51 protein-coding genes and 2 pseudogenes are annotated in these 55,033 nt (G+C 47.6%); 27 read left to right on the forward strand and 26 right to left on the reverse strand.

Features of this window, described 5'->3' with window-relative positions:
- Window positions 1-1,165: pseudogene (locus ACFS7Z_RS07755) on the reverse strand (hypothetical protein); the annotation flags it as partial.
- Between the two features lie 1,278 nt (window positions 1,166-2,443).
- On the opposite strand from ACFS7Z_RS07755, the pseudogene ACFS7Z_RS07760 reads away from it, so the two are divergent.
- Window positions 2,444-2,581 (forward strand): annotated as a pseudogene (locus ACFS7Z_RS07760) (IS3 family transposase); the annotation flags it as partial.
- Between the two features lie 145 nt (window positions 2,582-2,726).
- Here ACFS7Z_RS07760 and ACFS7Z_RS07765 read toward each other — a convergent pair.
- Window positions 2,727-2,903, reverse strand: a complete 177-nt coding sequence (locus tag ACFS7Z_RS07765; RefSeq protein ID WP_377483046.1) for a hypothetical protein — start codon at window positions 2,901-2,903, stop codon at window positions 2,727-2,729.
- Between the two features lie 119 nt (window positions 2,904-3,022).
- Window positions 3,023-3,649 carry a nicotinamide riboside transporter PnuC gene (gene pnuC, locus ACFS7Z_RS07770; protein WP_377483049.1) on the reverse strand — a complete coding sequence of 209 codons (627 nt, stop codon included), beginning with the start codon at window positions 3,647-3,649 and terminating at the stop codon, window positions 3,023-3,025.
- A gap of 191 nt (window positions 3,650-3,840) precedes the next feature.
- Here pnuC and ACFS7Z_RS07775 point away from each other — a divergent pair, with 191 nt between their 5' ends.
- The 9 genes from ACFS7Z_RS07775 to ACFS7Z_RS07815 all read left to right on the forward strand — a co-directional run bounded on the left by ACFS7Z_RS07775 (window position 3,841) and on the right by ACFS7Z_RS07815 (window position 14,593).
- Window positions 3,841-4,158 carry a rhodanese-like domain-containing protein gene (locus tag ACFS7Z_RS07775; protein ID WP_377483051.1) on the forward strand — a complete coding sequence of 106 codons (318 nt, stop codon included), beginning with the start codon at window positions 3,841-3,843 and terminating at the stop codon, window positions 4,156-4,158.
- A 112-nt stretch (window positions 4,159-4,270) separates the two neighbouring features.
- Window positions 4,271-5,740, forward strand: a complete 1,470-nt coding sequence (guaB, locus tag ACFS7Z_RS07780; RefSeq protein WP_377483053.1) for an IMP dehydrogenase — start codon at window positions 4,271-4,273, stop codon at window positions 5,738-5,740.
- 410 nt (window positions 5,741-6,150) lie between these two features.
- Complete coding sequence (locus ACFS7Z_RS07785; RefSeq protein ID WP_377483056.1) at window positions 6,151-8,136, forward strand: GAF domain-containing SpoIIE family protein phosphatase; 1,986 nt, start codon at window positions 6,151-6,153, stop codon at window positions 8,134-8,136.
- Window positions 8,137-8,156: 20 nt separating this feature from the next.
- A complete protein-coding gene (locus tag ACFS7Z_RS07790) occupies window positions 8,157-8,495 on the forward strand; it encodes an STAS domain-containing protein (RefSeq protein ID WP_377483058.1) in 339 nt (112 codons plus the stop codon).
- Window positions 8,488-8,913 (forward strand): ATP-binding protein, encoded by a 426-nt coding sequence (locus ACFS7Z_RS07795; RefSeq protein WP_377483060.1) that lies wholly within the window; start codon window positions 8,488-8,490, stop codon window positions 8,911-8,913. Before ACFS7Z_RS07790 ends, ACFS7Z_RS07795 begins: the two co-directional genes overlap by 8 nt.
- 160 nt (window positions 8,914-9,073) lie before the next feature.
- Window positions 9,074-11,389, forward strand: coding sequence for a peptidylprolyl isomerase (locus ACFS7Z_RS07800; RefSeq protein WP_377483062.1), 2,316 nt, complete (start codon window positions 9,074-9,076; stop codon window positions 11,387-11,389).
- 269 nt (window positions 11,390-11,658) lie between these two features.
- Window positions 11,659-13,029 (forward strand): peptidylprolyl isomerase, encoded by a 1,371-nt coding sequence (locus ACFS7Z_RS07805; RefSeq protein WP_377483064.1) that lies wholly within the window; start codon window positions 11,659-11,661, stop codon window positions 13,027-13,029.
- A gap of 4 nt (window positions 13,030-13,033) precedes the next feature.
- Window positions 13,034-13,999, forward strand: a complete 966-nt coding sequence (locus tag ACFS7Z_RS07810; protein WP_377483066.1) for an AAA family ATPase — start codon at window positions 13,034-13,036, stop codon at window positions 13,997-13,999.
- A 165-nt stretch (window positions 14,000-14,164) separates the two neighbouring features.
- Window positions 14,165-14,593 (forward strand): hypothetical protein, encoded by a 429-nt coding sequence (locus ACFS7Z_RS07815; RefSeq protein WP_377483068.1) that lies wholly within the window; start codon window positions 14,165-14,167, stop codon window positions 14,591-14,593.
- 86 nt (window positions 14,594-14,679) lie between these two features.
- Here the strand turns inward: ACFS7Z_RS07815 and ACFS7Z_RS07820 are convergent, their stop codons facing one another.
- Window positions 14,680-15,543 (reverse strand): SDR family NAD(P)-dependent oxidoreductase, encoded by an 864-nt coding sequence (locus tag ACFS7Z_RS07820; protein WP_377483070.1) that lies wholly within the window; start codon window positions 15,541-15,543, stop codon window positions 14,680-14,682.
- A 178-nt stretch (window positions 15,544-15,721) separates the two neighbouring features.
- Here ACFS7Z_RS07820 and ACFS7Z_RS07825 point away from each other — a divergent pair, with 178 nt between their 5' ends.
- The 3 genes from ACFS7Z_RS07825 (at window position 15,722) to ACFS7Z_RS07835 (ending at window position 17,005) form a co-directional block, all read left to right on the forward strand.
- On the forward strand, window positions 15,722-16,354 hold the full coding sequence (locus tag ACFS7Z_RS07825; protein ID WP_377483072.1) for a GNAT family N-acetyltransferase: 633 nt from the start codon (window positions 15,722-15,724) through the stop codon (window positions 16,352-16,354).
- A 61-nt stretch (window positions 16,355-16,415) separates the two neighbouring features.
- Window positions 16,416-16,637 (forward strand): hypothetical protein, encoded by a 222-nt coding sequence (locus ACFS7Z_RS07830; protein ID WP_377483074.1) that lies wholly within the window; start codon window positions 16,416-16,418, stop codon window positions 16,635-16,637.
- The gene (locus tag ACFS7Z_RS07835) at window positions 16,634-17,005 is read left to right on the forward strand and encodes a type II toxin-antitoxin system PemK/MazF family toxin (protein ID WP_377483076.1); all 372 of its coding nucleotides are present in this window, start codon (window positions 16,634-16,636) and stop codon (window positions 17,003-17,005) included. Before ACFS7Z_RS07830 ends, ACFS7Z_RS07835 begins: the two co-directional genes overlap by 4 nt.
- A gap of 50 nt (window positions 17,006-17,055) precedes the next feature.
- Here ACFS7Z_RS07835 and ACFS7Z_RS07840 read toward each other — a convergent pair whose 3' ends face one another.
- Window positions 17,056-18,207, reverse strand: coding sequence for a hypothetical protein (locus ACFS7Z_RS07840; RefSeq protein WP_377483078.1), 1,152 nt, complete (start codon window positions 18,205-18,207; stop codon window positions 17,056-17,058).
- 160 nt (window positions 18,208-18,367) lie between these two features.
- Between ACFS7Z_RS07840 and recA the strand changes: the two genes are divergently transcribed.
- The 5 genes from recA (at window position 18,368) to ACFS7Z_RS07865 (ending at window position 23,272) form a co-directional block, all read left to right on the forward strand.
- On the forward strand, window positions 18,368-19,423 hold the full coding sequence (gene recA, locus ACFS7Z_RS07845; protein WP_377483080.1) for a recombinase RecA: 1,056 nt from the start codon (window positions 18,368-18,370) through the stop codon (window positions 19,421-19,423).
- A gap of 183 nt (window positions 19,424-19,606) precedes the next feature.
- A complete protein-coding gene (locus ACFS7Z_RS07850) occupies window positions 19,607-20,419 on the forward strand; it encodes a DUF3108 domain-containing protein (protein ID WP_377483082.1) in 813 nt (270 codons plus the stop codon).
- Window positions 20,420-20,695: 276 nt separating this feature from the next.
- Window positions 20,696-21,385 carry a response regulator transcription factor gene (locus ACFS7Z_RS07855; protein WP_377483084.1) on the forward strand — a complete coding sequence of 230 codons (690 nt, stop codon included), beginning with the start codon at window positions 20,696-20,698 and terminating at the stop codon, window positions 21,383-21,385.
- Between the two features lie 3 nt (window positions 21,386-21,388).
- A complete protein-coding gene (locus tag ACFS7Z_RS07860) occupies window positions 21,389-22,423 on the forward strand; it encodes a sensor histidine kinase (protein ID WP_377483086.1) in 1,035 nt (344 codons plus the stop codon).
- A gap of 132 nt (window positions 22,424-22,555) precedes the next feature.
- The gene (locus ACFS7Z_RS07865) at window positions 22,556-23,272 is read left to right on the forward strand and encodes an RluA family pseudouridine synthase (protein WP_377483088.1); all 717 of its coding nucleotides are present in this window, start codon (window positions 22,556-22,558) and stop codon (window positions 23,270-23,272) included.
- Window positions 23,273-23,567: 295 nt separating this feature from the next.
- On the opposite strand, the gene ACFS7Z_RS07870 is transcribed toward ACFS7Z_RS07865, so the two are convergent.
- Both ACFS7Z_RS07870 and ACFS7Z_RS07875 read right to left on the reverse strand, forming a co-directional pair.
- Entirely contained in the window at window positions 23,568-24,548 is a 981-nt protein-coding gene (locus ACFS7Z_RS07870) for an NAD(P)H-quinone oxidoreductase (RefSeq protein WP_377483091.1), read from the reverse strand.
- A 26-nt stretch (window positions 24,549-24,574) separates the two neighbouring features.
- Window positions 24,575-25,801: an ABC transporter permease gene (locus ACFS7Z_RS07875; protein ID WP_377483093.1), complete on the reverse strand. Its 1,227-nt coding sequence runs from the start codon at window positions 25,799-25,801 to the stop codon at window positions 24,575-24,577.
- Window positions 25,802-26,033: 232 nt separating this feature from the next.
- On the opposite strand from ACFS7Z_RS07875, the gene ACFS7Z_RS07880 reads away from it, so the two are divergent.
- The 6 genes from ACFS7Z_RS07880 to tsf all read left to right on the forward strand — a co-directional run bounded on the left by ACFS7Z_RS07880 (window position 26,034) and on the right by tsf (window position 31,306).
- Entirely contained in the window at window positions 26,034-26,399 is a 366-nt protein-coding gene (locus ACFS7Z_RS07880; protein WP_377483095.1) for a BlaI/MecI/CopY family transcriptional regulator, read from the forward strand.
- 1 nt (window position 26,400) lies between these two features.
- Complete coding sequence (locus ACFS7Z_RS07885) at window positions 26,401-28,362, forward strand: M56 family metallopeptidase (RefSeq protein ID WP_377483097.1); 1,962 nt, start codon at window positions 26,401-26,403, stop codon at window positions 28,360-28,362.
- A gap of 277 nt (window positions 28,363-28,639) precedes the next feature.
- Window positions 28,640-29,089, forward strand: a complete 450-nt coding sequence (rplM, locus tag ACFS7Z_RS07890; RefSeq protein WP_377483099.1) for a 50S ribosomal protein L13 — start codon at window positions 28,640-28,642, stop codon at window positions 29,087-29,089.
- Between the two features lie 4 nt (window positions 29,090-29,093).
- Window positions 29,094-29,480 (forward strand): 30S ribosomal protein S9, encoded by a 387-nt coding sequence (rpsI, locus tag ACFS7Z_RS07895; protein ID WP_377483101.1) that lies wholly within the window; start codon window positions 29,094-29,096, stop codon window positions 29,478-29,480.
- Between the two features lie 21 nt (window positions 29,481-29,501).
- Window positions 29,502-30,269, forward strand: coding sequence for a 30S ribosomal protein S2 (gene rpsB, locus ACFS7Z_RS07900; RefSeq protein WP_377483103.1), 768 nt, complete (start codon window positions 29,502-29,504; stop codon window positions 30,267-30,269).
- A gap of 200 nt (window positions 30,270-30,469) precedes the next feature.
- Window positions 30,470-31,306 carry a translation elongation factor Ts gene (gene tsf, locus ACFS7Z_RS07905; RefSeq protein WP_377483105.1) on the forward strand — a complete coding sequence of 279 codons (837 nt, stop codon included), beginning with the start codon at window positions 30,470-30,472 and terminating at the stop codon, window positions 31,304-31,306.
- 79 nt (window positions 31,307-31,385) lie between these two features.
- On the opposite strand, the gene ACFS7Z_RS07910 is transcribed toward tsf, so the two are convergent.
- From ACFS7Z_RS07910 to dapF, 19 genes are all read right to left on the reverse strand, one after another.
- A complete protein-coding gene (locus ACFS7Z_RS07910; protein WP_377483107.1) occupies window positions 31,386-32,792 on the reverse strand; it encodes a hypothetical protein in 1,407 nt (468 codons plus the stop codon).
- A 235-nt stretch (window positions 32,793-33,027) separates the two neighbouring features.
- On the reverse strand, window positions 33,028-33,270 hold the full coding sequence (locus ACFS7Z_RS07915; RefSeq protein WP_377483109.1) for a hypothetical protein: 243 nt from the start codon (window positions 33,268-33,270) through the stop codon (window positions 33,028-33,030).
- Window positions 33,267-35,093, reverse strand: a complete 1,827-nt coding sequence (locus tag ACFS7Z_RS07920) for a MutS-related protein (RefSeq protein WP_377483112.1) — start codon at window positions 35,091-35,093, stop codon at window positions 33,267-33,269. Before ACFS7Z_RS07920 ends, ACFS7Z_RS07915 begins: the two co-directional genes overlap by 4 nt.
- Before the next feature lie 21 nt (window positions 35,094-35,114).
- Window positions 35,115-35,555: a RidA family protein gene (locus ACFS7Z_RS07925; RefSeq protein WP_377483114.1), complete on the reverse strand. Its 441-nt coding sequence runs from the start codon at window positions 35,553-35,555 to the stop codon at window positions 35,115-35,117.
- A 132-nt stretch (window positions 35,556-35,687) separates the two neighbouring features.
- Entirely contained in the window at window positions 35,688-36,899 is a 1,212-nt protein-coding gene (locus tag ACFS7Z_RS07930; RefSeq protein ID WP_377483116.1) for a hypothetical protein, read from the reverse strand.
- Window positions 36,892-37,524 carry a hypothetical protein gene (locus ACFS7Z_RS07935; protein ID WP_377483118.1) on the reverse strand — a complete coding sequence of 211 codons (633 nt, stop codon included), beginning with the start codon at window positions 37,522-37,524 and terminating at the stop codon, window positions 36,892-36,894. Before ACFS7Z_RS07935 ends, ACFS7Z_RS07930 begins: the two co-directional genes overlap by 8 nt.
- 28 nt (window positions 37,525-37,552) lie before the next feature.
- The gene (locus ACFS7Z_RS07940) at window positions 37,553-38,110 is read right to left on the reverse strand and encodes an RNA polymerase sigma factor (protein WP_377483120.1); all 558 of its coding nucleotides are present in this window, start codon (window positions 38,108-38,110) and stop codon (window positions 37,553-37,555) included.
- 939 nt (window positions 38,111-39,049) lie between these two features.
- Complete coding sequence (amaB, locus tag ACFS7Z_RS07945; RefSeq protein ID WP_377483122.1) at window positions 39,050-40,627, reverse strand: L-piperidine-6-carboxylate dehydrogenase; 1,578 nt, start codon at window positions 40,625-40,627, stop codon at window positions 39,050-39,052.
- Window positions 40,628-40,882: 255 nt separating this feature from the next.
- Window positions 40,883-42,376, reverse strand: a complete 1,494-nt coding sequence (locus ACFS7Z_RS07950) for a Do family serine endopeptidase (protein ID WP_377483125.1) — start codon at window positions 42,374-42,376, stop codon at window positions 40,883-40,885.
- 166 nt (window positions 42,377-42,542) lie between these two features.
- Window positions 42,543-43,079: an Hsp20/alpha crystallin family protein gene (locus ACFS7Z_RS07955; RefSeq protein WP_377483127.1), complete on the reverse strand. Its 537-nt coding sequence runs from the start codon at window positions 43,077-43,079 to the stop codon at window positions 42,543-42,545.
- Between the two features lie 155 nt (window positions 43,080-43,234).
- The gene (locus ACFS7Z_RS07960) at window positions 43,235-44,032 is read right to left on the reverse strand and encodes a DUF2490 domain-containing protein (RefSeq protein WP_377483130.1); all 798 of its coding nucleotides are present in this window, start codon (window positions 44,030-44,032) and stop codon (window positions 43,235-43,237) included.
- Entirely contained in the window at window positions 44,029-44,643 is a 615-nt protein-coding gene (locus ACFS7Z_RS07965) for a hypothetical protein (protein WP_377483132.1), read from the reverse strand. The genes ACFS7Z_RS07960 and ACFS7Z_RS07965 overlap by 4 nt, the downstream gene beginning before the upstream one ends.
- Window positions 44,644-44,654: 11 nt before the next feature.
- Window positions 44,655-45,842, reverse strand: coding sequence for a M20 metallopeptidase family protein (locus tag ACFS7Z_RS07970; protein WP_377483134.1), 1,188 nt, complete (start codon window positions 45,840-45,842; stop codon window positions 44,655-44,657).
- A gap of 167 nt (window positions 45,843-46,009) precedes the next feature.
- Window positions 46,010-46,525 (reverse strand): sporulation protein, encoded by a 516-nt coding sequence (locus ACFS7Z_RS07975; protein ID WP_377483136.1) that lies wholly within the window; start codon window positions 46,523-46,525, stop codon window positions 46,010-46,012.
- On the reverse strand, window positions 46,518-47,180 hold the full coding sequence (deoC, locus tag ACFS7Z_RS07980) for a deoxyribose-phosphate aldolase (protein WP_377483139.1): 663 nt from the start codon (window positions 47,178-47,180) through the stop codon (window positions 46,518-46,520). Before deoC ends, ACFS7Z_RS07975 begins: the two co-directional genes overlap by 8 nt.
- Window positions 47,181-47,302: 122 nt before the next feature.
- Window positions 47,303-50,683, reverse strand: a complete 3,381-nt coding sequence (gene secA, locus ACFS7Z_RS07985; protein WP_377483141.1) for a preprotein translocase subunit SecA — start codon at window positions 50,681-50,683, stop codon at window positions 47,303-47,305.
- Window positions 50,684-50,975: 292 nt separating this feature from the next.
- Window positions 50,976-51,413: a GNAT family N-acetyltransferase gene (locus ACFS7Z_RS07990; protein WP_377483143.1), complete on the reverse strand. Its 438-nt coding sequence runs from the start codon at window positions 51,411-51,413 to the stop codon at window positions 50,976-50,978.
- Between the two features lie 26 nt (window positions 51,414-51,439).
- On the reverse strand, window positions 51,440-51,931 hold the full coding sequence (locus ACFS7Z_RS07995; protein ID WP_377483145.1) for a GNAT family N-acetyltransferase: 492 nt from the start codon (window positions 51,929-51,931) through the stop codon (window positions 51,440-51,442).
- A gap of 54 nt (window positions 51,932-51,985) precedes the next feature.
- Window positions 51,986-52,780 carry a diaminopimelate epimerase gene (gene dapF / locus ACFS7Z_RS08000; RefSeq protein WP_377483148.1) on the reverse strand — a complete coding sequence of 265 codons (795 nt, stop codon included), beginning with the start codon at window positions 52,778-52,780 and terminating at the stop codon, window positions 51,986-51,988.
- Between the two features lie 107 nt (window positions 52,781-52,887).
- Here dapF and ACFS7Z_RS08005 point away from each other — a divergent pair, with 107 nt between their 5' ends.
- The 3 genes from ACFS7Z_RS08005 to ACFS7Z_RS08015 all read left to right on the forward strand — a co-directional run bounded on the left by ACFS7Z_RS08005 (window position 52,888) and on the right by ACFS7Z_RS08015 (window position 54,943).
- Window positions 52,888-53,781, forward strand: a complete 894-nt coding sequence (locus ACFS7Z_RS08005; RefSeq protein WP_377483151.1) for a class I SAM-dependent methyltransferase — start codon at window positions 52,888-52,890, stop codon at window positions 53,779-53,781.
- Between the two features lie 129 nt (window positions 53,782-53,910).
- Window positions 53,911-54,597, forward strand: coding sequence for a hypothetical protein (locus tag ACFS7Z_RS08010; RefSeq protein ID WP_377483153.1), 687 nt, complete (start codon window positions 53,911-53,913; stop codon window positions 54,595-54,597).
- Window positions 54,590-54,943 carry an ORC-CDC6 family AAA ATPase gene (locus tag ACFS7Z_RS08015; RefSeq protein ID WP_377483155.1) on the forward strand — a complete coding sequence of 118 codons (354 nt, stop codon included), beginning with the start codon at window positions 54,590-54,592 and terminating at the stop codon, window positions 54,941-54,943. The genes ACFS7Z_RS08010 and ACFS7Z_RS08015 overlap by 8 nt, the downstream gene beginning before the upstream one ends.
- Window positions 54,944-55,033 lie beyond the last annotated feature (90 nt).

The following is a 55,033-nucleotide window of genomic DNA, read 5'->3' on the forward strand; positions in this document are numbered from 1 at the left end:
CGTCGATGCTGTAGGTGTAGTACGCACCCAGCGGCGCAGTCACTGTAACCACTCCGTAAGGTGTCTCGCAGGTCGGATGCTTGGCTGTGAGCGCTGGCTTGGCTGGCTTGGCTGGAACTGGGTTGATAGTCACACACACTGGTTGAGAGACGCAGGTGCCATTGGTTCTAGCTCTTACGCAGTAATTACCAGGAGCCAAACCAGCGAACACTGGACTAGCCTGCCAGGTGCTGCCGTCGATGCTGTAGGAAATCCCTGCACCTGTAGGAGAAACTACTTTAATGGTTCCAGTCATCACCTCACAAGTTGGTTGTACAACTTTCAAAATAGGCGTAGCGGTCAGTGCTGGCACAGGATTGATGGTTACACATCTAGGTTTAGAGATACAGCCATAAGCATCTTTTACTCTTACACAGTGATTACCAGGCGCCAGGCCAGAGAAGACTGTGCTTGCCACAAAAGGCCCGTTGTCGAGGCTATAGGTATAACCTGCGCCAAGTGGTGCGGTCACAGTGATAGTACCAGTTTTTACTTCGCATGTCGGCTGTGTAGCACTCAGGCTTGGCTGAGCAGGAACAGGTCTCGGACAAACAAGGTAATTGCTGCGTCTCACTCCATCTGTAAAACTCTCATTGATTCTGGACAAGGCATCGTTCAGTTGAGAGAAAGAATAAGACGATCCGCACCCGGCTAGCGCTCGGTTTGCTTCTGCTAGCACTTCTGCTACAGTCCAGCCTGCAAAGGTGCCTTCAGCAACAATGGCATCTTCCAGGTTAGTAGTAGAAGGGGCAAAATCTGCAAATGTGTTATCGAAGCCAATGGATATAGTAAGGGCAACTGCCTGACCTGCCAGAACGTTGTTATAACTGCCGCCAGGATTAGTATAGTTACCACCTAAAGCTCTTGCTGTACTACCAGATGGCAAGAAATCTGTAACTGCCTCTGGTGTAGTTAAGATCAGACGATTACCGGTGCATACATCAGTAGTTGATACATCTCCAATTACAACTCCGCCAGGAAATGCATCTTCAAAATTAGCATATAGATATGCACCGTTGTTGCCACCTCTGGGCGGGGCACCCCAACCACCTTGCGTCTGTGTCCTCAATCCATCACAGGGGCCCGTACAGGGTGTGCCCGTGCTGTATACAGGATTGTGGATCATAGTCATCAGCATGATAGCTAAAGTGGCAAAAGAAAGAGATGGCCTGGTGGACAGCCAACGTAACAGCTTATAACAGTTTACTAGCCCATAACAGGTAGTTGTACTGTCCGTTGTATAATTTATCTTCATCTTTGATTTCATTTAAAGTAAAAGTTTTCTTGCAGCATAGGAAAATGTGTGAAAGCAACTGTAACTCAAGCACAAACAACTCCAGTTCAGAAGACACACCTTCGGTAGAGTAGGATAAGTTTATAATATATTCAAGACAAATCTTCTCTGGCAGATGTTTTATGGAGCTCTGGCCCGTATAAGCAAAAAGGCAACAACGGGCCCTCCTGCTTTTTTATTGAAGCAGTACTTTTTCATATTGATAAATTCTAATCTGAGGTTTTATTTCACAAACATGTTCCTATGATTATGAAGCATGTTTTACAAGGGTGCTAATGAGTTTATAAAGATAGATAGCGTAAAAGCCTACTGCCATCAAGCAGTTAGCAACCAGGATAATGTACCATTTAGCTCTACACCAGCTAACCCAAAGGAGTACACTAATCTCAAGCATGCTTGATGTTCCTATGAGATTACCAAGCAGTTCGAATTGTTCAGCAAATTTAATTTACTATAATATAAACTATGAATATTTAAATTAATAAAGCACTAGTTATTAGTAGCTAGTCACAAAATAACCAATCGATAATTTATAGTTGTTCTACAAAACTGCTGATATGACCCTGCAGAAAAGACTTCTACAGTTTAACAAAACTAAATAAAGACATATTTTAAATCATCTCCAGTAGCTTCTCCTTCTTCATTAGTTTTATACTGAATTTATAGAAAAAAATATGAAAAAAAAAGCATTTTATAGTATATCATCTACATTTACATATGAACGCACTGTATTTCAAGGTGAAATAATTCAAGTGTTTATTAAAAAAGCTATATAAAAAATAGATATATTAAATTCCAAATTGAAGTTCTAACAGAGACACGGTTCCCCTCTATATCCAATTCACCAGCAGTCCTGCTCTAAACTTTAGCATGTAAACACTATGCCTATCATATAAAGTGTGTGATAATTTATTGAAAAAGGCAATAGGATAATTTCCGAACACTTAATTATAGATGTTCATAATCCAGCTTTTGGCGAAGGAGAGCTTGCTGCAACAGTTCTGGAAAGTAGCGCTAACTATTACCTCCAGTTTCTCTACCGTGTTGATAAGGGCTTCCTTGAACTTGCTACATTTGACTGGAGGCTTTTAATAGGCACACAAATTTGCCACCATAGCAGAGGCAAGGCTAGCCGAGTTTGAGTACATCGAAGGGTGGTATAACCGGAAAAGGAGGCATTCGGCACTAGGTCATCTGACGCCATGCCGATATGAAGAAATGTTGTACAACCAAGCGGTGGCTGCCTGAAAAAAGTCTCCAGTAAAACATTACAATTCCAGTGAACTGCGTGTTAATACATGTAAGGGTGACATATAAGTACTTTTATAAAAACAACAAAGGGGAAAGTGATTAAACACCTTCCCCTTTGTTGTTTACACTTCTAATTGCGATGCTAATTTTCCGAAAAACTGTAGTCGTAGAAATTGTATACTTCCACTAACTTCGGCTGCTTTTCACCATGTTGATGCAAATGAACCTGCTTTGGGCTTTCATCCGGAGACTCGTAGCCCCACTTTAAACGATTCTCAAATTTCAACTCTTCAGGTAACTCCAGTTTACGTTGTCTCATATGCTGCAGGGTTGGTGGTGGAACATTCTGCACCCTATACAGGAGGCAGCAATCATACTCGTTCACTTGTACGTGTAGCCGCTGCCGCAGGTCTTTCACAATAAGACGAATAAGTAGTATTATGCATTCGCTTCTGCCGGGGCCTGTTTCAGGGCTACCAAATCCTTTTTCCAGTCGAGGTAGCCCTTGATGGACAGGAGCAGGAAAACAAAGTACAGAAAGCTGGTCAGGTAAAGATCTTTGTAAGTATAAACCCCCACGTACACCACGTCCACAATAAGCCACACAATCCAATTCTCCAGTTGCTTCTTCGCCATCATCCAATACCCTATCAAACTGATGGCAGTGGTGGCAGAGTCGGTGTAAGAAAGGTCGGCATCAGTATAGTTATCTAAAAAGTACCCCAGGCTCACCGCAAACACCAGACCCAGCGCGAGCAGCACCGCCAACTCTTTTCTACTGACGCGCCCGACTTTCCGCTCAGTGTGGTTTTTGCCGCCGTACAGCCACAGGTACCAGCCGTACAGGCTGGTGACAAAGTAAAACGCATTCAGGCCCATGTCGGCGTAAAGGCGCGCATCGTAAAACACAAACACATACATGCCTACACTCACCAGGCCGATCGGCCACGTCCAGACGTTTTGCTTTGCAGCCAGCCAGACACAGGCAATCCCTGTCACCACGCCAGTCAGTTCTACCAGGTTCATGGCCTGCAAAGCCCCTAAAATACGCTGTAAAAAATCCATCCCTGCAAGTTAAGCCTCCGCAACACCTTAATAAACATATTACTCCTTAAATTTGTAACGCAGGTGGAAAAACCATGCAGACGCAGGCATAGCCAGTAAGAAATGAAGGCATGATTTGTTATTTGCCTCCTCACTTAAGCTGTACAAGCCCGCTACACGTATATAATTTCTTTTAACCGAGAAAGAACCCTATGGACGAGATTACGGCGCAGGAGTTGAAGGATCGGCTGTCGCGGAGCAACAACATTCAGTTGGTGGATGTGCGGGAGCCTTCTGAGTTTGAGATTTGCAACTTAGGCGGAGATTTGATACCGATGGAAGAGCTGCAAAAGCAAGCGGGCCGCATTCGGCGTGATGTACCGGTTGTGATGGTCTGCCACCATGGGTTCCGCAGTGCCCAGGCTATCAATTACCTCACACAGCGCCTCGGCTACGAGAACCTCCTCAACCTGAAAGGTGGCATACATGCCTGGGCTACTCAAATAGACCCGTCAATGGCGAAATACTGAGCAGCCCCTGCTTCGGAATTATCTTTAAAAATATTACTTCTTTACTTGCAGCTTATTCTCAGGAAAATTACGTAATTTTACGCGGCAAATAACAACCCTTAATTTATTTGCCATGATCTCTGATCAGTCTAAGATATTATTCGAAGCACTTACCTACGATGACGTGCTTTTACTCCCGGCTTACTCCGAGGTACTCCCCAACCAGACAGACACTTCTTCGCAGCTTACCCGCCACATACGCATTAACATTCCGCTGATTTCAGCTGCCATGGACACTGTGACAGAGGCTGACCTGGCGATTGCGATGGCGCAGGAAGGTGGCATCGGTTTTATCCACAAGAACATGTCGATCAAGAAGCAGGCACAGCAGGTCCGGAAGGTGAAGCGTTCGGAGAGCGGCATGATTCTCGACCCGATTACCCTAAACGAGAAGGCCACACTCGGCGACGCCGTGCAGATAATGACCGATAACAAGATCGGCGGTATCCCGATTGTGAACGACGCGGGTAAACTGACCGGCATTATTACAAACCGTGACCTGCGTTTCGAAAGAGACCTGACACAAAGCGTTTCCTCCGTCATGACTACGCAGAACCTCGTGACGGCTGCCAAGGGAACAGACCTGGCAAAGGCGGAAGATATTCTGCAGGAGTATAAAATAGAAAAGCTACCGGTGGTGGATGAGGAAGGCAAGCTTGTAGGATTGATAACCTACAAAGATATCCTGAAGAAGAAAGACCGCCCTTTTGCCTGCAAAGACGAGTTTGGCCGCCTGCGTGTAGGTGCCGCCGTAGGGGTAACGCCTGATGTGCTGGACCGCGTGAAAGCCTTGAAAGAAGCAGGTGTAGACGTGATAAGTGTGGACACAGCACACGGCCACTCCAAAGGAGTGCTGGATGCGGTTAGAAGAATCAAAGAAGCCTTCCCTGATCTGGACCTGATAGCCGGCAACATTGCCACTGCTGAGGGAGCAAGAGCACTGGCTGACGCTGGCGCCGACGCAGTGAAGGTTGGAGTAGGCCCAGGCTCTATCTGTACTACTCGTGTGATTGCCGGTATCGGTGTACCACAGTTGTCTGCTGTAATGGAAGCGGTGCGGGGGCTGGAGGGAACAGGCGTACCGGTAATAGCGGACGGTGGCATTAAATTTTCCGGTGATATCGTGAAAGCCCTGGCGGGCGGTGCCAGCACTGTGATGATTGGCTCGCTGCTGGCAGGCACGGAAGAGGCTCCGGGAGAAATGATTATTTACGAGGGCCGCAAGTTCAAGACCTACCGCGGAATGGGTTCTGTGGAAGCGATGGAAGAGGGCTCGAAAGACCGCTACTTCCAGAGCAACGAAACAAACGCAAAGAAGCTGGTGCCGGAAGGCATTGTAGGCCGTGTGCCTTACAAGGGCCTGGTGCAGGAAGTGATTTACCAGTTAGCCGGCGGTATACGTGCGGGTATGGGCTACTGCGGCACACCCACCATCGAGAAACTGCAGGGCGCTAAAATGGTGAAGATAACAGGTGCCGGCTTGCGCGAAAGTCATCCGCACGATGTGCAGATAGTACGGGAGGCTCCGAACTACAGCCGTTAAGCAATAGCTGTTTTACAATTATAAAGAACAAGCAGCTAGCCTGCAGCAGTTTAACTAACGTTTGTTTTAGCGTTTAAACTGCATCCCTATAGAATGCATACCCGGTAAGTATGTACTTGCCGGGCACTTTTTCGCTGCATGTGAACCGGAAGGCGCAGATTGGCTTACACGCTAACCTACGCCTTCCTTTTTACGTTATGCAAGTTGTTTTTCTCTAACTCTACTCTCACACCTTGGCCAAAGAGCGGAAATTTTTATTACCTTTCATCGATATTAAATCAATTAAAAGCAATATACTATCGCAGGAAAACAAAACAGCGGATTCCCATCCTATGCTTTACAAAACGAATGCAAGATCTTTACTGGTTACTACTGCTGTCGTTAGCTGGGCTCTGCTGTTAGCAAACGTCTTGTTTTCTGCGAATAGGCTTCGGGAGCAGGGCACTGCCACGTTGTCGCTGCCTTTTTTGAGCAACCTGCTGATTGTTATTTTCCTTGTCTCTGTTTTCCTCTTCCAACGCCTGAGTACAGAGTCGCTGAAAGGCGTTGATTTTATCGGGTATCTCTGGAACCTCTTCTCGAAAGCTGCCGTGGCAGCCTACCTGAGTGTGGCTATTTTTCTGGGCTACAAGGTGATGACGAACTATGTTGACACCGAGTCGCCGCTGCTGCTGCACCTGGTGTACCAGATAAACTTCGGCTTGCTCGTTATTTTCCTGGCCAAAGCCTTCTACATCTGGCGGCAGTTACTGCTATACCATAAAAACAAGTTTCTGCAGATAGCCTGGGACTGGTTTGAGTTGCTATTGGGGGCCATGCTGCTCCTTACCATCTTCAACTTTAACTACACCAGCTACATCTTTATGCCGCTGCTGGCTTTGATAGGCTTTTATATCCTGTTTTTGTGCACCAACCTGAAATGGGTCGCCTACCTCACGTTCAGCAATAAAAGCCGTTCTCTGGTTTTACTCGGCGCTATCCTGCTCAGCTGCTATATTTTTGTGCGCTTCTTCAGGGGCATGGCAGACAGCCCGAACCTGGTGATTGACTATACCGACGTGGGCTTTTTGCTGCTAGCTATGATGTTTGTGGGGGCCTATACGCTGGCAGCCTTCCTAGTGTCACTTTTCAGTTTGCCTACCTCCAGCGTTTTTGAGCAGAAAAGCGAGGACCTGCTGAACTTCCAGCGCCTGAGCCAGTCGATACAGCAAGGGCAAAGCGAAGCGCAGGTGTATGATATGTTGTTCGAAAGCACTATCAAAGCCTCTGATGCCAGTGCCGCCTGGTTTGAGATGATCCGCAACGGAGAGCCACAGGTAACGCAGCTCCTCAACGTCAACATCGACCAGATCAAGCGCATACGGCACCTGCTGCTGGCCTACAACATCCACAACATCGATTACATCAACAACAACCTGAACCGCAACCCTGGCTTCCGGGACCTGATGCTGCCCTGGAAGTCGTTGATCATACTCCCCATCAAGTCGAAGAACTACCTGTCGGGGGTGCTCTATTTGCTGAAGGATATTGAGCAGGGCTTCGACCGCGAAACTGTGAACGTGCTGCGCACATTTACCAGCCAGACCACGCTCACCATAGAAAACCTGCGGCTGATATCAGAATCGCTGCAGAACGAGCGTTATAAAGAGGAGTTGAAGATTGCCACACAGGTGCAGGATAGCCTCATCCCAAAGAAATTCCCGGTCGACAGCTGGTTTGAGATAAGCACACATGCCCTGGCAGCCAAAGAGGTGGGCGGCGACTTCTACGATTTCCTGCAGCTGAGCGAGTCGCGCATTGCCATTATCATCGGCGACGTATCGGGCAAGGGTATTTCGGCCGCTTTCCACATGGCGCAGATGAAAGGCATTTTTCATGGCCTGATGCAGCAGGACATGCCGCCCAGCGAGTTTATGAAGCAGGCCAACAGCGCCCTCAGCCGCTGCTTGGAGAAAACCTCTTTTATTACCTCTGCGCTTTACATTATAGATTATAGTATGAAGGGCTTTATGTTCGCCCGCGCCGGCCACTGCCACACGTTATACTATAACGCCATGATGGACGACGTCTTTTACTTTCAGACAGACGGCCTGGGACTGGGCATTATCCGGGACAAGAGCTACGCCAACCACATCCGGGAGATGTACTACGACTACAACCCAAGTGATGTAATGGTCATTTATACCGACGGCATTGTGGAAGCCCGCAACGAGGCAAACGAGGAATATGGCGAAGACAGGCTCAAGTATATGCTGCAGCAAACGTACCACCTCGAGGCAGAAGACATCAAATATGCCATCATAAACGACCTGGAGTATTTCACGGGTCCGGACAACCTGTATGACGACCAGACACTGCTGGTGATCAAGTTCAAACCCGTTGAACCAAACAAATGAATAAGCCGTAAAGTAAGCCGATGAAAATAACACACGAAATTAAAGATAACACCATCATCATGACGCTTGATGGTGAGCTCGATGCCAGCTCTTCCGTGATGCTGGACGAGGAGCTGTCGGATCCTGAAATAATGGAGTACAGCAAAATCCTGGTTGATTGCAAAAACCTGCACTACATTTCCTCCGCCGGTCTTGGCGTGTTTATCTCGCACCTGCAGCGTTTCGAGGATGCGCAAATCAAGCTGATTTTCTATAACATGCAGGACAAGGTGCGCAATGTGTTCGAGATTCTGGGTCTGGACCTGCTGATGACCATCGTTTCGGATTACGAGGAAGCAAGGAGTATTGCAAATGAATAATTCCATTCAGGTAAACTGTACTAAGAAGAACCTGAAGATAATACGTGACTTTGTCACGGAGTACCTGCATGCCCTTACCCTGACGGATATTCTGATGAACCAGATTGTGCTGGCCGTAGACGAGATCTGCGCCAACCTTATTATCCACGCAAACCAGGAAGACCCGTCCAAGCACATTCTCCTTTCAATCCATAAACTTACCACCAACAAACCAGGAGACACGCTTCAGTTTGCCATTTCTGACTGGGGCATGGCCTTCGATCACTTCAGCTATAAGGAGCCTGACCTGCAGAAGAAAATAAAGAACAATGAAGGAGGCGGCTGGGGCCTTCTCCTGGTAAGACGCCTCATGGACAAAGTAGAGTTCAAAACTGAAGGCTCCAAAAACACCTGCCTGCTTTATAAGAAAATCAAATAAAGCGACATATACACTTTACCTGCGCAATATCCGTTATCGGAAACGAAACCATTTGCAATAGAATTGTGGTTACACTTTTTGACTTATCTGTCAGAAAAAATAACTAAAATTGCACGACCTGATTCCGATCAGCGAAAGAAAAATCCTGTTTTTAAAACCTATGCGCAGTAATCACCTACTTGTTGCGGCTTCCGTCCTGCTGATGGCTGGCTGTACCGCTACCAAGAAGAATGAGAGTAAAGAGCCTACCATCGCTGTACTTGGCACCCAACCTGTTTCCACATCGGAGTTCCGCTACGTGTACGAAAAGAACAACAGCGGCAACGAAGATGCCTATACCCGCCAGAGCATAAGCGATTACCTCAACCTGTACACTAACTTCAAGCTGAAGGTGCTGGAGGCAGAGGGCAAGGGGCTGGACACCACGACTGCTTTCAAGCGGGAGTTGGAGGGCTATAAAGAGCAGCTGGCACAGCCTTACCTAACTGAGAAAAGTGTGACCGACAAGCTGGTGAAAGAGGCTTACGAGCGCATGAAGCAGGAGGTAAATGCATCGCATATCCTCATTAGCCTTGGCCCGGATGCTGCCCCTGAAGACACACTGGCCGCCTATAACAAAGCAATGGACCTGCGTAAGCGGGCACTGGCCGGAGAGGACTTCGGAAAGCTGGCACAGGAAAACTCGCAGGACCCTTCTGCAGCCGATAACAAAGGAGAATTAGGTTATTTTACGGCCCTCCAAATGGTATACCCGTTTGAGGATGCCGCCTATAAAACGGCCGTCGGAGACATATCCATGCCGGTGCGTACCCGATTCGGTTACCACCTGGTAAAAGTGAACGACAAGCGCCAGGCCAAAGGAGAGGTAAGAGTGGCGCACATCATGGTGCGGGCCACTCCGGGTATTCCTAAAGCGGACTCACTGGCTGCAAAGCAGCGTGTAGATGCCATCTTTAAGCGGGTGCAGCGCAATGAGAATTGGGAGAAACTGGCCTCAGAATTCTCTGAGGATGCCAACTCAGCCACCAATGGCGGGGAGCTGCCCTGGTTTGGCACAGGCCGTATGATACCGTCTTTTGAGGATGCCGCTTTTAACCTACAGAATGCTGGCGATGTGGCGCAGCCGGTGCTGACGCCCTATGGCTGGCACATTATTAAGCTGCTGGAAAAGCGTGGCCTTCCTGCTTACGAAGACATGGAGCAGAACCTGCGCAACAAAATCGCAAAGGATTCGCGCTCTGAGCTGAATAAGACTGCCTTCATCAGGCGCATTAAGGCAGAAAATAACTTCACAGAAGACGCAACGGCCAAGGCAACTGCCATGGCCAAAGCCTCAAACGAACTCCTGCAGGCAGCCTGGACCTACGACGAAAACGATCCGGCTCTGAAGCAGACCCTTTTCACCATACAGGGAAAGCCCTATACTATTGGTGACTTCTGGCAGTATGCCAAAGAGACACAGCAGCCGCGCAGCACAAACTCAGCCGCGCATGCTATGAACCTGCTCTACGAAGCTTATGTAGATAAGAGCCTGGTGGGGTATGAAAAGGCGAATCTGGAAGTGAAGCACCCTGACTATAGGATGCTGGTACAGGAGTACCACGACGGCATCCTCCTCTTCCAGATGATGGACGAGAAAGTATGGTCGAAGGCGATTCAAGATTCTGTTGGGCTGAAAGCCTATTTTAACCAGAACAGGGAGAAGTACAAGTGGGGCCCGCGTGTGCAGGCTACTGTTATCAGCGCGGCTAACAAAGAGCTGCTGCAGAAAGCACAGGACCAACTTGGCAAGCGCCGTTATCCTGTCAGCTTCACGAAGCTGACAGACATCCTGTTCGAGCAGAACAAGCCTGCGCTAACGCAGGAAAGTACAGCCAAGCTAAACGAACTGGCTGAGCTTCTGAAAGGAAACGAGAACCTGACCGTAGACATTAACGGCCACACCGACACCCGTGAAGCCGCTGACAGCAAAGGCCTTGCTGCTGATAGAGCCAGCGCTGCAAAAGCTTACCTAATCTCTCAGGGTGTGCCGGCCACACAAATCAGCACCAACAGCCTTGGCTCGAAAAGCCAGGCAGGTCCGGATAACACAGAGACCGGCCGCCGCCGCAACCGTCGCGTTTCATTTGCGCTGTATACCACAGCGCTTAGCGCCCTTGCCGATAACCTGAACGCACAGAGCAGCAACCCACTGGGGGTTCAGATAACTGAAAAGAAATTCCAGAAAGGCGACAACAAGGCTGTGGATATGGTAAACTGGCAGAAAGGCACCTATAACGTGCAGCAAAACGGCCGTGAGTACCTTATCATTATTGAAGATGTGCTGGAGCCGGGGTACAAAGAACTGGACGAAGTGCGGGGCCTGGCAATCTCTGATTACCAGAACTACCTGGAGCAGCAGTGGGTGAACCAACTGCGCGAGAAATACCCGGTTACTGTAAGGCAGGACGAGGTAGAGAAGCTGATAAAACAATAGCTTTGTCTGGTATCTTTTTTGCAGTAGCTGTATAGTTCAGTTTATTCAGAATAAAGACGTAAATTGTGCGTTTTACAACAGGGCAGGTCTGAAGTTTTGGTTTCAGGCTGCAAAGGAGTGCTTTAGAACCGACATCTGCTGTTTTCTGGCCCATCGCTCCGGCTTTGGGTCTGAGGATGAGCCCTGTCGGTACTCAACGTTTACCTTTTTGCAGCGACATAACATCCAGGCAGGCTCTAAGCGCACACAATCATATCAATTTTACAATTTTGAAAAAAATTCATCAATTCGCCAGAACGGCCTTTGCGGCAATATGCCTCATTGCAACGTCCTCTACGGCGTTTGCCCAGGCACCTGTGCAGCGCAAGGTAGATGGCATTATCGCTAAAATAGACAACCAGGTGATTTTGCGCTCCGACGTAGAGTTCGGTTACCTGCAGTACCTTCAGCAGTCCAAGCAACAGCCAAGCGAAGATCTGAAGTGCCAGATATTTACCTCTCTGCTACAGGACAAGCTGCTCATTGCCCGCGCCGAGGTAGACTCTGTTGTGGTAGCGGAAGCCATGGTGGCCAGTGAACTCGATCGCCGCATACAGTACCTGGCAGGCCAGGTAGGTGGTGTGGAGAAACTGGAGCAGTACTATAACAAGAGCATCACGCAACTGAAAGAGGAGCTGCGCCGCACCGTACGGGACCAGATGGTGATGGAGAAGATGCAGCAGGAGATAACCGGCAAAGTAACCGTGACTCCCAAAGAAATCAAGCGCTACTTCAATAACATTCCCGCAGACAGCCTTCCTTATTTCTCAAGCGAGGTGGAGCTGGGCCAGATTGTGAAATACGCCAGCGTAAGCAAGACACAAAAGCAGGCGGCCCGGGAGCAACTGGAGGCCCTACGCAAGCGTATAGTTGCCGGTGAGGATTTTGCCACGCTGGCAAAGCAATTCTCGCAGGACCCAGGCTCGGCACAGGCCGGGGGGGAACTGGGCTTTTTTAAGAAGAAGGAACTGGTTCCGGAGTATGAAGCCGCTGCTTTGCGCCTCGAGCCCGGTGGAATCTCCAACGTAATTGAGTCACAGTTTGGCTTTCATCTTATTCAGTTGATCGAGCGCCGCGGGCAGGAGTTTAACACGCGCCATATCCTGATAAAGCCCGCCACAGCTACTGTAGATATACAGGAAGCAGTTACGGCCCTGGATAGTATCAGCACTAAAATACAGAGTGACAGTCTGCTGACGTTTGCGAAAGCGGCCAAAGAGTACTCTGATGACAAGACCACAAAAGACAACGGTGGTATGATAATAGGCGGCCGCTCGGGCAGCACCTATATCCCGATGGATCAGGTTGACCCCTCTATCTTTTTCGTGATTGACACGATGCAGGTAGGGGAGATATCAAAACCGATTCCTTATACCACCGAGGATGGCAAAGAGGCTGTGCGCATCATCTACTTAAAAGGAAAATCAAAGCCGCACCTGGCTAACCTGACAGACGATTACCAGCGGATTTCGAATGCGGCGCTCGCCGAAAAGCGAAACAAAGCCGTAGATGAGTGGTTCCGTAAGAACATCGATACCGTGTTTATTGAAATTGATCCGGAGTACCAGGGTTGTGGTGGGCTCCAACAACTAATGCAATAAAAAAATGAAGCAGTTTACCTCTGACAAAGAAGCAGCCGATGCTTTACATCACGTTTACCGGGAGCTTACTTCCGAGATATCTAAAGTGATTGTAGGGCAGGAAGAAGTCATTAAGTTAGTACTTACAGCTGTTTTTTGTCAGGGGCACTGCCTGCTGGTGGGTGTGCCGGGACTCGCCAAGACGCTCCTTATCCACACCATTGCTTCCTCGCTGGACATGTCGTTTAACCGGGTGCAGTTTACGCCCGACCTGATGCCTTCTGATATAGTCGGCGCAGAGACCATGGACAACGACCGTAACTTTAAATTTGTAACCGGCCCCGTGTTTGCCAACATTGTACTGGCCGATGAGATAAACCGTACGCCTCCTAAAACACAGGCGGCGCTCTTAGAGGCCATGCAGGAACACGCCGTTACTGTAGCCGGCCACAGGTATAGCTTACCAAGACCGTTTTTTGTGCTGGCCACCCAGAACCCAATTGAGCAGGAGGGTACTTACCCCCTGCCCGAGGCACAGCTGGACCGCTTCATGTTCAACATTACACTGGACTACCCAAGCTACGAGTCGGAACTGCAGATTGTAAAGAACACAACCGGTGCCACCGTAAACTCACTCAACAAGATCCTGCACGCCGAGGACATCATTAACTTTCAGCAGTTAGTGCGCCGCGTGCCTGTGGTAGACAACGTGGTGGAGTATGCGGTAAAGCTAGTCCACAAAACACGCCCCAATATGCCGATGGCCTCTAGCCAGGCAAACCAGTACCTGGAGTGGGGTGCAGGACCAAGAGCCTCCCAGCACCTGATTGTGGGCGCCAAATGCAACGCCATCCTAAACGGTAAGTACAGCCCTGACATTGAAGACGTGCAGGCGGTAGCGCTCCCTATCCTTCGCCACCGCATCGTTCGGAATTTCAAGGCCGAGGCAGAAGGCATCACGGTAGAAAGAATCATCCAGGAGCTGCTTTAATTCAATGGCTAAATGGCCGTATTGGCACATTGTTGATTCAGATAACCTGAAAACAAGCATGTAACCATTAACAATCAAGCTATACAATTTTCAGCGCGTTGTTAGTATGCTAAATTGGTGTAATTTTGCGCCCAATCACTTTTACCACTATCACCCGATACATGTATGGAAGCAGCTGCTTTACACCTTCGCTTTAAGGAGAACTTGGCAACAGTAGTTGGTGCTCTTAACAGCCCCCTTGAAATGCGTTCAATGCCTTACAATACTACTCTTCCACTGGAAGTTAACCTGCTTACCGATGTGCTGCGCCTGCATGGGCTGGAATTCACCTCTGACACACAGGGTGCTCAACGCGTACAGGATTTCCAGCAGTGGTACCTGCAAAACGAAGAGCAGGTAAACGAGGTGATGCACCGCGTGCTGGAGGATAAAAAAGCTTATATGAAAACGGCTACCGGTGTTGTGTTGCAGAAAGAGATGCTGTACCGTAGATTGGAGTACTTCAAGGAGGCGGCTCATACGCTGCAGGTCATGATGATCCAGCAGAAACTGCACAGCCCGAAACACTTTAATTACCCGTTCCTGAACGCATAAAGCTCAAGGGAAACCAGATATACAAAAGGCTAGCGCTACCACAGTAACGCTGGCCTTTTTCATTTCACGCTCAGGAAAAAGCCTTATTACTTTCTGATAGAAGTATGGCTATCTTTAGAGTGCTCCAGGTTTAGTTCTCCATCCGGTTGCTGCTTCATGCTGTCATCTGCCTGGTCGCCAGCGGGGCCTTTGGCGATGAGCGTACCCCCATCAACAGGCCAGACTGCTCCCGTTACGTAAGATGCCTCGTCTGATGCCAGGAACAGGTAAACGTTGGCCACTTCCTCTGGCGTGCCTCTGCGTCCCATCAATGTACCCTGCGTTACCATCTTCTCCATCTGGCTGTCCATTGGGCCGGTTTCTTTATGCGTCCAGCCTGTGTCAATTGGGCCGGGCGCTACAATGTTGCAGCGTACGCCTGTTTGCGCCTGCTCCGCCGCAAGTCCTTTTGTAAAGGCATGGTTAAAGCCTTTGGTACCTCCATAGGGCGCATTTTTGGCTATCCCCAGCACACCAGACTCTGAGCCGGCTGTCACGATATTGCCCTTAGTTTTCTGAAGTTCCGGCAGCGCAGCCTTACTCATGACAAAAGTAGATTTGATGTTGTTCTTCAGCAGGTAATCAAACGCCTCCTCCGAGAAGTCCGGCAGCATGTTCACTTCCGGGAACGTGCCGGCGTTATTTATCAGGATATCCAGCTTACCATACTGCTTCACGGCAAGCTCCACACAGCTTTTGGCATTGGCCAAGGAAGACAGATCAGCCGTAAACGGAATGGCTGTGCCTCCCTCCTCCTGTATTCCCTTTACAACGTCTTCCACCGGGTCTTCGGGGAAGCCGGCTACCACGACACTTGCCCCTTCTTTGGCGAACTTTTTACTAATGGCCTCGCCTATACCTGCGCCACCGCCTGTCACGATAGCTACTTTTCCTTTCAGTCTGTTTCCCATGTTGCTTTCAGTTTTTTATGCTTATCTTATTGTTCCGTGTTCCTAAGTAAACGACGAAAGCAGCAGCACCGTTGGCTCCTGTACTATCCCTGGCATGCCGTCACAAACTTTATTGTTCACGTATGTACAACTACAATACCCTTTAAAAAATACAGCATCACCTTAAGAGCCATACTATATGAACTTTTTGTACAACACCCAACCCAATTCCTATAAAGAGCAACTAGAGACAGAGCACCTGACACTAAGACCTTATCAGGAAGGCGATGAAAGTGACTTTATGCGCTTGTTAAAGGAAAACACTGCCTACCTTAATCCTGCCTTTGCAGGCCGGCTGGCCCGTGTCAGGGTACTGGAGGATGCACGGACGCAGGTGCGCCAGTTGCGCACAGAATGGGAAAACCGCCGCACCTTTGACTTTGGCGTCTGGCAGAAAGAAGATAACGTCTACATCGGCAACGTAGCACTGAAGAACTTAGACCGCTCTGTGCCAAAGGCTGAATTGGGTTTATACTTTACCCAATGGCCTGATAATAAAATACTGGCGCAAGAGGCACTACAGGCAGTACTCCGATTTGCTTTCGACTCCCTGAAGCTGAACAAGCTGTACATGCGCTGCACCAATGCGAATGAAAGCTATGGAGCTCTGGCAGAAAAAAGCGGATTTCTGAAGGAAGGGGTACTTCGTAACGATTACCGCGGCGGCGACTCTGATGAGTTGCTTGACCTAAGCTACTATGGCCTGACACGGGAAGATTTTGAGGCCAAACAACAGGAACTAGAGCAGGAAAACTCTACTGCCTTGGCTTGAAAGAATTTTTAGAACCAAATCTAAAGACGAACAGTTTCTAAGAAAGGGAAACTCACCAATCATGTTGAAAGCAATGAAAAAAGTGGAAATAGAAGTTAATGATGCTGATTACCCTATGCTCAAAAGCCTGCTTGACAACTTGAAGTACATAAAGTCTGTCAAAGAGATAGACCCTGTTGATGAGGTGACTTTACTATCAGAGGCTTCTTTAGCCGAGGATTGGGACTCAGAAGAGGACGATCGATATGATGAAATCTACAATGCTAAGGCTGTAAAAAATTGACATATAATAGAGGTGATATCATTTGGGTTAAATTTCCTTTTAGTGATTTAACTCAAACTAAGAAACGACCTGCCTTGATTGTAAGCAATGACTCTATCAATAAAACTGGTGACTATATTTTAGTACAAATAACGAGCAAGTTCAGGAATGACGGCTTGAGTTTGTACATAGATAACGACCAGTACGAAGGCACTCCTTTACAAATCAAAAGCTATGTTCGGCCCCATAAGATATTTACGCTGAATGAATCTCTTATAATGAGCAAAGAGACAACTGTCAAAGAACTTTTTTTACTTGAGGTACATTTACAAATCTTTTCTTATATGAGAAAAGATTTTGAAGGAGACAGGAGAAAGCTTATGATTTAAAATTAAGAGCTAACCCTGAGGTTGCCACTTTATACAGTTTTTATCCTTTTCTACTTTCTTGGCTTCGCTACGAAGAACTCTGTGTCGAAGGTAAGGTAGAAGGCATTGGAGAACTCCAGCTTTGGGTTATCCAGGTCCACCACCGGCTCCAAGCGTAGCGTCAGGTGCAGATTATCAATAATCTCTATATCTTTCATCAGCCGCAGAATAAGCAGTTCCCGCTCCTCCTGCAGATAGTCCGGGTACTTATAGGTAGTGGAGGCAGACTGGTACAGCCTCCCCCCCAGTTCCGTTATATAGCTGTCGCCGCGCCAGTAGCTCAGCATTACATCCTGGTATTTGGTATCTACACCGGCATTCAGGTAAACACCGTAGCCCTGCGTGTAAGGCAGCTGAAATTCATCAGAGAAGTCTTTGTAGCCTATTATGTAGTTTTTGGTATAGAGCCGGTGCAGCACCTTCCTGCTATACTTCTTTTCCAGTTCAAAGCCAATGGCCGCATTTGCTACTGTTGTTAGTGGCAGAGGCGAGGCATCTATCTGTCCACCTAAATGCTGGGCGGTAAACTGTATAGGCAAAGTTAGGCGCAGGCTATCAGCGGTGTTGCCCTTGCCCTCCTGCTCCAGCAGCAGGATGTTTACTGCTGCCCCACCGCTTACTTTCTCCTGGTCCTCCTCTCCCCTGTACAACATGTTGTTCCAGTCAATCCAGGCGTCCAGGGTTATAGGGTGCGTGTTGAGCTGGTATTGCAGGCCGTTCTCGAGCCGGTTTAGGATAACACGCTCAAAATCGTAGAGTGGCTCGATATAGCCGTGGTTCAGATTGCCCTCCAGCGTACCAAAAAGCAGCGCCCAGTTCTCCTTCTGTATTTTAACAGTGAACGTGGGGGAAATATCCTGGTAACCAGAGCTGCCAAAGTCTTTCCAGAGGAAAACACCAGCCTCCACGCGCACGAACGGGGCCGGATAATATATCAGTTCAGGGTTAAAGTGGTAGCCAAATAAAGTGTAGCCGTCAGCAATCTTATTGAAGTACTCGTTGTTCTTAGAGAAGCCAAAGGCATACAGCCCAATTCTAATATCATTAGCATTTTCTCCTACAACAGGCACCCGTTGCCGTAAAGCATTGTTGTTCAGTTGCGCTTGCGCAAAGCAGGGATAAACCATTAGCAAGCAAAGCAAAAAGAGCCTAAAATAGCTCATAAATTAGTGTAAGAGATGGCACAAAAAGGACAGCAGGTATGTTACAATCAGGCGGCGAGAAACAGCTAAAATAATTAGCAAAATACCTGATGACTTTTTTGCAAGTTGGCTCCAAAAGTAGTAATTTCACCTTCATTATAAAGCTAAATAAAATAAACACATGAGTGTAAGCAACGAAAAACTTAAAGCACTACAGCTAACCATGGATAAGCTCGACAAGACGTACGGCAAAGGCACCGTAATGAAGTTGAGCGACAATAAGGTAGTAGATATACCTGCTATATCCACTGGCTCGCTTGGGCTTGATATTGCTTTGGGTATTGGTGGTTTGCCGCGTGGCCGTGTCGTAGAAATCTACGGTCCGGAATCGTCTGGTAAAACCACACTTACTATGCACTGCATTGCCGAAGCACAAAAGAAAGGCGGCATGGCTGCGTTCATCGATGCGGAGCACGCTTTTGACAGAGCGTACGCACAGAAGCTAGGCATTGATACAGAAAACCTATTGATCTCTCAGCCTGACAACGGGGAGCAAGCTCTTGAGATTGCTGACCACTTGATTCGCTCAGGCGCTATAGATATTATTGTAATTGACTCTGTTGCCGCTCTCGTGCCGAAAGGCGAGTTGGAAGGTGACATGGGTGACAGCAAAATGGGTCTTCAGGCACGTTTGATGTCGCAGGCATTGCGTAAGCTGACCGGTACTATCAATAAGACAGGATGTACCTGTATCTTCATTAACCAGTTGCGTGAGAAGATTGGTGTAATGTTCGGTAACCCGGAGACAACTACTGGTGGTAACGCCCTGAAGTTCTATGCTTCTGTGCGCCTGGACATTCGCCGTATCGGCCAGATCAAAGAAAGTGCTGATAACATTACAGGTAACCGTACCCGCGTGAAAGTGGTGAAGAATAAAGTTGCGCCTCCTTTCAAAGTGGTTGAGTTCGATATCATGTATGGCGAGGGAATATCTAAAGTTGGTGAGATTCTTGACCTGGGTGTAGATCTGAACATTGTTCAGAAATCTGGTTCATGGTTCTCTTATGACGGCAACAAATTAGGGCAAGGACGTGACGGAGTGAAGCAGATCCTGCTTGACAACCCGGAACTGATGGAAGAGATTGAAACTAAGATCAGAGCCATAGTAAAAGGTGAGCCTGAAAAAGTAGCCGCAGCGCTGGATGATTCAGCAGCCGCAGCCGCTGAAACTGAATGAACACTGTTTCCAGAACTGAAATAACAAAAAGGGCGTTGTATAAAAACAGCGCCCTTTTTTTATTAATTTTGAATTGAATAGCTGCCAAAGTATATATAACTTAAACCACCACGATACAGTTGGTACAATACTTGGAGTGAATCAGAAACAAGAAACCTGACCACCCGATACAGAAGGAAATATATGAAGAAGTTTTTCCCTGCGTTCCTTTTACTAACCTTAATATTAGCTGGCTTTGCCGCTAAAGACATGATGCGCAGCGTCCCGAATGACAGCTTCTCTTCAGGAGAAGTGCTGAAGTATAAGGTGCACTATGGCCTTATTACGGCAGCAGATGCTGTAGTAGAAATAGCTCCGAACCTGCAAAATGTGAACGGTAGACCGTGCTACCGTACCACTGTTACCGGAAAAACAAACAGTTCTTTCGATCTTTTTTTAAGAATACGTGATAAATGGGAGTCCTATATCGATACATCTGCTATGGTGCCCCAGCGCTTCTACAGGAATATTGAAGAAGGAAATTATCGTAAGCGCGAAACGATGGATTTCAACCACTACAACCATACAGTTGTTGTAGAGACAAAGAAAAAGAACAAGCCAAAGGACACAGACAGCTATAAAATCCCTGAAAATGTGCAGGATATTGTGAGTGGCTTCTATTACCTGCGCACCCTGAACTACGACAGAATGCAGGTAGGCGATAAGCTATATGTGCAGGGCTTTTTTGATGAGGAGAACTTTGTGATGCAGGTAACCTATAAAGGGCGTGAAACAGTAAGCACAAAAGCCGGAGACATAAGAGCCATAAAACTTGTACCGAGGATGCCGAAGAACAAACTTTTTGATGGTGAAGACGCTATCACTGTATATCTCTCTGACGACAAGAACAAAATTCCGGTGCTGATACAGGCAGAAATGTTTGTAGGCTCTGTAAAAGTAAACCTTTACGAATATAAAAACCTGAAGCATAAGTCTTCCTTGCTGGCGCAGAAGTAATTATAATCCTTTTCGCTATCAAACTATAAAATAAAAGTATTTAGAAGCCGGCCACACAGCCGGCTTTTTTGTTAAAGATTAAGCGTATAATATGTTTGTGTTAAGAAACTATTATGATTTAACCAGCTGATGCTAAGTTGACTTAAGGAATGATATATTTACATCAGGAAAAGGGAATGCGGCACGAAATAAGACCTGTTGAAGTACCTAAATTTTAACATGGCATAGAAGCTTGCTAGCTATACCCCTCCTGCTCAAATTCTAACGCTATACACCGTGCAAGCTGCAACAAATTATAAAATATTAGTAGTAGACGATGATCCGGATATCGTGGAGATGCTACAGTACAACCTGACGCGCGAAGGATACGATGTAACCGAAGCAGAGAACGGCAAGAAGGCCATAGCAGTAGCACAAGCTGTAAAACCAGATGTTATTCTGATGGACGTGATGATGCCTGTGATGGATGGCATATCAGCCTGCCGCCAGCTGCGCGAAATGGAGGACTTCCGTAATACGCACATCATCTTCCTGACGGCCCGTGCGGAGGAGTTCTCGGAAGTAGCTGCCTTCGAAGCTGGCGCTGATGATTTCATCACCAAGCCCATCAAGCCACGGGCCCTGCTCAGCAGGCTGGCTGCCTTCACCCGCCGGGACTCGCTACACGAAGAAGAGAACCAGATAATAGAAGCGGGCGATTTGCGCATAGACCGCACCAGTTTTGCCGTTTACAAAGGCGACGCTAAAATCACCTTACCCAAAAAAGAATTCCAGCTGCTATCTTTCCTGGCTGCCACTCCCAACAAAGTGTATACCCGCGAAGAGTTGCTTAACAATGTGTGGGGAAACGATGTATATGTAATTGCCCGCACCGTAGATGTGCACATCAGAAAAGTAAGAGAAAAGATTGGCGAAGAAAACATAAAAACCATAAAAGGCGTGGGCTATAAGTTCAACAATGATTAGTAGATGAACCTTAACTCCCGTACGCTTGCCCTATTAATTTCACTGGCGGTAGCACTCGTGCTCACCGCCTTTCTTGCTTTAGCCACTTACTTTTCATGGCAAGGCCTTATAGTGGCACTCGTCATCGTGTTTATCAGTTGCTTTCTTCTGATCTACTTCTCTTATGAGGCACTGGTGTTCCGGGAAGTAAAGAACATATACTCCAGCCTGGAGAAGCTAAGGCGGCAGGACTTTAAGAAAGTAGAAAGTAAATCTACCTTCACCGCAGACCCCTTGATGAAGGTGAAGGATGATATTTATATGATTGCAGCGGGGAAGCAGCAGGAAATAGACGAGCTGAAACAACTGCAGTCCATGCGCCGCGAGTTTCTCGCTGACGTGTCGCATGAGCTGAAAACCCCGATTTTCGCTGCCCAGGGTTTTATACATACCCTGCTGGATGGGGCAATAGACGACCCAAACGTGCGCGACAAGTTTCTGCAGAAAGCAGCAAAAAGCTTAGATAGCCTGGATGCCCTTGTGCAGGACCTTATAAGCATATCGCAGTTCGAGAAGGGGGTGGTAAAAATGCAGAAGCGCAACTTCGATGCAGTGCCGCTGGTGAAGGAGGTATTCGAGCAGTTGGAGCAGAAAGCTGCGCTGCATAAGATTTCGCTTCACTTAGAAGTTGCCCTGGGTGAAAGTATTGTGCTCTTTGCTGATCCAAACCGCATCCGGCAGGTTTTCATCAACCTCCTGGACAACGCCATTAAGTACGGGCACAAGGGCGGAAACATCTGGGTGTACTTCGATGAGGGCCGCAAGAAGTTTACTGTTACTGTGAAAGACGACGGAAAAGGCATTGGACAGGAACACATCAACCGCATTTTTGAGCGTTTCTACCGCATCGATAAAAGCCGCGCCCGCGACACCACCAGCACCGGCCTCGGCCTGGCTATCTGCAAGCACATTGTGGAGGCTCACCGCTCTCTTATTGCGGTTAAAAGCGAGATTGGCAAAGGCACCACCATCCGTTTCAAGCTGCAAAAGGCAAAGTAGCTTAATTGCTGCCTCAGCTATTACGACTCTCTTCTCCAACGGAAAACCAAAAACCTTCAGATATTAAAATTGCGTACCTTTGCAGGATGCACGGCAGCTATTTTGCTGTGCCTGAATAAAGATTAGCAATACATGAAATACCCGGTTTTTAATGACCTGATTATATTCGAGAACGAGGATTTTATTGTGGTAAACAAGCCACCTTTCCTATCGACGCTGGAGGACCGCACACCGAACACTACAAACCTGCTCAAGATTGCCCGCCAGTATAACCCTGATTTGCAGGCCTGCCACCGCCTGGATAAAGACACATCGGGCTGCCTGGCCTTTGCAAAGAACCCGGAAGCTTACCGCCACCTCTCCATGCAGTTTGAGGCGCGCGAGGTGTATAAAGTTTATCATGCTGTAGCTTGGGGCACTCATAAGTTTGAGGAGCAGCTGGTGAACAGAGCTATATCGCCAAGTGCCAAAGGAGTAGCCAGGCTATCGCCACAAGGCAAACCGGCAGAAACGTACTTTAACACATTAGAGACGTTTAGCCGCCATACCCTTGTGGAGTGCCTTCCGGTTACCGGTCGGCTGCACCAGATACGGGTGCACCTGGCTTACTTAAAGGCCCCAATTGTAAATGATGCATTATATGGAGGCGAGCCGCTGTACCTCAGCAGCCTAAAGCCTAAAAAGCACTATAACCTGAAGCAGCAAACGGAGGAGTTACCTCTTATCAAGCGTTTTGCCCTGCACTCGTTTAACTTAGGTTTTGTGTTGATGAACGAAGAGCCAGTAAAAGTTGAGGCACCATACCCTAAAGACTTTGCGGTGCTGGTTAAGCAGCTACGGGCACATTAACCGGATGCTGGATACTAGTGCTTCTCCAACTTGATGCTTAGAAAAGAACAGTAAATGGGAAGTTGTCCCCTTGAGGGGACTAAGGACCGACGAATCGACAGAAGCAATAGCAATTGAACAATCCAGCAAATGCCCCTCACTTGCTCCCCTCAAGGGGAGAGTTTACGCTGATAGTTACTTTGGCCAAGCACTAGACATAAGCTTACAGACTTCTCGAGTACAGCATTTGGTGATACTGATAGCGAAAGAAGAAAATCCAAAAATAATCTTATGTCTTGTGCCTGGCATCCGGCGTCTAACTCACCCGCAGCACTATTTTCCCGATGTTCTTATTTTCCTCCATGTAGCGATGTGCGTCTGCCACCTGCTGCCAGTCAAACACAGAGTCGATGGCAGGTTTAATTTTACCACTTTCAAAGTAAGGTTTGGCAAAGCGCCACATTTCTTCCGTCAGCTTCATCTGGTAAGCAGGGGTGCGGGAGCGCAAGGTGGAACCCATGATGTGCAGGCGCTTCATCAGGATTTTTCGCAGGTCAAGTTCATCTACTTTGCCGCCTCCCAAACTGGCGAGTAGCACCAAGCGCCCGTCCAGGCGCAGGCATTCGATGTTGTGTTTGAAGTAGGGTCCTGCAACAAAGTCTACTATGACGTCTACCCCCTCACTGTTGGTATGCGCCAGCACGGCATCCTCGAAAGAAACTTCTTTATAGTTGATGGCTTTGTTCGCGCCTAGGTCAAGGCATGCCTGCAGTTTCTGCTCTGAGGCCGTTACCAGCACCTCGGCTTTCAGGGCACGCGCCAGTTGTATGGCTGCTGTGCCCACACCACTTGCCCCAGCATGTATGAGTGCCCGCTCCCCTGCCTGCAACTTGCCTAGCCACACCAGCGCCTGGTACGCCGTCAGGAACACCTCAGGTATGGCTGCGGCTTCTTCCATGCTCAGGTTCTCCGGCACAGGCAGCGTCATCGATTCGTTAATGACAGCATATTCGGCATAGCCACCACCGGGCAGCAGGCCAAAAACTTTGTCTCCTTTCTTAAAGCGGGTGCAGCTTAAGCCAGCCTCCACCACCTCACCGGCTACCTCCAGCCCCAGCAACGGGCTGGCACCCTTCGGAGGCGGGTACTTCCCCTGCCGTTGCAGCGTGTCGGCCCTGTTCAAGGCGGTAGCATGTACTTTCACCAGCAGTTCATAAGGCATGGGGAGCGGCTTCTCAGACTCTCCTATATAAAGTTGCTCCGGTCCTCCCGGTTCTTTTACAAGTATCGCTTTCATAGTTAACAGGTTCAGGTTAGTTTTTTTTACTCTCTTCTGATGGCTTCTACGGGATCCAGCTTTGCAGCCCTGGTAGCAGGGTAAGTTCCAAATACCACCCCTACAATAATAGCAACGACCGAAATAATGAGAAAGGTGTCGAGTGTATAAGCTGCCTGAAAAGGAACATCGGCAAAGGCCTTTATGATTGGCACAAAAGCAAGCGTTGCCAGAATGCCAAGTACAAGCCCCAGAAAACTCCCAAGCAGGGACACCGTAACGGACTCAGCCAGGAACTGCAACAGAATATCTTGCTTCTTGGCCCCCATCGCCTTCCTCACTCCAATCTCAACGGTACGTTCCGTAACAGATATCAACAGCACATTCATTACACCTACTCCGCCTACTATAACAGATATCCCTACTATCAGCCCCATCACCACCCTGAACAACATAAAGCCCTTTGCTGCCTGCTCTACCCTGCCTTCATTTGTTGCTACCTTGAAATCTGTTGGATCACCAGCCAGGTTAGCCTTTAGCCATTTCTCAGCCTGGGCTTTCAGGCCCTGGACATGCTCCACATTTTCTGCCTCCAGCACACTCAGCGGAGGGTTTTCTTTCAACTCTTCGCGCGAGAAAAGGGTGATAGGCATATACAGCTCCGGTGCCCGCGATTCCTCCTCCTCCAGTATACCTACTACTTTCAAAGTTTTGTTGTTAAAGGCGATTGTTTTTCCCATCAATGATTTGGCAGCATTCTCCCCCATTGCCTGCTCAGCGAAAAGGTGATTTACAAAAGCTACGGGCTTTTGTTTGTTTACATCATCTTCTGTATAAAAGCCCCCATACGCTATGTGCATATCCGGTGGAAAGGCGGACATCGTGCCAATCACAAAAGAACCAATAGTGGAATCATTTTCGACAACCTTTATTTCACTTGACTGCTTCATTTGCATGTAGGTTTTAGCTGGATGCGTGAGTGATGCAGCAAGCTTTCTGAAGGAATCATGATCCAGGAAGGCATAAGTCTCTTTCTTGAACCGTAGGTTGTTGACAAGCTTGGTGGTCTCTGTTTGGATGAAGATGGCATTCAGAGAGGTTGTGCGGGTTATTTGATCCTGCGCATATTTCTCCATACCATCTATCAGGGATAAAACAGTAACCAGGGCAGCCACCCCTATCACAATACCCAGTATGGACAGCAAAGTATGAAACAGTCGTGCACGGATGTTCTGGAGTGCCAGCGAAAAAGAGAGGTAGATTTTCTTGAGCATGCGCTTGGGATCGTTCAGGTTATATTCAGAAAAATTCTGTAATAATCCTAACTGCAGCACCTCTGCTCTTTAAGCCGCCTATTTCAATATTGACTACTACCTCCGCTTCTGTATACCCGAACCAAACCCTTTACCCCCTGCTGATAGGCCTTAAAACAGCTTCTAAAAAAATACGATGACATACCTACTTTATTACGAGATATTCGTAAATATACGAAAACATCGTAGAATTATGGAGAAGCTGACACAACAAGAGGAGGAGGCCATGCAGGTGATATGGGCTTTGGATGGCGGATTTATCAAAGACTTTCTGGAAAAGCTTCCAGAGCCTAAGCCGCCTTATACCACACTTGCCTCCACGGTAAAAAACCTGGAGAAGAAAGGGTACCTCTCCAGCGAAAAACTGGGAAACACCTACCGCTACTCCCCTATAATACAGGAAGAAGACTATAAGAAGAAATTCATGCGAGGCTTTGTAGGTGACTATTTCAAAAACTCATACAAGGAGCTGGTGGCCTTTTTTGCAAGGGAAAAGCAGATAAGCGCTGAAGAGCTGAAAGAAATCATAGACATGATTGAGAACAAAAAATCAGAATGATATGCCCGACCTGATCCTTTACCTGCTTAAAGTAAACATAGCACTGCTGCTCTTTTACCTGGCCTACTACTTTGTGCTGCGGAGGCTTACCTTCTACCATCTGAACCGCCTGTTCCTGGTGTTCGGCGTGCTATTCGCTGCCCTGTACCCGTTCATCGATTTGTCACGGTTGCTCAGTCAGCACGAGGAGTTGGCTGTAATGCAAACCTATGCCGCCATACCTGCCTGGGCTCCCATAGTTACCGCCGCGCCTGCTCAAGCTACCGCATTTGACTATTGGATCATACCGGTCACGCTGTTCTGGTTGGGCACCACTGTGATGGCAGGAAGGCTTTTACTGCAATTACACTCTCTTTATAGGCTACACCTTGCTTCTGAACCTGCCACTTGTTGGGGTATCAACTTTAGAAAAATCAGCGGCATCAGGGAAGCCTTTTCTTTCTGGCAAACGATTTACCTGAATCCGGCACAGCATAAAGAAGAAGAACTGAAATCCATACTCCGGCATGAACAGATTCATGTGAAAGGCTGGCATACGCTGGATGTACTGTTGGCTGAGCTCAGCACCGTGTTTTACTGGTTCAACCCCGGTGTGTGGTTTATGAAAAAAGCAATTAAGGAGAACCTGGAGTTTATAGCTGATCAGCATGTAATGAATGCAGGAGTAGACAGAAAGGCATACCAGTACCTCCTACTGAAGACTGCAAGCACATCTGAACCGCAGCTTGCCAGTCCATTTAACTTTCCATCACTAAAAAGAAGAATTCTTATGATGAACAAGCCTCCAACCAGAAGAGCAAATCAGCTAAGACTGCTGGTAGCACTTCCAATCGTTGCCGTTTTACTTTTTGCTTTTAAAAACGCCTCACAGGATGTTGAATCAGCAACGCCAGACAACGTTGTTCAAATAGATCAACCCATTAAAGCTGATACAAACGAGCAACCTGTTACTCAGCGGCAAGATAGCATCCGCTTATCGGAAGAACAGGAAGCTTTCTTAAAACGCAATCCAACTGTAAAAAGCGTAAGCTGGTTGAGAAGTGACATGGACAAAATGGTCGTGTATCTAAAGTCAGGCGGGGCCGAGATGTATGACTTGAACGACAGCAGAAGCACAGCTATAGCCAAAGAAAAGTATGGAGCACTGCCTGAGGCACCTCCGCCGCCGCCACCCGGTGAAGAATTGCCTCCACCTCCTCCACCAGTACCTGGAGAAGAGCTACCTCCACCTCCGCCGCCAGTGCCTGGGGAGAATTTGCCTGCACCACCGCCAGCACGCCAGCAGCATATCTTTATTCCGGATAACGATGCTTACTATAAGAACAACTTACCAAAAGACTATAAAGCGTTTATGAAACGAAACCCATCAGTGAAGCAGGTAGGCTGGAAGTTTGACAGCAGCAAAGACTGGAGTCTAGAATCGGTCATCATATACCTGAAATCTGGAGGTGAAGAGGAATATAAGTTCGAGGGCAAAAGAAGGATACCTGCCGTGGAGGCAAAGTACGGCGAGTTGCCAGCGCTGCCGGCACCACCGCCACCAGTTCCTTCCAAACAGGAGTTACCTCCGCCGCCACCGCCAGCCAAACACAAAGCTCCCTTATTCCCGGCCGGAACAACTGCCAAGCTAATAGAAGATGAAAACACCATGACATACATCTTATGGCCAGGCGAGATTACCAAAAGAGAGTTTGCAGCTCCTGAAAAGGCTTTAAGAGAGTTTGCAGCTGCTGAAAAGGCTTTTAAAGAAAGTGGATTTGACTTGACATTGGATGGGCAGTTTGACGGATATAAATTAGTTAAATTAAAAATTAGCCTATTATCTCCAAAAACTGGTGACAAAGCAAATGCAGTTTATACTGCTGCTTCGCTGCAAAGCCTGATGGAAGCTAATAACGTAGCGGTGATCAAAGCAGACAAGAAAACCGGAAAGCTTATAATAGGCAACACATTAGCTTGGTAGTAAAGCTGCCTTTATAAAATAACAAAAGCAGCGCCTATGGCATAGGCGCTGCTTTTGTTATTAATCCGCTGAATCATACTCCCTTATTTTAAGGCTGCATTGTACAGTGGCAGCAGAAACAGGCAAAAAGAGGAGGTTTATACTGCTACCTTTCTGTGTTTCAAGGAATTTCTACAACATCTATTGTATATCAGAATATTAAGTTCTATCTTTGTATCCGTTTTTCAAAGACCGAAGAATCATAATTATATAAATAAATCGCTTACAACCACTAATAATGGATCATTTAAGTTATAAAACTCAGTATGTCAACAAGAAGACAGCCAACAAAGGCTGGGTGATTGTGGATGCTGGGCAAGGAAGCTTGGGTCGCGTAGCATCGGAAGTTGCTAAGATCCTGAAAGGCAAGAACAAGCCTTCGTACACTCCTAACACAGACTGCGGAGACAACGTGATCATCATCAATGCTGATGACACTCGTTTTACAGGCCGTAAGTGGGACCAGAAGTACTACCTGACACATACTGGTTACCCAGGTGGTCAGAAGAGAACTTCTCCACGCGAGTTGAAGGCGAAATCGTCTACGCTATTAGTAGAGCGTGCTGTACGCGGCATGTTACCTAAAAACAGATTAGGCAGCGAGCTGTTCCGCAATCTGCACGTATTTGCTGGAAGCGAGCATCCTTTTGCCGCACAGCAACCAAAAGAACTAACCCTCAATATTTAATTTAATGGAAGTTATCAATACATCTGGTAGAAGAAAAACCTCGGTGGCGCGCATATACCTGACGCCTGGGCAAGGGAATATCACTATTAACGGTAGAGATATCAAGAATTACTTCCCGAGTGAAGTACTTCAAACTATTGTGAATCAGCCCTTAAAAACCTTGGATTCAATTGGCAAATATGATATCAAAGCCAATATAAAAGGTGGTGGTGTAAGCGGCCAGGCTGAAGCACTTAGACTTGCTATCTCTAAAGCACTGGTAGAAGAAAACGGCGAGAACAAGCCAGCTCTGAAGGCGGAAGGTTTCATGAAGAGAGACCCACGTATGGTGGAGCGTAAGAAGTTCGGTAAGCGTAAGGCGCGTCGTTCATTCCAGTTCAGTAAACGTTAATATTAAAGGTGTATCAACAACATGGCTAGTACTAATTATAAAGAATTACTTGAGGCAGGTGTTCATTTTGGCCACCTTACCCGCAAGTGGGACCCGAAGATGGCACCGTACATCTTCATGGAGAAGAATGGTATCCACATTATTGACCTGAACAAAACGCTGGTTGCCCTTGATGAAGCTACGGCTGCTATCAGGAACATCGCGAAGTCTGGTCGTAAGATTTTGTTTGTAGCTACTAAAAAGCAGGCGCAGGAAATCGTGGCAGAAGAGGCAAGGCGCCTGAAGATGCCTTACGTGACTGACCGTTGGTTAGGTGGTATGCTTACAAACTTCGCTACAGTGCGCAAGTCACTGAAGAAGATGTCTACCATCGACAAAATGATGAAAGACCCTGAGCAGTCTAAAGCCCTTGCAAAGCGTGAGAAGCTGATGCTTTCACGTGAGCGTGAGAAGCTTGACCGCGTATTAGGTGGTATTACTGACTTGTCTCGTCTGCCAGCTGCACTGTTTGTAGTTGACGTGAAGCGTGAGCACATTGCCGTTAAAGAGGCTCAGAAATTGAACTTGCCGGTTTTCGCTATCTGCGATACTAACTCTAACCCAGAGCTGGTAGATTTCCCAATCCCTGCAAACGACGATGCTTCTAAGTCTGTATCACTTATCGTATCTCTGGTAGGTAAGGCGATTGAAGACGGTTTGTCTGAGCGTAAAGTGGACAAAGAGGAAACTGAGCGCAAGCGTTCTGAAGAAGAAGGCATCAAAGCAAAGCAAGAAGCTGACGAGCAATAAGCTTAAAGTTCATATTGCACTATAATAAACTGAACATTGAGCCCAGCTGCTTCAATGTTCAGTTTGTTTTAGGGGTTTGAGGAAAAAGACATTAGATTTTTGACGCTGGATACTAGACTTTAGTCAACAGCCACGCAAATAACACGGCTCTTTTACCCCATATAAATTTCTAATTTCTAATTTTTAAATTATAGAAAAACATGGCTATTACAGCACAAGATGTTAACAGACTCCGTCAGGAAACCGGAGCAGGTATGATGGATTGCAAGAAGGCGCTTACAGAAGCTAACGGCGACTTTGAGGCAGCTAAAGATATACTGCGTAAGCAAGGACAGAAAATTGCGAACAAGCGTGCGGACAACGCTACTTCTGAAGGCATGGTCCTGACACAGGTAAGCGAAGACGGCAAGATAGGTACAGTAGTAGCAGTTGCCTGCGAAACAGAGCCGGTATCTAAAGTAGAAGATTTCCGCAAGCTTGCGAAGCAGGTGCTGGAAGTTGCTGTTTCTACAAAAGCAGCTACAAAAGAAGAGCTTCTGGCAACTCCTCAGGCTGATGGCCGTCCGCTGCAGGACCACATCACAGACCTGATGGGTAAAATCGGTGAGAAAATCGATGTTGTTTCTTACGAGACTGTTTCTGCTGAGAAAGTAGTTTCTTACGACCACTCTAACGGTAAACTGGGTGTGCTGGTAGGCTTAACAAACACTGGCGGCAAAGAGGAAGTAACTGAGGTTGGTAAAGACGTAGCGATGCAGATTGCTGCCATGAAGCCAATTGCGGTTGACAAAGATGGCGTAGATGCCGCTACTGTACAGCGTGAAATAGAAGTTGGTAAAGAGCAGGCGCGCGCCGAAGGCAAGCCGGAAGCCATGCTGGAGAAAATTGCCCAGGGTAAACTGAACAAGTTCTACAAAGAAAACACGTTGCTGAACCAGGAGTTCGTGAAAGACTCTTCTCTTTCTATCGCTCAGTTGCTTGACAAAACCAACAAAGGCATGACTGTAACAGAGTTCAAGCGTGTAGCTATCGGTTAATTATAACCAAAACTATAACAGAAAAGCCCGCCTTACAGCGGGCTTTTTTTATGCCTGATGACATATACTCTATTCTAACTCAGCTTTTCAAACCAGCCCTGAAGGTCTTTATCATATGTACCTTACCTCCTCCATTTTTAGGAACAACGTCGAAGCTTACCCGCACACCTTGTACATGCAGCGGCTTACTTGATTTTAATATTTGCCCTGCATACAAATTTGCCAGGTTGTTGTCCTTCATAAGCGCCTCTTGTTCTGTGGCTACTAATTCCTGTTTCAGATTCTGTATTTCAGCAATCTCCAGCACCGAAGGGTTAAACAGGTATTCCACCGAGCTTACATCAAGTGTATACACGTAAGGATGGCCCTTTTCAGTACTTTCTGATTTAGCGTACAAAGGCTTCTTGTCTAAATAAAACACCCCTAACGCCTTTTCATAAAATGGAGCTTTGCCCTGTATGCTTGAAAGGTTAGAACCGCTGACATAGAAGGATTCATTTGTCAGTCCGATTCCGTTAGATGGTAATTGTAAATCTAATTTTGCACTCCATTTTACGTGCATTGCTGCTGGTTTAGACAGTACGCCGCTCAGGATGTGCTTGTCATCTAATCTATTAAGATAATTGATGTTTGTGCTTGCTATTTCATTGAAATCCCTGTCACCATATACGATATAACATGCATCAACTGAAGTTAAATTTTCAAATGATTTATCAACACCAAAAACGCGCACTTTTGCATTTAGCTCATTTAGTCCCTTCCCATTGATGGTAAGGGAGTTTTTCTTTGTCATTGTAAAGAATACACCCATCTGGAAGCTTGCATCCTTGCTATAAATACTCTTGTCAAACGCCAGCTCATACTCAACAGCGTACCACGCCGGATCATTGAAAGCCTGGGGCTCGAAGCTATAAGAATAAGTTGCGTTTTGATCTATGTCGATGATGTACTGGCTTGTAAAGTTCAGCAGAGGGGATCCTTCTGAAGAAGCCACACAGTTTTGCAGGATCTTGTAATCGCGAAACTTCTCTGTACCTGTACCTATACCTATATAATAATAGTACCTCAGAACACCCCTGTATTTATTATACAGACTGAATGATTTATGGGCTAATAAGAACTTTGTTGTAAAGGTGCTTTGGTATAATTCCCAACCATCAGCCTTTTTATAATCATAGCGTATGTCATCGCTAAATTGTCTATTTACTTTGTCGCTCCATGGCATGGGAATAAGATCACTACCCGGAGGAGATGGTAAGTATTCTAGTGTTTCCCAATCGAACCTTTCCTGCCCTTCAGCATAATCCATTGGGTAGTAGGTTTCTTGAATATTGCTGACAATGGTAGGCGCCACACCTGTTGTTTCTTCAGAAATAACACTGATTTCAGGCTCAGGAATGTCTTTCTCGTGTTTTAAACAGCCGAAACTCAGAAGAGCAAGGGCATACATGGATACAGAATGACAAATGTAATTTGCTATTTTCATAGGGTGATTATATTTAGATAAAGCTCAAGCCTTTTTCCTTCATGCAGCGCCTATACAGCAATCACATAGTGCTAATTAGCGTCAGCTAAATGTAGCAGAACAAATGAAAATATAAAATTAAAATTATATAATTTATCTAATTAACCTTATCGGATCCAACAGTAGTCTCAGCAAGCTGTTTTTATAATATTTTAGAGCTGAAGAAGCAGAGACGGCTGTTAAAGAATATAACTTTCTACCCGTTCCGCCTTACAGTAGACACAAAGGCATCCCGCATATCCGAAAAGCGGTTCATAGCTGCTTCTAGGAACTGTTCGTCCAGAAGTGCTTTGGCGCCTTCGTCGCCCATTACGTCCATTTCGCTAATTTTATAAGTCTGCTCGAAGTCTCCTTTTTCCAGCTTTATCAGGTATTTCCCGTTCCAGGCCATCAGCGTGACCTTCATGTTTGGGTTTGGTATATCAGCTACTGTTCTCATATATGTGCTTGCTTGTTGTTCTCGATATCGATGCCCATCAGTTGCATGAGCTTACTGGCATTAAAGCTACGGCAGATGCCTGGGGTTAATTTATAGTCAAACCTTATTTCGTCGCCTATAATGTCGCTGTTGAAGCTGTAGTTCTGCACGCTTCCCGGCAGTTCCTCCTCCATGGCTCCCAACTCTAAATCGTGGGTAGAGATAAGGCCGGAGGCATTGCGGTGGTGCAGCTGCCGGATCAGCGACATGGCGCCAAGGTGGCGGTCGCGGGAGTTGGTGCCTTTCAGAATCTCATCCAGCAGATAGAAAACCGGTTGGCCCTGCTCCGTTAGTTCCAGCAGCATACGCAGGCGCTTTAACTCTGCATAAAAAGAGGAAGTATTTTCAGCCAGGTTATCTGCTGTGCGCATGGCAGTGTACACCTGAGCCGGAGCAACCAGCATGCGTTCAGCACAGGCAGGAGCTCCCATCAGGGCCATCACCATATTGATGCCTACTGTACGGAGGAAAGTCGTCTTCCCGGACATGTTAGAGCCGGTAATCACCATGGTATTGCCGGCACCCTGCATCTCAAAATCATTCGCGACAGGCTTTACGGAGAAAATCAATGGATGCGCTAAAGCAGCTGCTCTGAACTCAAACTGCTGCTGGCTAAACCTCGGCACTGCGTAACCAGGATGCGCATGCTGGAAGGCTGCTATACTTGCCAGCGCCTCTGTTTCTGCCAGTATATCCAATGACTCCTTTAGCTGCGGCAGAAATTTGTCCCGCCAGTTCTCCAACCTGTACATCCAGAAAAAATCCCACATCAGAAGGTTGTTCAGGAAAAAAGCCATCAGGGTGCTGAGGCGCCAGGAGAAATAGTCGATGATGTTGGCCAGTTTGTGCAGGCTTGCGGAGGCAGTAGTGCCGGACTGCTGCAAGCCCTGCCGCAGTTGCTGTAGTTTGGCAGTGGAAAACGGATGCTCTTCTATATGCTGTAACTGCCTGGTGTAGCTCCGCATGGCTTCGTAAATGCCAATGCTCTTCTCATAGTACTCATCGCGCTCTACCCTGAATTTATACGCCAGCCAGAACTGTACCAGTAGAAGAGCCACTGCAATCCAACCACTGTACCCGTAGAACCAGGCAACAGCAGCAGCCAGCGTTAAAGGCGGGAGCACAAACAGCAGCACTTTTACCCAGGGATGCTGCCTGTAAAAAGACTTGCCGGAAAACCATTCCATGAAGGTATCCGCCGGCCCCTGGTCGTGCTTGTAGTGCATGGGCAGGGCCAGCAAAGCCTGCAGCCAGTCTAGCTTCTCTGGCTGGGCCAGTTCTGCTACTGCCTCCTGCCGTTTTAGTACCTCTGCCGGAGCAGCGGCATTGCGGAACCAACTCGCCAGCCTGCTTTTGCCAATGCTGGTAACAGAGCGGTTCATCAACTGAAAAAGGGAATTCTGCCCGAAAATATCCAGGTCGGAGGTATAGGGATGCTGGGCGTTGATGAAGGTGTCGCCTCCGTCAAAATTTCTCAGCTTGCCTTGCAGCCGCTCTACCTCCTGCTCGTTCACCCGCCGCAGTAGCATCAGTTGCTGGTGCTTAAAGTCGAGGCGGCTATGCCAGCGCAACACGACGATAAACAGGGCATAGAACAGCAGCACAGTGATAGCACCCTCCGCCATGTTGTTGTTACTGAAAAAGTACCAGGCTAAAGCGACGCCTGCTAAAAATACCGCTACCCGAAGCCATGAAACCAGTGTTGATTTGGATGCAGCCTTTTCCTCTTCCGCGGCAAATGCCCTGGCACGGGATGTATATAGTTCTTCTCTTTTTTCGATCACAAAATTTCTGTTTTACGCTGCCTATACCTGCTCCGGTGCACCAATGGTTGCTATGCACTTCAGCTCAATAGCGATGGGAGTAGGCAGCTTGTTTACCTCCACCGTCGTCCGGCAGGGTTGGTTGTCTTTAAAGTATTCGGCGTAAATGCGGTTATAGGTTTGGAAATCGTCCTTCATGTTCGTCAGGAACACCGTAACGTCAACTAAGTTTGCCCAACCGGAACCAGCGTCTTCCAGAATGTACCGCACATTCCGAAACACAGCATGACACTGCGCTGCAATATCATACCGTGCAATGTTTCCTTCCTCATCCAGTTCTACGCCCGGTATCTGGCTGGTGCCCTTTTCGCGTGGGCCAACACCCGATAAAAACAGCAGGTTGCCCACGCGCCGTGCATGCGGGTATAAGCCAACGGGCTCAGGTGCTTTCGATGAATGAAGGTGCTCTGGATTACTCGCCATACTCAAAGATAAAAAGAATGATGGATTATCTCCTCCCTCGGCCAAAAGCAAAAGAGCTGACATGCTGCCAGCTCCTTTATCACCTTAAACAAACTTAGTTACAAACAATATCTCCGGTTGTTTTAAAACAGCTTACTTCATGAATTTCACATCGCCGTATTTCGAGGAAACACTTACCAGCCCTTTCGGAGATGCGCCTCCGAATGCGCCCCTGTACTCTGCTGAAGTATGGCCTTTTTCTAAAGAGGTGATGTTGACAGCAGACTTATCATACTTGAAGTCTCCGAATTGCACATTCACATCAAAATTAAAGGCCGTATTAGGCTCAAAAGTCAGGCTGATGGGTGTAAAGCCGCTGGAGAGGTTAATTCTCTTGATGTTTTTACTGATGTTGTTCACGGCAAAAGAGCCATACTTCACATCCATCTCCATCGTCTCACCCAGGCTTCCAAGTTTAAAGTCGCTGAACTTAGAAGAACCCTGTAGGCCGTTCGCTCCTTCCACATTCATGTTCCCGTAGGACACATCCATGTTTCCTCCGTTAAAGTAGCCGCAGGAGCCAGAGCCGTAAGCCAGGGTCACGGTGTTTCCTGAGTTGCTCAGCCTGTCACATTTAAGTGAGCCGTATTTCACATTGATGTTGGCCTTGCCTTTAAGGGCTGCCAGGTATACATCTCCAAAACTGTTTTTCACTGTCAGAGCGTTTTCTTCCGGCATGCTGACGGTATAATTGATTTCAAATCCCTTGTTAGTGTTACCTGAAACGCGCATGGGTTCGATGCTGGTTCTGAAGGATATCGTATTTCCCTCACGACTCTCCATTACTTTAATATTGTCGAGCACTTCCTGGGCCTTGCTTTCAGAACCGGCACGGGCTATAATTTCGACCTTCACGTGCACCTCATTTTTGTTCCAGGTGTTAATGTGAACTTTGCCAAACTTATTCTGTATGTTCAGCATGTCTGACTTATTGACTTTGTACGTCTTGTCAATAGTCTTGCGCTTTTCCACATCATAAGCAGCCGCTTCTGCCGTCTGTTCACCTGTCTGGGCGGGAGTAGTCTGCTCCATCAGTTCTTCAAGCTCATCAAGCCCTTCCAGTGCTTCCATATCTTCAAGACCTTCCAGTAAACCGAGGCTTTCAAGGCCTTCGAGCGCAGTTAAAGTTTTCAGTTCTTTCAGGCTCTCCAGGCCTTCCAGTTTTGTCAGCTTTATTTCTGAGAGGGCGCTCAGGCCGGAAAGGTCTATTGTAGCATCAGCACAAGGACCCTGGTTTTTGCCTTGTGACATGGCCAGAGCGGGCGCCAGTGCAAGCACCAGCGATAAGCGTAGAAGTTTATACATTTGTGGTATCATCTTTTTGGGGTTCTAAGTCGGGTTGTTCATTCATTCCTTCTAACCGCTGGAGTACTTCCAGTTGTCGGTTGAGCACCCGGATCCGTATCTGCAGGTTCTGGATTAGGGCACCAACTATCTCATCTGTATTTGGAGTCGTGTATAGTTGCTTTTTAAGCTGAACATAGCTGCTGTCGAGGCGGGCCAGCTCATTGTCTATCACCTGCTGTTCATCCAGCCCCAGCACCTTCAGGTCATACTCGCTCAGCTTGCTTTTCTTTTCCTTGATCTGGCTCACATAATAGGCTTCCACCTCGGCCAGTTCAGGGGCAATGTTATTCAGAGCGGGAACCGTGGTGGCTGCTATTGTATTGCCGGTCTCCGGCGCCTGCTGCTTCATCAGGAACAGGGTAACACCACAGCCCACTAGCAGCAGAATGGCTGCTGCCACCCGCATAAACATAGAGTTGGCGCTGAAGCTGGCGCTGTCGCCAAATTTGATGCTGATCACCTTCGCTTCCTTGCGTTTCTCGGGTAGCTCTTCGCAGATGCTCTGCCACAGTTCCGTTCGTGGCTCGAACACATCGAACTCATCCCGATGCTCATCTACAAACTTTTTCAGTTTATCTTCCATGGTGTAAAGTTCTTATCATATTGTCTGTTTAGGCCGCATACTGCGGCTCTTTCATTATCTCTAGTAATTTCTTTCTGGCCCGGCTATACTGCGATTTGGAGGTAGATTCTGTTACTCCCAATATCTCGCCAATCTCAGCATGGTCAAAGCCCTCGAGCAGGTATAAGCTCAGCACTACCCGGTAACCGTCCGGTAGCTGCTGTATCGCGCGCCGCACCTTTGCCACCTGCCAGTCAGAGTCATCTTCCTGCACTTCATCAGGCACCTCACTCACTACACGCTCATCCATAGGCACCAGCTCTGCGCGCCGCTTCCGGATGGCGTTGATGGAGGCGTTCACCACTATTTTTTTGAGCCAGCTCCCGAATGAAGCTTCGGCTTTGTAGGCGTGGAGGTTTTTAAAGGCACTCACAAAAGCTTCCTGCAACACATCCTCCGCCTCTGCATAGTCGTTTGTTATGCGCATGCTCACGTTGAACATAGCCTTGGAGTAGAGCTTATACAGCTCATACTGTGCTCTGTTATCGCCGCTCTTGCAGCGATCAATCACCTGGTGATTTACGTCCTGATAACTGAGTTTCTCCAAAGTTTTATGTTTTAGCGTTTGCAATTTAGTTGCTGCGCCTTTTACGACTCTTATTCCTTCATCCTTCTCCTTCCTACTTCTGCACTAAAGACAAAGTCGTTTGCACGAGGTTGCATCAAGTTGCAAAATAATTTAAAGAATTTTTGCTGATGTCAAACAGCAGTTCCTGCGGGGCCGTTTGCTGGTAAACTTATACTTGGAGATAAGCCCAAACCTGAGAGGAGCAACCTGCTGATGATGCATTTGTTTTTCACCCTTCCGGAGCTAAAAATGTCTTGTAACTGACATTCTATATGAAGACCGCCTGCTGAATACACGCAGAATAGAAAGGATTTAGCTGGAAAGCTCTTGTACTGTTAGTCACTTTTCCACATTATCCACAACCACATGTGTATAACACGAAATGAACGCATGTATCTCATCTTCTTGAAGTTAAACACCTGAATATTGTTTCTATATATTTTGAAGTGCCAATATGCTGCCTATACAGCCGTTTAAACGCTAACGTGACTTTTCTTTTTCCACATATCCACATGTAGTATATGCACAATTGTGGATAACTCATGCTAAAGCTGTTAATTATTGGAGATGCAGAAACAGAAAGAGCCAGCTATGGGAACATAGCTGGCTCTTTTATGCCTCAATTTGTATAAGGGGTGTGTAACGGCTCCTGATGCTTGCATTAAGTGGAGTAATTCAAGTGAAATTCTTTCAGCCTATTGCACAAACAGGCTTTATCCACGCTTTTAGTGTGAAGTAATGAATCTTTAGTCGTTGCGGGCAGGCCTGTTGATTGAAACGTTAAACCTTACACTGTTTTAGCTCCAGAGGAGCGACATGTAAACGTACTGCAAACAGGTTGCTCCTCTGGAGCTAAAAGCTAATGAACCAACATACTATGAACAGGTCGTCTCGCAGGGACTTTTGCGCAGCATTAAATTAATCCATCACCTTAAACTGTATGCCCTGTGCCAATGGTAGCTCACGGCCATAGTTGATGGTATTGGTCTGGCGGCGCATGTATACTTTCCAAGCATCGGAGCCAGACTCGCGGCCGCCGCCTGTTTCTTTCTCACCGCCAAAGGCACCGCCGATTTCAGCACCGGATGTACCGATGTTTACGTTGGCGATACCGCAGTCGGAGCCCCAGTGGCCCAAAAAGGTTTCTGTCTCTAACAGGTTGGTAGAGAAAATAGCCGATGATAAGCCTTGCCTTACACCATTCTGAATCTCAATGGCATTTTCTACATCGCCACTGTACTTGATCAGGTAAAGGATGGGCGCAAACGTTTCTTCCTGCACCATCTCAAAATGGTTTTCAGCCTCAACAATGGCAGGCTTCACATAAGTACCCGTTTCGTATCCTTCTCCACTCAGTACCTCACCTCCTGTCAGCAAGGTGCCTCCCTCCTGCTGTACTTTCTCCAATGCCTCTGTAAAAGCAGTAACAGCATCTTTATCAATGAGCGGCCCGACCAGTGTGGTGCTGTCCAGTGGGTGGCCGATAGGTAAGTTGGGGTATATTTTCAGCAGGTGCTCTTTTACCTGCTCATAGCGGCTTTCGTGTATAATGAGGCGGCGGGTAGAGGTACAGCGCTGGCCACAGGTGCCTACAGCACCAAATACGATGGCATTCATCGCCATCTTCAAGTCTGCGTTTTCAGTCAGAATAATGGCGTTGTTACCACCTAACTCCAGCAAGGATTTACCTAAACGAGCTCCTACGGCCTCTCCTACTTTTTTACCCATACGTGTGGAGCCTGTCGCAGAGACTAGCCCTATGCGCTTGTCGTGGCTCATCAGGCTGCCAATCTCCGCATCCCCGATGATGAGGTTGAAAACACCTTCCGGTATCTCATTCTCCATTAAAGCTTCCCGGATAATGTGCTGACAAGCGATGGCAGTCAGTGGTGTTTTTTCAGAAGGCTTCCAGATAGTAACGTCTCCGCATACAACGGCCAGCATGGTGTTCCAGCTCCAGACGGCTACCGGAAAGTTAAAAGCAGAGATAATGCCCACCACACCCAACGGGTGGTACTGCTCATACATGCGGTGCTCCGGCCGCTCCGAATGCATGGTAAAGCCGTGCAGCTGCCGCGACAGCCCTACAGCAAAGTCACAGATATCGATCATCTCCTGCACCTCGCCCAGGCCCTCCTGTAAAATTTTGCCCATCTCGTAGCTCACCAGTTTGCCCAATGCCTCTTTGTGCTCACGCAGCTTGTTTCCAATCTGGCGCACCACCTCGCCTCGTTTTGGAGCGGGCACTTTGCGCCATACTTTAAAGGCCTCCTGCGCAGCCTGCACTACTTTGTCGTAGTCTTCAGGTGTTGCCATTTGTACGGAAGCAATCAGGTTGCCATCGGCCGGAGAATGGATGCTGCGGGTAGTGCGGCCGTCTTGTCCGCCCCAGGAAAGGCCGGTGCTATAGGCGGGGTTGCTATCTTTTATACCAAGTTGCTGGAGTACGTCTGCTATCTCAGCATTCAGCGGAAGTTGGTCGATTGTCTGTTTCATGTGTTTTATTTGTCTATGTATGGAAAGGGATTTATGCGCCTGCCAGTCTTCTGAAGGCAATATGAGGATCTTCCGGTTCTGACAAGGCAAACTTTCATTCAGAGCACGATTGCCCGGGTAACAGCTGCATCGGCCTTGAGAGGAGAACACCTGCCAGTCTAAGGTTTATACGAAGCATGCTCCTATACAAAGCTAAAAAATAAAAAAGCTTCTGCAAGGTTGCAGAAGCTTTCTGTAGGTATCGCTGGTTTATGTTTATTCTTTTCCGATTGGGTAGTAAGCCCTCAGGCCATCCGGGTACACCCCTTCAATGTATACCACACCACTGTCTACGTTCTTCAGGTGTCTTTCCACATCAGCTGGCTCTTTTACCTGGTATCTGTCGATTTTAGTGATGATGAAGCCATCTTTCATACCTGTATCACGGAACTTACTGTCGTTTACGTCTGTAATTTTGGCACCACCCGTAATACCAAGCTTGCTCAGCTCCTGTCTGCTTACCGGCTCAAAGGTAGCACCATCAAATTCAATAGGCTCTGCATTGCTGCGTTTTACCAACTCAGTGCTATTATCCAAGTTTTTCAGCGTAACGTTAGCAGTTTTCTCTTTACCAGCACGCAGGTAATCTACCTTCACTTTATCGCCAGGGCGATAACGGGCAATTTGCTCCAGCAGTTGAGAAGATTTGGCTACTCTGGCTCCGTTAATAGCAATTATCACGTCTCCTATCTGTAAACCGGCTTCTTTTGCACCACTGTTCTCTGTAACGCGGGCAATGTAAACGCCATTAAGTGTTTTCAGGTCTTTCTCTTTTGCCAGGGCAGCATCAATCTCTTGTATGTTAGCACCCAGCAACGCCCGCTGCACTTCGCCATACTTCAGCAGGTCGTCTACTACCTTGCTCACAATGGCAGAAGGCACGGCAAAAGAATAACCGGCAAAAGAACCTGTCTGGGATGCAATTGCTGTGTTAATGCCTACCAGGTCACCGTTCAGGTTTACGAGGGCACCACCAGAGTTACCTGGGTTAACGGCAGCATCTGTCTGAATAAAAGACTCAATGGCCATTTCGTTCCCTCTGCGCAGGATATCAATGTTACGACCTTTTGCACTCACGATACCTGCTGTAACAGTAGAAGTCAGGTTCATGGGATTACCAACGGCAAGTACCCATTCTCCGATCTGCAAATCATCAGAATTTCCATAACGCACAGTAGGAAGTTTATCTGCATCTACCTTCAGCAAGGCAATATCAGTAGTAGGGTCAGCACCAACAAGTGTCGCAGTCATACTGCGCTTATCGTCCATCACCACTTCTATCTTATCAGCTCTATCGATTACGTGGTTGTTGGTTACAATGTAACCGTTAGAGGCAATGATAACACCTGAACCGGAGCCCTCCTGTGGGCCACGCGGTGCACGCTCACCAAAGCCATCGCCGAAGAACTCGCGCAGGAACGGGTCCATCGGGCTGTTGCCACGCGCTGTGGAACCCCTGCCGCTATACTCCGTCTTCACGTGTACCACGGCTGGTGTAGATACCTGTGCTGCCTTTATAAAATTAAGGCCTTCCGGCACTATTGTGTTACTGCTCCGCATATCGCTGGTATAGCGGACGGTAGGAATCTGCTGTTGCTGCTCGATTGAAACAATGCTCCCATCTTCTAACAGCTTGTAGCTACCTACCGCTACACTACCACCCAGTACAGCTGAAAGTGCAACGCCAAGGATAAACTGTCTTGTCTTCATGTAATTAGTTTTAGTCTTTATATTCGATTGAGCCTATATTACGGATAGTTAACGTTACTATAGTATACGGTAGTATATACACAATGTGATCGTTATCTTTCTACATCTTAAAGATAACAAAAAGGAGGCCAAAGTGTTGGCCTCCCTTTTCTATATCCTGCGTTTATCAGGCTGTCTTAGATGATTTGCTTTTTTCAGTCTTGCCGTTTTCGGAGGCAGTTGTGGCGTTTTCTTCTACTGCTCTGCTTTTGTTCTTGTCCTTGCCGGAAGCGGAACTGATATTAATCTGTCGCTTCATCGTTTTATGCTCATCCTTCGGTACGTTAACCATCAGTATGCCGTCCTCGAAGTTGGCGGTAATCTTGTCTGGGTTTACTTTGTCTGGCAGGTAAAAGGTTCTGCTGAAGGAGCCATACTGAGTCTCCAGCATGTGGTAGCGTCTGCCGTCTTCTTTTCTCTCCAGTTTACGCTCACCAGTAATGGTTAATCTGCCTTCCTGAAAATCAATTGCGATATCCTCCGATTTTACCCCTGGTAGCGCGAGTTGTAGCTCAAAACCTTTTTCTGTTTCGCAAGCATCTACATGCGGTGTAAAGTCTGAGAAATTTCTTGTGTTCACAGACTCGTTAAAGAATCTGTCTAACATCGAACTAAATGAATTCGGCATACTCTCCTGCATGCCATTGTATCTGTTCAGTGCCATAGTTGTATGCGTTTAAGTTTGTTTGAAATTACATTTACAACTATGCTACAGTAAAAACTATACCAACCGCATTATCCTGATGAATCATGAAATAATGTCATTATTAACGAAATAGATATTGCTAAACAACTGACTAATTAGCAGTTAACAGAGAGCTAGTAAGTAATACTGGCAGTGTTCGTGGCTTTGTTTATGGTATACTTCAGTTCCAGCCCTACAACCGGGGAGATGCGGTTACGCTTTGTAGTATAGCCTTCTTCTATCAGGTTTTCCTCCTCGTCATAAACCGGCGACACCAGTGCATAATAGTAGTTTACCTGGCGCATGAAGTATGGCGTAAGGCGCAACTTATCAGAAAACTCGTATGTTACATTAAATAGCAGCCGTGTTCGGTCTATACCGCGTTCTTCCGTGGTTACGTCTTCTTTTTTGCCAAGGCCTGAGAGTAGCATCGCCTCATAGGAAATGCTTGGGGTGATAAACTTACTCCTGAACGGAAGCCGTTTTCCTAACTCGGCAGCCAAGCGAAAACGGCCATACCCCTCTAGGTTTTCCTGCTTCACATACTCCGCCATCACCTGTTTGTTAAAGTACAAGCCTTTGATGTTTCCGTTGTGGCGCAGGAATAAGGAACCAAACATTGTCTGAGGATAATCTTCGGCGGCATAACGAAGGATGACCCCACCACGCCAATGGTCAGTAAGGGTATGCTCATAACCTAGTACAACTTCTACCCGCTCAAAGGCGCTTAGTGGCCCCGCCTCCCGAAGGTCGTTGTAGCGGCCATCTGTATTGATACGGTACTGGTTCCGGAAGAACAACAATCCGTCTTCGCCAACACCATAGCTTAGCTGCAATTCTGGCCAGATGGCAGTAGGGGCTGTTACTCTGTCCTGAGCATGAGTAAAGAGGGGCAACAGGAACAGCAGCAGGAATGGGTACAGTTTTTTCATTTATTTTCGTTAAATTTCTTTTCCTTCAACGCCTCCACCACACCAAGCAGAATCTCGCTCTCCCATTCATCAAACGGAACCCTCTCGTTCAGCTCCGGATAGCCCTGGTTGAAGATAGCAAAATAGTCCTCATATTCCTTTACGCCCACTTCCTCCCAGTAAGCCAGGTGGTCTTTGTTGATAAAGTAAACGCCCTCATCCGTTATCCTGAAATTTCTCAGCTCCAGTTCATGTGCCTGGTAGAAGTCCTGGAGGTAAGTATCGATGATGCTGCGCAGGTAGTGCTCCCACATCCAGTTTACTATTTTGTTGTAAGCTCTGATATAGGCAGTATTTTTGTCGAAGTAAGAGACGAACTTGATTCTAAAGATACCGTTTTCTCTCGTTTTTACATCTATCCTGAAGTCGCAGCCAACGTAAAAACGGTACCAGATAATCCAGTTCATATTGAACTTGATGTCCAGAATAGCCTCCTTGTCAATTCTTGTCAGCTGGCCCGGTTCCAGGTACTTCGCCTCATATTCTAAATAGCCAGGAGCAAGCCGCAGTGTCCGCTTTCTGTCGAACAGACCTGCTGACAAATTGAACTTTAAGATTCTGGCTTTCTCCATGCGCCGTTATTTTAAACGTTCAGTTCCTGAAGTGCCACATAGGCCATTAGTCCGATACCAGCTTCAAGAGCAGTTTCATCTATATCAAAAGTCGGCGTGTGCACACCGGATACAATGCCGCGTTCCTCGTTTCGGGTGCCGAGGCGATAAAAGCAGGCTGGCACCTCCTGGGAGTAGTAGGCAAAATCCTCTGCCCCCATCCACAGGTCCAGGTCTACTACATTGTCTGCGCCCAGGTAGGCTTCGGCAGCAGCGCGTGCTCTCTCTGTTAGCTCCGGGTCGTTTTGCAGGAAAGGATAGCCATTCTTGATATCGATGTAGCAGCTGCCGCCCATGCTCTCGCAGAGGCCCTCTGCCAGTTTTTTGATGCGCTTGTGCGCCTCTTTCCGCCATACTTCGTTCATTGTCCGGAAGGTGCCTTCTATCTTCACCTCGTCCGGAATTACGTTGGTGGCTCCCTTTGCCTCCACCTTACCAAAGGAGAGAACAGAGGGCACTTTCGGGCTGGCATGGCGGCTCACAATCTGCTGCAGCGCCACAATAAGATGGGAGGCTATCAGCACCGTGTCCACGTTCTGCTCGGGCATGGCCGCGTGGCCACCTTTGCCTTTCACGGTGATGTAGATTTCATCGGCACTGGCCATGTACATACCGGAGCGGAAACCTACTTTACCTGCCGGCAGCATCGGGAACACGTGCTGTCCTACTATTTTCTCAGGGGCCGGATTCTGCAGCACCCCCTCTTTTATCATAATGGAAGCCCCACCCGGAAATTTCTCCTCGCCCGGCTGAAAGATAAGCTTGACTGTGCCTTCGAACTCCTCCCGCAGCTCCTGCAGGATGCGGGCAGCGCCCAGCAATGAAGCTGTATGCACATCATGGCCACACGCGTGCATCACTCCTTCATTCCTGGATTTATAGGCCACGTCGTTTGCCTCTACTATAGGTAGGGCATCCATGTCCGCGCGCAGGGCAACGGTTCTTATCCCTGGGTTCTTACCTTCTATCAAAGCCACCACACCTGTTTCAGCCATGGCAGTGGGTTGCAGGCCATAACTCTCCAGCACCTGCTTCACGTAAGCAGCGGTCTGGTGCTCTTCAAACGACAGCTCTGGGTTAGCATGGATATGACGACGCACCTGCACGGTGTCGGGGGCGTAAGCTTGTGCCAGTTCTTTTACTTTATCTACTATACTCATCAATCAACAGGTTAAGCGGGAATGAGCTGCAATGCTACTCCGGTGTTATGTTTTACGTATCAGCAAGTAACTGCTACGGTATCAAAAATCAAAAAGCGCTGCGACTATATCAGGCCGCAACGCTTCTGTAAAAAGTATGTTTTTTTGTTTAACGGCTGTAGTCCAACCTATCTATACGTCTTATTGATGTTTATCTGTTCCTGCACTATCTGTGCGTTCGGGATAAGGTCAGACAATTGGTTGAGCACTTGCTGTGCCTCCACCCGGCTGAAGAAGTCCCCTACCTTCAGGCGGAAGTTTGGCTGCTGGTAAGTCAGGTAATCCTTCTCTTCCGGCACCCGTGCGATGATGGACTTCCGCAGGTTCATGACCGTCTGCCGCTCAGAGCCATTATAGGCTAAAATACGATAGCCCTGCGCATACTTGATATTCTTGTTCACGCTTGCCACCGTATCCATCAGCACAGCCACCTTTTGGTTTACGTGGTGGGTAGGTTCTACACGCGCTACAGCTCCTGCGGCATCCTCTACCGGGTACCTGGGCCGGTACTGACTCAGGTCTTCTGCTACTTTCGCCCTGGCAGTTTCCTTACCAGTATCTCCCGTGGCCCTTGCCGACGAAGAAGAACATGCTGATGAAATAAACAACGCCATTATAAGGAAAAGGCTAAGAATTCTATTCATGGGTAACTATTTTAACGCTGGCAGAACAGCCTAACCTGTCGGCGCCAGCCTTGATAAACGCTTCGGCATCGGCAAATGTTTTGATGCCTCCTGATGCTTTAATTTTAACCTGCTTCGGCAACACCCGTCGCATGAGTTTCACATCCTCCACAGATGCTCCACGCGAGGCAAAGCCTGTAGAGGTTTTTACGAAATCTACCTCTGCGGCAACGCAGATTTCACATGCTTTCTCTATTTCCTCCGGAGATAACAGGGCTGTTTCCAGAATAACCTTCAGCTTCGCATGCTTCAGGTGGCAAAACTGGGCCAGTTCACTTAGCTCCTTTTCCACGGCTGCATACTTTCCAGATTTAAATGCGGAGATGTTCATCACCACGTCTATCTCATCTGCACCGTCCTCAATGGCCTGGTGCATTTCCAGCAGCTTTACCTTTTCGTGCTGGTAGCCCAGCGGAAAACCAACCACTGTCGCCACCTTCACCAGCGTGCCGGGGCCAAGGTTCTCCCTGGCCAAAGTTACGTAACAAGGGGCCACACAAACAGCGGCAAAGCCATAGTTACGGGCCTCGTTGCACAGCTGCACTATCTCGCCGGCAGTTGCATCAGGCCGAAGCTGGGTATGATCGATATAGCCGGCCAGTTCGTCTGCTTCCATAAGTTCTGTTTAAAAGATAAAGGACATAAGTGGATGGATGCCCCTCCCTTATGCCCTTTTGCTTTTTGGTATTTATAATGAGTTAATGCGTCTCATTCTCTCCACCAGGAAGAGAACGAGGCCTATTTTTCGTCAATCAGCATGCAGCGGTTGTTCAGCAGATCTTCCTCCACATTCTTAAACTTCACGTCCTTCAGCACGCGCCCATCGCTGTACTGCACGCTTACGCGATCGTTTCGGCCGGCTACCTTCTGAGAGTGCGCAGGCATAATCCTTTCTGGTTCCGGAGCTGGCGGGGCTGTTGTGCGGCCTTGCTGATCCTCCAGTGAAGAATGCACTTCCTGCTTCTGCTCATGCAACACAGGCGGTTTAGGTGCCATCGGCGGCCTTACAGGCTGCTGTACCTGCTGTGGTGCCTGCACTGGTATATACGCATGAAACAGGAATTGAACTGTCTGCTCATTCACTTTTCCGATCATGCGCTTAAACAGCTCAAACGACTCGAACTTGTAAATCAACAGCGGGTCTTTCTGCTCGTACACCGCGTTCTGCACACTTTGTTTCAGGTCATCCATCTGGCGCAGGTGCTCTGTCCAGGCCTGGTCAATCGTGCCCAGCGTGATTATCTTCTCCATGGCACGAATAAGCTCCAGGCCATGCGTCTCATACGCTTTGGTCAGGTTTGCCACGGCAGCCAGTTGGCGTTTGCCATCTGTGAACGGCACCGCTACGTTTTCGATCATCGGCCCACGGTTCTGGTGGATATCTGAAATGATCGGGTAAGCCTGCTCACCTGTCTGCTTGTTACGCTGCAGGTAATGGTTCAGGGCCTGGTTGTAAAGGCGCTCTGCCAGTTGGTTGGCCGGAACCGACTTGAAATCGTCTTCTGTAATCTGAGTATCTATACCAAATACACGAATAATGTGCAGCTGGAAGTTCTCGTAGTCGTTGATGTTCTTATAGCTCACCACCACGTCTTCGCTGATATCGTAGATCATGTTCCAGATATCCAGCTCCAGGCGCTCTCCGTACAGGGCATTGCGGCGGCGCTTGTACACCACCTCCCGCTGTGCGTTCATCACGTCATCGTACTCCAGCAGGCGCTTGCGCTGCCCGAAGTTGTTTTCCTCTACCTTCTTCTGCGCACGCTCAATAGAGTTCGTGATCATAGAGTGCTGAATTACCTCGCCTTCTTCCAGACCCATGCGGTCCATCAGGCGGGCAATGCGGTCAGATCCGAACAGACGCATCAGGTTATCTTCTAAGCTCACAAAAAACTGCGAAGAACCCGGGTCTCCCTGGCGGCCGGCACGACCACGCAACTGGCGGTCTACGCGGCGGGATTCGTGGCGCTCTGTACCTACAATGGCCAGACCACCGGCAGCTTTCGACTCCGGGGCCAGTTTAATGTCAGTACCACGACCGGCCATGTTCGTAGCGATTGTTACCGTACCTGGCTTACCAGCCTCGGCTACAATTTCCGCCTCTTTCTGGTGCATTTTAGCGTTCAGTACCTGGTGCCTGATGTTGCGCAGCTTCAGCATGCGGCTCAGGAGCTCTGATATTTCCACTGAAGTAGTACCTACCAGCACCGGACGGCCTTTCTCAGTTAGCTCTACGATTTCGTCGGCAACGGCATTATACTTTTCACGAACGGTTTTATACACCTTGTCATGCTCGTCTTTTCGCTGTATCGGGCGGTTAGTCGGAATAACCACTACATCCAGTTTATAAATGTCCCAGAACTCGCCTGCTTCTGTTTCGGCAGTACCGGTCATACCAGCCAGTTTGTGGTACATTCGGAAGTAGTTTTGCAGCGTAACAGTGGCGTAGGTCTGTGTGGCATCCTCTACCTTCACATTCTCTTTCGCCTCAATGGCCTGGTGCAGGCCGTCAGAATAGCGGCGGCCTTCCATTACACGACCTGTCTGCTCATCCACAATTTTCACCTTGTGGTCTGCTGTTACAATATACTCTGTGTCTTTCTCGAACAGGGTATACGCCTTCAGCAACTGGTTAATAGTGTGCACGCGCTTTGTTTTATCCTGATAGTCAGCTATCAGCTTTTCTTTCGCGTGCAACTGGTCTTCCTCAGATAGCGACTTGTCGTTCTCGATGTTCGCGATTTCCGTACCGATGTCCGGCAGGATGAACAGGTTCGGATCTTCGCCCTGTCCGGTAATCAGGTCGATGCCTTTCTCGGTCAGTTCAATCTGGTTGTGCTTTTCGTCGATGGTGAAGTAGAGCGGCTCATCGGCCTCCGGCATCTGGCGGGAGTTGTCCTGCAGGTAGAAATTCTCCGTTTTCTGAAGTATGGCACGGTTACCTGTTTCGCTCAGGTACTTAATCAGCGGCTTGCTCTTAGGCAGACCACGGTAGGCACGGAACAGGGACAGACCACCGTCCTGTGTGTTGCCTTCTTTGATCATGCGCTTCGCCTCTGTCAGGTAATTATTCACGATTTTACGCTGCGCATCTACCAGCAAGGCAATGCGTGGCTTCAACTGGTAAAACTCATGCTCATCGCCACGCGGCACCGGACCGGAAATAATCAGTGGGGTACGGGCATCGTCAATCAATACGGAGTCCACCTCATCGACCATGGCGTAGTGGTGCTTGCGCTGTACCAGGTCCTGCGGCTCCCTGGACATGTTGTCGCGCAGGTAGTCGAAGCCGAATTCGTTGTTTGTACCGTAGGTGATATCTGCTCTGTAGGCATTGCGGCGGGCCTCAGAGTTTGGTTGGTGCTTATCAATGCAGTCGATGCTCAGGCCATGGAACTCAAACAATGGCGCCATCCACTCAGAGTCACGCTTGGCAAGGTAGTCGTTTACCGTTACCACGTGCACACCACGCTTCGCGAGTGCATTCAGGTAGGCAGGCAAGGTAGCCACTAAGGTTTTACCTTCACCGGTCGCCATCTCGGCAATTTTTCCCTGGTGCAGCACCACGCCACCAATCAGCTGAACATCGTAGTGCAGCATGTCCCAGGTTACTTCGCTGCCTGCGGCTAACCACTTATTCGCCCAGATGGCCTTATCGCCATCTATCACTACGTTTGGTTTGCGGGCAGCCAGTTCGCGGTCCTTATCATTCGCCGTAACTACTATCTGTCCGTTCTCTTTCCAGCGGCGGGCTGTTTCCTTTACAACGGCAAAACCAGCTGGCAGTACTTCCAGCAGCACTACCTCCAGTTCTTTGTTGCGTTCTTTCTCCAGTTCATCAATTTCAGAAAAGATGTTCTCTTTCTGAACGATGTTCAGTTCCGGCTCGTCGACTATGCGCTTGTGCAGCGCAGCAATTTTATCATCTATAGGCTTAAGGCGCTCATCAATGATGCCCTTAATCTCCACCGTCCTCTGGCGAAGCTGGTCATCCGTGATATCAGTAAGCTTCAGGTATTCTTCGTTTACTTTTGATACGTAGGGTACAACCTCTTTAATATCTCTGTCGGATTTGGTCCCGAAAAGTTTCGCAACGGTTTTACCGAAAAAATCAAGCATGTGTATGTATCTTCTTTAATTAAATCCTTTATTCTGAATATCGTCAAAAATAAGCTGTTTTTCCGACATTCTTTGTGTCTTGCACTAAAACAGTACCAGAATAACAGTTGCTCCGCTTATCTGCCAAATTTACCGCTACAGTATATAGATTTTCAAATGTTTATACCGGCTGCATAAGAAGCTATGCCATAATATGTAACGTGTGGCAATGTGGCAGAAGTTCGTTTTTAACTCCTAATTGTTTCCTGCTGCCGATTCTTCCTCCTATACTATTGCGCGACCTCCGGAATAGCTAGTGCGGTCTAAAATTATCGCTGCTTAACTCAAACCTGATTTCGCCGTTCTGCTCTGTACCCGTCTCCACCCAACCTGCTTTTCTGTAAAAGGCTTCGGCTCGTGTGCCGGGGTCAGTAGACAGCCATAACCTGGGTTGCCCGTTAGCAAAACTCCAGGATACCATCAGGTCATGCAACTGCCTTCCAATCCCTTTCTTCTCAAACAAAGGGTCAACAAAAAGTGCCCATATATTAGATCGTGTCAGGTCAACAATCGAAAAGCCGACTACTTCGCCCTCCACTTCGCATACCCAGCCGGCTCCTTTTTCCAGCAGCATTTCACTGCATGTGGCGTGGGTAACCAGCGAAGGGTCAGACAGCCTGTTTTCGTGTACGGCCATCCGAACCCTGAACATTTCCTCTATATCGGCTACTGTTGCTCTCCGGTAAATCATCACGCAGAAACACTTACTTTACAGGCCTACACTTCTTCTTGAAGCACCTTCTGAAACTCCATCACATCCTGCCAGCCATCAGGTGTTTGCAGCCAGTCTTTTCGGATACCGATTCTTTCGAATCCCGCTTTCTGGAAGAGATTGATGCTTGCCAGGTTAGTGGCCGTCACGGTGCAGTACAACTGGTGTAGCAGCAAGGCGTTTCCGCAATAGTCCAGCAACAGCTGAAGTGCCTCCCCAGCATGTCCGTTTCCCCTATAGGAACCCATTACCACAATACCCACACCCGCCCTTCTGTGCAGGGGGTCATAGTCAAAAAGGTCGATCGCCCCGATGGCCGCGTCCTCCTGGTTGCATATCACCAGCCGCAGTTGTTTTACTGTATATATATCGAGGGTGGCATTATCGAGGTATGCTTTCAGCACAAACCTGGAGTAGGGTGTGAGGGTATTGCCTATATGCCAGACAGAAGTATCGTTTTCGAGGGTGTATAAAAAATCCAGATCAGTGGGCTCCAAAGCTCTGAGGTATGTTTTTTCTGAACGTAGAAGCACGCTGATCCGGATTAGGAATTATAGTTGTTGTTGCGCCTGGTGCAGTGGCACAGAGCCTGTGAATACCTGCTTCGCCGGCCCAACTAAATTAATATGTTTGAAGCTGTCGCCATCCCGCTTGAAAGCAACCTCCAGATCGCCTCCTAAGGTTCTCACAGCTACAGGACTACGCAAACCTCTCAGGCCTGCCACCAGCGCACAAGCCGTTACACCTGTTCCGCACGAAAGGGTTTCATCTTCCACGCCGCGCTCATACGTGCGAACAAAGATTTCATTTTCAGAAATCAGTTCGACAAAATTCACGTTCGTGCCTTCTGCTTTAAAGCGGTCGCTGTAGCGGATGGCACGGCCTTCTGCATATACATCCAGGTCCTTTACGTTGTCTGCAAAGCATACATAGTGCGGAGAGCCGGTATTCAGGTAAAAGTCTGCTCCTATCTGCTCTATCTTGTTCACATCATTCATTTTTAGCTGGATGAGGTCGCGCTCTACGCTGGCCTGATGCTCTCCATCGGCAGCCAGGAAGCAAGCCACGTCTTCTATCACACCCAGTTGTCTTGCAAAACGCACCGTGCAGCGCGCGCCGTTACCGCACATGGATCCCAGGCGGCCGTCAGCGTTGTAGTATACCATCTCGAAATCATATTCAGGGTGGTCCTGCAACAGAATCAAGCCATCTGCCCCTACGCCCGTGCGTCTGTCACATATTTGCTTTACCAAAGCCTCATCGTCTGTTGGGAAAGCACGTTTACGATTATCGACCATCACGAAGTCATTGCCCGTGCCCTGGTACTTATAAAAGGTTATTGCCATATCGTTGTAACAAAAAAATAGGCGGCTGCGTGCACTTCTTAAGGTTCGGGGGATAATGAGTACTTTTGCCCCCAACCGGCACACAGCCAGAAATAAACGACAAAGATATGTATTCCTTTCTTACAACAGAAAATTGGGATGACTATGAATTAATAGATTCCGGAAATTTTGAGAAACTGGAGCGTTTTGGCCAATATTATGTGGCGCGCCCTGAGCCTCAGGCCATTTGGGACAAGCACCTCTCCGAGCAGGAGTGGCAGCGAATGGCCAATGCCGTGTTCACCCGCGACAAGAACAGCACCGAAAAGGGCCAGTGGCAGCTGAAGAAAGGAATGCCCGAGCAGTGGTACATCAACTACAACTACAACGACCTCAAACTGCGTTTCCGGCTTGGACTATCCTCCTTCAAACATGTGGGTTTGTTTCCGGAGCAGGACAGCAACTGGAAGTATATTTACGATACCACCCGAAAGCTGCAGACCAAGCCGCCCAGGGTACTAAACATGTTCGCTTATACAGGTGCTGCCTCGCTGGCCGCCAAAGCCGCCGGTGCCGACATCACACATCTCGACTCAGTGAAGCAGGTTAACTTTTGGGCCCGCGACAACATGGAGGCCAGCAACCTCGACAATGTACGTTGGGTGGTAGAAGATGCTATGAAGTTTGCCCGCCGTGAGGTGAAGCGCGGCAACACCTACAACGGTATTATACTGGACCCGCCTTCCTATGGCCGCGGCCCGAACGGTGAAAAGTGGCAACTGGAAAATGAGCTGAACGAAATGATAAAGCTCTGCCGGGAGCTGCTGGACAAGACCGATTACTTCCTGCTCATTAACCTCTACTCCATCGGTTTCTCCGCCATGATTCTGGATAACCTGATGCGGGAGACTTTTGGAGTGCAGGTGCAGAACGAAGAACTGGGCGAGCTATACCTGCACGACGACGGCAACAGGAAATTACCGCTGGGGACGTTTTTCAGGTTTACTTCTGTTATGAAATAATTTAATATACCCTGTTTCTTATATAGTTTTATTAGGCCAGCTACAGTTTTATGCCATTGTAGTTACGTTATATATAGTTCATAATGTAGCTTTACAAGCTGGGCCCATAGCAACTTAGAAAAAATTAAAATGTCATTTACTAAAATAACCTTTAGCCAAATTTTTGAAGCTCAAAGCAATATTTTTGATGAATCATTAGAAAAAAATGATTTGACAGAAATATTGAATCTTATAAATTCAACAATTTATATTCAAGAGAAAATTATTGAAAAGGACACAGAACTTGAGCCATTAATGAATGAAATTGTTTCTGATGTAATTTCTGTTGTCTCTACATCTCTCCAAGGACACTATAGACTTTCAGTTTCTGGTTTAAGAAACATTTTAGAAATTTCTTGTAGTGCTATATTCTATTTTGATCACAAAATAGAATATCTGTTGTACAGAGACCACGATTATAAAGCGGATAAATATGTTTCTACATTAATAAATGAATATCACTTCTTTAAAACAAGTTATATTAAAACATTTTATTCAAACATAATTACTAAAGAAAGAGGACTTGATTCTTGTAGTTCATATATCAATAAAACATACGCAAAACTTTGTGATGTTGTACATGGAAGATATTTAACCTTGACGAGAGCGCAAGAGTTGAAAATAAAGTACGACCAATCTCAATTTTCCAAATTCATGTCAATGCTAGAATATACTTTAGGAGCTTTATTTATTATGTATATTCTCAGATTTAATGATTTCGAAAATTCAAACATTATGAATATTGTTAAAAAAACGAATACACTAAAAGATGAGTGATTCATTAGGCAATTATATATTAGACAGAACTGAAAGTTTAGATGATAGATTGATATCTAAATATTTTGTTGAAAGGGACAACTCTAAAATAATTAGATTATTAGATTCTGAACAATATTTATTAGAAGGTAGTCGTGGCGTTGGGAAAACAATGCTCATGAAAGCTTCTATGCTTAAATCTCAGAGTGAGTTTGGCAAAAATTCTATTCTGCCGGTTTGGGTAAGTTTTGAAGAATCCATTAGGATAGAAAGGATATCAATAGTTACTGGAAATATTGATCCATTTTTACAATGGACAATGGGTAAAATATTAGGCTGTGGTCTAGAATGTATGATGTTGGAATAAGTATGGCAGCAAGGGTGTTAGTTGAAAGTTATGTGCGAGATAACTATCCAGGTAAACTGCCCCTACTGCCACAGTATGAAGGTAGTCAAA

Source organism: Pontibacter toksunensis, assembly GCF_042686245.1.
Taxonomy (GTDB): domain Bacteria; phylum Bacteroidota; class Bacteroidia; order Cytophagales; family Hymenobacteraceae; genus Pontibacter; species Pontibacter toksunensis.

Bases quoted from the DNA above. Each gene is read 5' to 3' on its own strand.
- ACFS7Z_RS07765 (WP_377483046.1), bottom strand. From the start codon at position 2,903: ATGAGACAACGTAAACTGGAGTTACCTGAAGAGTTGAAATTTGAGAAT.
- pnuC (WP_377483049.1), bottom strand. From the start codon at position 3,649: ATGGATTTTTTACAGCGTATTTTAGGGGCTTTGCAGGCCATGAACCTG.
- ACFS7Z_RS07775 (WP_377483051.1), top strand. From the start codon at position 3,841: ATGGACGAGATTACGGCGCAGGAGTTGAAGGATCGGCTGTCGCGGAGC.
- guaB (WP_377483053.1), top strand. From the start codon at position 4,271: ATGATCTCTGATCAGTCTAAGATATTATTCGAAGCACTTACCTACGAT.
- ACFS7Z_RS07790 (WP_377483058.1), top strand. From the start codon at position 8,157: ATGAAAATAACACACGAAATTAAAGATAACACCATCATCATGACGCTT.
- ACFS7Z_RS07795 (WP_377483060.1), top strand. From the start codon at position 8,488: ATGAATAATTCCATTCAGGTAAACTGTACTAAGAAGAACCTGAAGATA.
- ACFS7Z_RS07800 (WP_377483062.1), top strand. From the start codon at position 9,074: ATGCGCAGTAATCACCTACTTGTTGCGGCTTCCGTCCTGCTGATGGCT.
- ACFS7Z_RS07810 (WP_377483066.1), top strand. From the start codon at position 13,034: ATGAAGCAGTTTACCTCTGACAAAGAAGCAGCCGATGCTTTACATCAC.
- ACFS7Z_RS07815 (WP_377483068.1), top strand. From the start codon at position 14,165: ATGGAAGCAGCTGCTTTACACCTTCGCTTTAAGGAGAACTTGGCAACA.
- ACFS7Z_RS07820 (WP_377483070.1), bottom strand. From the start codon at position 15,543: ATGGGAAACAGACTGAAAGGAAAAGTAGCTATCGTGACAGGCGGTGGC.
- ACFS7Z_RS07825 (WP_377483072.1), top strand. From the start codon at position 15,722: ATGAACTTTTTGTACAACACCCAACCCAATTCCTATAAAGAGCAACTA.
- ACFS7Z_RS07830 (WP_377483074.1), top strand. From the start codon at position 16,416: ATGTTGAAAGCAATGAAAAAAGTGGAAATAGAAGTTAATGATGCTGAT.
- ACFS7Z_RS07840 (WP_377483078.1), bottom strand. From the start codon at position 18,207: ATGAGCTATTTTAGGCTCTTTTTGCTTTGCTTGCTAATGGTTTATCCC.
- recA (WP_377483080.1), top strand. From the start codon at position 18,368: ATGAGTGTAAGCAACGAAAAACTTAAAGCACTACAGCTAACCATGGAT.
- ACFS7Z_RS07850 (WP_377483082.1), top strand. From the start codon at position 19,607: ATGAAGAAGTTTTTCCCTGCGTTCCTTTTACTAACCTTAATATTAGCT.
- ACFS7Z_RS07860 (WP_377483086.1), top strand. From the start codon at position 21,389: ATGAACCTTAACTCCCGTACGCTTGCCCTATTAATTTCACTGGCGGTA.
- ACFS7Z_RS07865 (WP_377483088.1), top strand. From the start codon at position 22,556: ATGAAATACCCGGTTTTTAATGACCTGATTATATTCGAGAACGAGGAT.
- ACFS7Z_RS07870 (WP_377483091.1), bottom strand. From the start codon at position 24,548: ATGAAAGCGATACTTGTAAAAGAACCGGGAGGACCGGAGCAACTTTAT.
- ACFS7Z_RS07875 (WP_377483093.1), bottom strand. From the start codon at position 25,801: ATGCTCAAGAAAATCTACCTCTCTTTTTCGCTGGCACTCCAGAACATC.
- ACFS7Z_RS07880 (WP_377483095.1), top strand. From the start codon at position 26,034: ATGGAGAAGCTGACACAACAAGAGGAGGAGGCCATGCAGGTGATATGG.
- ACFS7Z_RS07885 (WP_377483097.1), top strand. From the start codon at position 26,401: ATGCCCGACCTGATCCTTTACCTGCTTAAAGTAAACATAGCACTGCTG.
- rplM (WP_377483099.1), top strand. From the start codon at position 28,640: ATGGATCATTTAAGTTATAAAACTCAGTATGTCAACAAGAAGACAGCC.
- rpsI (WP_377483101.1), top strand. From the start codon at position 29,094: ATGGAAGTTATCAATACATCTGGTAGAAGAAAAACCTCGGTGGCGCGC.
- rpsB (WP_377483103.1), top strand. From the start codon at position 29,502: ATGGCTAGTACTAATTATAAAGAATTACTTGAGGCAGGTGTTCATTTT.
- tsf (WP_377483105.1), top strand. From the start codon at position 30,470: ATGGCTATTACAGCACAAGATGTTAACAGACTCCGTCAGGAAACCGGA.
- ACFS7Z_RS07910 (WP_377483107.1), bottom strand. From the start codon at position 32,792: ATGAAAATAGCAAATTACATTTGTCATTCTGTATCCATGTATGCCCTT.
- ACFS7Z_RS07915 (WP_377483109.1), bottom strand. From the start codon at position 33,270: ATGAGAACAGTAGCTGATATACCAAACCCAAACATGAAGGTCACGCTG.
- ACFS7Z_RS07925 (WP_377483114.1), bottom strand. From the start codon at position 35,555: ATGGCGAGTAATCCAGAGCACCTTCATTCATCGAAAGCACCTGAGCCC.
- ACFS7Z_RS07930 (WP_377483116.1), bottom strand. From the start codon at position 36,899: ATGTATAAACTTCTACGCTTATCGCTGGTGCTTGCACTGGCGCCCGCT.
- ACFS7Z_RS07935 (WP_377483118.1), bottom strand. From the start codon at position 37,524: ATGGAAGATAAACTGAAAAAGTTTGTAGATGAGCATCGGGATGAGTTC.
- amaB (WP_377483122.1), bottom strand. From the start codon at position 40,627: ATGAAACAGACAATCGACCAACTTCCGCTGAATGCTGAGATAGCAGAC.
- ACFS7Z_RS07950 (WP_377483125.1), bottom strand. From the start codon at position 42,376: ATGAAGACAAGACAGTTTATCCTTGGCGTTGCACTTTCAGCTGTACTG.
- ACFS7Z_RS07955 (WP_377483127.1), bottom strand. From the start codon at position 43,079: ATGGCACTGAACAGATACAATGGCATGCAGGAGAGTATGCCGAATTCA.
- ACFS7Z_RS07960 (WP_377483130.1), bottom strand. From the start codon at position 44,032: ATGAAAAAACTGTACCCATTCCTGCTGCTGTTCCTGTTGCCCCTCTTT.
- ACFS7Z_RS07965 (WP_377483132.1), bottom strand. From the start codon at position 44,643: ATGGAGAAAGCCAGAATCTTAAAGTTCAATTTGTCAGCAGGTCTGTTC.
- ACFS7Z_RS07970 (WP_377483134.1), bottom strand. From the start codon at position 45,842: ATGAGTATAGTAGATAAAGTAAAAGAACTGGCACAAGCTTACGCCCCC.
- ACFS7Z_RS07975 (WP_377483136.1), bottom strand. From the start codon at position 46,525: ATGAATAGAATTCTTAGCCTTTTCCTTATAATGGCGTTGTTTATTTCA.
- deoC (WP_377483139.1), bottom strand. From the start codon at position 47,180: ATGGAAGCAGACGAACTGGCCGGCTATATCGATCATACCCAGCTTCGG.
- secA (WP_377483141.1), bottom strand. From the start codon at position 50,683: ATGCTTGATTTTTTCGGTAAAACCGTTGCGAAACTTTTCGGGACCAAA.
- ACFS7Z_RS07990 (WP_377483143.1), bottom strand. From the start codon at position 51,413: ATGATTTACCGGAGAGCAACAGTAGCCGATATAGAGGAAATGTTCAGG.
- dapF (WP_377483148.1), bottom strand. From the start codon at position 52,780: ATGGCAATAACCTTTTATAAGTACCAGGGCACGGGCAATGACTTCGTG.
- ACFS7Z_RS08005 (WP_377483151.1), top strand. From the start codon at position 52,888: ATGTATTCCTTTCTTACAACAGAAAATTGGGATGACTATGAATTAATA.
- ACFS7Z_RS08010 (WP_377483153.1), top strand. From the start codon at position 53,911: ATGTCATTTACTAAAATAACCTTTAGCCAAATTTTTGAAGCTCAAAGC.
- ACFS7Z_RS08015 (WP_377483155.1), top strand. From the start codon at position 54,590: ATGAGTGATTCATTAGGCAATTATATATTAGACAGAACTGAAAGTTTA.